Source organism: Halomonas salipaludis (genome assembly GCF_002286975.1).
Classification (GTDB): Bacteria; Pseudomonadota; Gammaproteobacteria; order Pseudomonadales; family Halomonadaceae; genus Franzmannia; species Franzmannia salipaludis.
Genome location: NZ_NSKB01000002.1, coordinates 455480 through 511732, shown reverse-complemented (window position 1 = coordinate 511732; position 56253 = coordinate 455480). Strand labels below are relative to the sequence as shown.

At 64.7% G+C, this 56253-nt stretch carries 52 protein-coding genes and 1 pseudogene (2 of these 53 only partly in view); 35 read left to right on the top strand and 18 right to left on the bottom strand.

Annotated features, from left to right (window positions below; translation table 11 throughout):
- The 5 genes from CK498_RS06270 to CK498_RS06250 form a co-directional block, all read left to right on the top strand.
- A protein-coding gene (locus tag CK498_RS06270; protein ID WP_095619991.1) for a TAXI family TRAP transporter solute-binding subunit crosses the window boundary here: on the top strand, positions 1 to 583 show its 3' portion. It extends 377 nt beyond the left edge of the window; only the last 583 of its 960 coding nucleotides appear in the window; its start codon lies off the left edge, out of view; the stop codon is at positions 581 to 583.
- Positions 584 to 618: 35 nt separating this feature from the next.
- Positions 619 to 1140 carry a DUF1850 domain-containing protein gene (locus tag CK498_RS06265; protein ID WP_095619990.1) on the top strand — a complete coding sequence of 174 codons (522 nt, stop codon included), beginning with the start codon at positions 619 to 621 and terminating at the stop codon, positions 1138 to 1140.
- Positions 1141 to 1170: 30 nt separating this feature from the next.
- Positions 1171 to 3192, top strand: coding sequence for a TRAP transporter permease (locus tag CK498_RS06260; RefSeq protein ID WP_095619989.1), 2022 nt, complete (start codon positions 1171 to 1173; stop codon positions 3190 to 3192).
- Positions 3193 to 3440: 248 nt separating this feature from the next.
- The gene (gene purE, locus CK498_RS06255; protein WP_095619988.1) at positions 3441 to 3950 is read left to right on the top strand and encodes a 5-(carboxyamino)imidazole ribonucleotide mutase; all 510 of its coding nucleotides are present in this window, start codon (positions 3441 to 3443) and stop codon (positions 3948 to 3950) included.
- A gap of 10 nt (positions 3951 to 3960) precedes the next feature.
- Entirely contained in the window at positions 3961 to 5073 is a 1113-nt protein-coding gene (locus CK498_RS06250; protein WP_095619987.1) for a 5-(carboxyamino)imidazole ribonucleotide synthase, read from the top strand.
- 71 nt (positions 5074 to 5144) lie between these two features.
- Here the strand turns inward: CK498_RS06250 and CK498_RS06245 are convergent, their stop codons facing one another.
- Entirely contained in the window at positions 5145 to 7169 is a 2025-nt protein-coding gene (locus CK498_RS06245; protein ID WP_217987697.1) for a PhoX family protein, read from the bottom strand.
- Between the two features lie 176 nt (positions 7170 to 7345).
- Here CK498_RS06245 and CK498_RS06240 point away from each other — a divergent pair, with 176 nt between their 5' ends.
- Positions 7346 to 8638 carry a ferredoxin reductase family protein gene (locus tag CK498_RS06240; RefSeq protein WP_095619985.1) on the top strand — a complete coding sequence of 431 codons (1293 nt, stop codon included), beginning with the start codon at positions 7346 to 7348 and terminating at the stop codon, positions 8636 to 8638.
- The gene (locus tag CK498_RS06235; RefSeq protein WP_095619984.1) at positions 8635 to 9471 is read left to right on the top strand and encodes a cytochrome b5 domain-containing protein; all 837 of its coding nucleotides are present in this window, start codon (positions 8635 to 8637) and stop codon (positions 9469 to 9471) included. The genes CK498_RS06240 and CK498_RS06235 overlap by 4 nt, the downstream gene beginning before the upstream one ends.
- 15 nt (positions 9472 to 9486) lie before the next feature.
- Here CK498_RS06235 and CK498_RS06230 read toward each other — a convergent pair whose 3' ends face one another.
- Entirely contained in the window at positions 9487 to 10299 is an 813-nt protein-coding gene (locus tag CK498_RS06230) for a TraX family protein (protein ID WP_095619983.1), read from the bottom strand.
- Between the two features lie 50 nt (positions 10300 to 10349).
- Positions 10350 to 10760, bottom strand: coding sequence for a gamma-glutamylcyclotransferase family protein (locus CK498_RS06225; RefSeq protein WP_095619982.1), 411 nt, complete (start codon positions 10758 to 10760; stop codon positions 10350 to 10352).
- 95 nt (positions 10761 to 10855) lie between these two features.
- Between CK498_RS06225 and CK498_RS06220 the strand changes: the two genes are divergently transcribed.
- The 8 genes from CK498_RS06220 to CK498_RS06185 all read left to right on the top strand — a co-directional run bounded on the left by CK498_RS06220 (position 10856) and on the right by CK498_RS06185 (position 19988).
- Entirely contained in the window at positions 10856 to 11815 is a 960-nt protein-coding gene (locus CK498_RS06220; protein ID WP_095619981.1) for a LysR family transcriptional regulator, read from the top strand.
- 155 nt (positions 11816 to 11970) lie between these two features.
- The gene (locus tag CK498_RS06215) at positions 11971 to 12498 is read left to right on the top strand and encodes a TRAP transporter small permease subunit (protein ID WP_095619980.1); all 528 of its coding nucleotides are present in this window, start codon (positions 11971 to 11973) and stop codon (positions 12496 to 12498) included.
- The gene (locus tag CK498_RS06210) at positions 12495 to 13814 is read left to right on the top strand and encodes a TRAP transporter large permease (protein WP_095619979.1); all 1320 of its coding nucleotides are present in this window, start codon (positions 12495 to 12497) and stop codon (positions 13812 to 13814) included. Before CK498_RS06215 ends, CK498_RS06210 begins: the two co-directional genes overlap by 4 nt.
- 92 nt (positions 13815 to 13906) lie before the next feature.
- Entirely contained in the window at positions 13907 to 14968 is a 1062-nt protein-coding gene (locus CK498_RS06205) for a TRAP transporter substrate-binding protein (protein WP_095619978.1), read from the top strand.
- Between the two features lie 83 nt (positions 14969 to 15051).
- Entirely contained in the window at positions 15052 to 16431 is a 1380-nt protein-coding gene (locus CK498_RS06200) for a glutamine synthetase family protein (protein ID WP_095619977.1), read from the top strand.
- A gap of 199 nt (positions 16432 to 16630) precedes the next feature.
- Positions 16631 to 18016 (top strand): aldehyde dehydrogenase family protein, encoded by a 1386-nt coding sequence (locus CK498_RS06195; protein ID WP_095619976.1) that lies wholly within the window; start codon positions 16631 to 16633, stop codon positions 18014 to 18016.
- Between the two features lie 9 nt (positions 18017 to 18025).
- A complete protein-coding gene (locus CK498_RS06190; protein WP_217987696.1) occupies positions 18026 to 19207 on the top strand; it encodes an iron-containing alcohol dehydrogenase in 1182 nt (393 codons plus the stop codon).
- A 61-nt stretch (positions 19208 to 19268) separates the two neighbouring features.
- On the top strand, positions 19269 to 19988 hold the full coding sequence (locus tag CK498_RS06185) for a glutamine amidotransferase-related protein (RefSeq protein ID WP_095619975.1): 720 nt from the start codon (positions 19269 to 19271) through the stop codon (positions 19986 to 19988).
- 264 nt (positions 19989 to 20252) lie between these two features.
- On the opposite strand, the pseudogene CK498_RS26845 reads toward CK498_RS06185, so the two are convergent.
- Positions 20253 to 20476: pseudogene (locus tag CK498_RS26845) on the bottom strand (IS30 family transposase); the annotation flags it as partial.
- Between the two features lie 611 nt (positions 20477 to 21087).
- Between CK498_RS26845 and CK498_RS06175 the strand changes: the two are divergent.
- The 4 genes from CK498_RS06175 to CK498_RS06165 all read left to right on the top strand — a co-directional run bounded on the left by CK498_RS06175 (position 21088) and on the right by CK498_RS06165 (position 24966).
- The gene (locus tag CK498_RS06175) at positions 21088 to 22545 is read left to right on the top strand and encodes an FAD/NAD(P)-binding protein (RefSeq protein WP_176475733.1); all 1458 of its coding nucleotides are present in this window, start codon (positions 21088 to 21090) and stop codon (positions 22543 to 22545) included.
- Positions 22542 to 23411: an AEC family transporter gene (locus CK498_RS06170; protein ID WP_095619973.1), complete on the top strand. Its 870-nt coding sequence runs from the start codon at positions 22542 to 22544 to the stop codon at positions 23409 to 23411. The genes CK498_RS06175 and CK498_RS06170 overlap by 4 nt, the downstream gene beginning before the upstream one ends.
- A 187-nt stretch (positions 23412 to 23598) precedes the next feature.
- Positions 23599 to 23757, top strand: coding sequence for a hypothetical protein (locus CK498_RS25680; RefSeq protein ID WP_176475711.1), 159 nt, complete (start codon positions 23599 to 23601; stop codon positions 23755 to 23757).
- Positions 23758 to 23766: 9 nt separating this feature from the next.
- Positions 23767 to 24966 carry a cation:proton antiporter gene (locus CK498_RS06165; protein WP_095619972.1) on the top strand — a complete coding sequence of 400 codons (1200 nt, stop codon included), beginning with the start codon at positions 23767 to 23769 and terminating at the stop codon, positions 24964 to 24966.
- On the opposite strand, the gene CK498_RS06160 is transcribed toward CK498_RS06165, so the two are convergent.
- The gene (locus CK498_RS06160; RefSeq protein WP_095619971.1) at positions 24963 to 27164 is read right to left on the bottom strand and encodes a heavy metal translocating P-type ATPase; all 2202 of its coding nucleotides are present in this window, start codon (positions 27162 to 27164) and stop codon (positions 24963 to 24965) included. The genes CK498_RS06165 and CK498_RS06160 overlap by 4 nt on opposite strands.
- A gap of 81 nt (positions 27165 to 27245) precedes the next feature.
- On the opposite strand from CK498_RS06160, the gene cadR reads away from it, so the two are divergent.
- Positions 27246 to 27701: a Cd(II)/Pb(II)-responsive transcriptional regulator gene (cadR, locus tag CK498_RS06155; protein WP_095619970.1), complete on the top strand. Its 456-nt coding sequence runs from the start codon at positions 27246 to 27248 to the stop codon at positions 27699 to 27701.
- Positions 27702 to 27858: 157 nt separating this feature from the next.
- On the opposite strand, the gene CK498_RS06150 is transcribed toward cadR, so the two are convergent.
- From CK498_RS06150 to CK498_RS06125, 6 genes are all read right to left on the bottom strand, one after another.
- Positions 27859 to 28626 (bottom strand): transporter substrate-binding domain-containing protein, encoded by a 768-nt coding sequence (locus CK498_RS06150; protein WP_095619969.1) that lies wholly within the window; start codon positions 28624 to 28626, stop codon positions 27859 to 27861.
- A gap of 117 nt (positions 28627 to 28743) precedes the next feature.
- Positions 28744 to 29514 (bottom strand): transporter substrate-binding domain-containing protein, encoded by a 771-nt coding sequence (locus tag CK498_RS06145; protein ID WP_095619968.1) that lies wholly within the window; start codon positions 29512 to 29514, stop codon positions 28744 to 28746.
- Positions 29515 to 29647: 133 nt separating this feature from the next.
- Complete coding sequence (locus tag CK498_RS06140) at positions 29648 to 30370, bottom strand: ABC transporter permease (RefSeq protein WP_095619967.1); 723 nt, start codon at positions 30368 to 30370, stop codon at positions 29648 to 29650.
- 2 nt (positions 30371 to 30372) lie between these two features.
- Positions 30373 to 31074 (bottom strand): ABC transporter permease, encoded by a 702-nt coding sequence (locus tag CK498_RS06135; RefSeq protein WP_095619966.1) that lies wholly within the window; start codon positions 31072 to 31074, stop codon positions 30373 to 30375.
- 15 nt (positions 31075 to 31089) lie between these two features.
- Positions 31090 to 31860: an ABC transporter ATP-binding protein gene (locus CK498_RS06130; RefSeq protein ID WP_095619965.1), complete on the bottom strand. Its 771-nt coding sequence runs from the start codon at positions 31858 to 31860 to the stop codon at positions 31090 to 31092.
- Between the two features lie 235 nt (positions 31861 to 32095).
- Positions 32096 to 33097 carry a succinylglutamate desuccinylase gene (locus CK498_RS06125; RefSeq protein ID WP_095619964.1) on the bottom strand — a complete coding sequence of 334 codons (1002 nt, stop codon included), beginning with the start codon at positions 33095 to 33097 and terminating at the stop codon, positions 32096 to 32098.
- A gap of 331 nt (positions 33098 to 33428) precedes the next feature.
- Between CK498_RS06125 and wrbA the strand changes: the two genes are divergently transcribed.
- Positions 33429 to 34028, top strand: coding sequence for an NAD(P)H:quinone oxidoreductase (gene wrbA / locus CK498_RS06120; protein ID WP_095619963.1), 600 nt, complete (start codon positions 33429 to 33431; stop codon positions 34026 to 34028).
- Between the two features lie 103 nt (positions 34029 to 34131).
- Here the strand turns inward: wrbA and CK498_RS06115 are convergent, their stop codons facing one another.
- Together CK498_RS06115 and CK498_RS06110 are read right to left on the bottom strand one after the other, a co-directional pair.
- Positions 34132 to 35205 (bottom strand): tartrate dehydrogenase, encoded by a 1074-nt coding sequence (locus CK498_RS06115; RefSeq protein ID WP_095619962.1) that lies wholly within the window; start codon positions 35203 to 35205, stop codon positions 34132 to 34134.
- 15 nt (positions 35206 to 35220) lie between these two features.
- The gene (locus tag CK498_RS06110; protein WP_095619961.1) at positions 35221 to 36105 is read right to left on the bottom strand and encodes an alpha/beta fold hydrolase; all 885 of its coding nucleotides are present in this window, start codon (positions 36103 to 36105) and stop codon (positions 35221 to 35223) included.
- 103 nt (positions 36106 to 36208) lie between these two features.
- Here CK498_RS06110 and CK498_RS06105 point away from each other — a divergent pair, with 103 nt between their 5' ends.
- The 7 genes from CK498_RS06105 (at position 36209) to CK498_RS06075 (ending at position 42610) form a co-directional block, all read left to right on the top strand.
- Positions 36209 to 37144 (top strand): LysR family transcriptional regulator, encoded by a 936-nt coding sequence (locus tag CK498_RS06105; RefSeq protein WP_095619960.1) that lies wholly within the window; start codon positions 36209 to 36211, stop codon positions 37142 to 37144.
- A 74-nt stretch (positions 37145 to 37218) separates the two neighbouring features.
- Positions 37219 to 38067: a MurR/RpiR family transcriptional regulator gene (locus CK498_RS06100; RefSeq protein ID WP_095619959.1), complete on the top strand. Its 849-nt coding sequence runs from the start codon at positions 37219 to 37221 to the stop codon at positions 38065 to 38067.
- Positions 38068 to 38281: 214 nt separating this feature from the next.
- Positions 38282 to 39292 carry a TRAP transporter substrate-binding protein gene (locus CK498_RS06095; RefSeq protein WP_095619958.1) on the top strand — a complete coding sequence of 337 codons (1011 nt, stop codon included), beginning with the start codon at positions 38282 to 38284 and terminating at the stop codon, positions 39290 to 39292.
- Between the two features lie 10 nt (positions 39293 to 39302).
- On the top strand, positions 39303 to 39815 hold the full coding sequence (locus tag CK498_RS06090) for a TRAP transporter small permease (protein WP_095619957.1): 513 nt from the start codon (positions 39303 to 39305) through the stop codon (positions 39813 to 39815).
- Entirely contained in the window at positions 39815 to 41101 is a 1287-nt protein-coding gene (locus CK498_RS06085) for a TRAP transporter large permease (RefSeq protein WP_095619956.1), read from the top strand. Before CK498_RS06090 ends, CK498_RS06085 begins: the two co-directional genes overlap by 1 nt.
- 18 nt (positions 41102 to 41119) lie before the next feature.
- Entirely contained in the window at positions 41120 to 41839 is a 720-nt protein-coding gene (locus CK498_RS06080; protein WP_095619955.1) for an aspartate/glutamate racemase family protein, read from the top strand.
- Between the two features lie 3 nt (positions 41840 to 41842).
- The gene (locus CK498_RS06075; RefSeq protein WP_095619954.1) at positions 41843 to 42610 is read left to right on the top strand and encodes a 2-keto-4-pentenoate hydratase; all 768 of its coding nucleotides are present in this window, start codon (positions 41843 to 41845) and stop codon (positions 42608 to 42610) included.
- Here CK498_RS06075 and CK498_RS06070 read toward each other — a convergent pair whose 3' ends face one another.
- Together CK498_RS06070 and CK498_RS06065 are read right to left on the bottom strand one after the other, a co-directional pair.
- Positions 42611 to 43552, bottom strand: a complete 942-nt coding sequence (locus tag CK498_RS06070; RefSeq protein WP_095619953.1) for an ABC transporter substrate-binding protein — start codon at positions 43550 to 43552, stop codon at positions 42611 to 42613. It lies immediately after the preceding gene.
- Positions 43553 to 43633: 81 nt separating this feature from the next.
- Positions 43634 to 44842, bottom strand: coding sequence for a TauD/TfdA family dioxygenase (locus tag CK498_RS06065; RefSeq protein ID WP_229358977.1), 1209 nt, complete (start codon positions 44840 to 44842; stop codon positions 43634 to 43636).
- A gap of 122 nt (positions 44843 to 44964) precedes the next feature.
- Between CK498_RS06065 and CK498_RS06060 the strand changes: the two genes are divergently transcribed.
- On the top strand, positions 44965 to 45840 hold the full coding sequence (locus CK498_RS06060) for a LysR substrate-binding domain-containing protein (RefSeq protein WP_095619952.1): 876 nt from the start codon (positions 44965 to 44967) through the stop codon (positions 45838 to 45840).
- On the opposite strand, the gene ltaE is transcribed toward CK498_RS06060, so the two are convergent.
- The 3 genes from ltaE to CK498_RS06045 are packed head-to-tail and all read right to left on the bottom strand — an operon-like array spanning position 45830 to position 49260.
- Positions 45830 to 46837 carry a low-specificity L-threonine aldolase gene (gene ltaE / locus CK498_RS06055; protein WP_095619951.1) on the bottom strand — a complete coding sequence of 336 codons (1008 nt, stop codon included), beginning with the start codon at positions 46835 to 46837 and terminating at the stop codon, positions 45830 to 45832. The two genes, CK498_RS06060 and ltaE, sit on opposite strands and share 11 nt — an antisense overlap.
- Complete coding sequence (locus CK498_RS06050; RefSeq protein WP_095619950.1) at positions 46818 to 47684, bottom strand: M90 family metallopeptidase; 867 nt, start codon at positions 47682 to 47684, stop codon at positions 46818 to 46820. Before CK498_RS06050 ends, ltaE begins: the two co-directional genes overlap by 20 nt.
- A 4-nt stretch (positions 47685 to 47688) precedes the next feature.
- Entirely contained in the window at positions 47689 to 49260 is a 1572-nt protein-coding gene (locus tag CK498_RS06045; RefSeq protein ID WP_095619949.1) for a bifunctional GNAT family N-acetyltransferase/carbon-nitrogen hydrolase family protein, read from the bottom strand.
- A 205-nt stretch (positions 49261 to 49465) separates the two neighbouring features.
- On the opposite strand from CK498_RS06045, the gene CK498_RS06040 reads away from it, so the two are divergent.
- The 6 genes from CK498_RS06040 to CK498_RS06015 all read left to right on the top strand — a co-directional run.
- Positions 49466 to 50608 (top strand): ABC transporter ATP-binding protein, encoded by a 1143-nt coding sequence (locus tag CK498_RS06040; RefSeq protein WP_095619948.1) that lies wholly within the window; start codon positions 49466 to 49468, stop codon positions 50606 to 50608.
- Between the two features lie 17 nt (positions 50609 to 50625).
- Complete coding sequence (locus CK498_RS06035) at positions 50626 to 51909, top strand: ABC transporter substrate-binding protein (RefSeq protein ID WP_095619947.1); 1284 nt, start codon at positions 50626 to 50628, stop codon at positions 51907 to 51909.
- An 81-nt stretch (positions 51910 to 51990) separates the two neighbouring features.
- Positions 51991 to 52878, top strand: coding sequence for a carbohydrate ABC transporter permease (locus CK498_RS06030; protein WP_176475732.1), 888 nt, complete (start codon positions 51991 to 51993; stop codon positions 52876 to 52878).
- Between the two features lie 28 nt (positions 52879 to 52906).
- Positions 52907 to 53749: a carbohydrate ABC transporter permease gene (locus CK498_RS06025; protein ID WP_095619946.1), complete on the top strand. Its 843-nt coding sequence runs from the start codon at positions 52907 to 52909 to the stop codon at positions 53747 to 53749.
- A gap of 97 nt (positions 53750 to 53846) precedes the next feature.
- Positions 53847 to 55601 (top strand): transporter substrate-binding domain-containing protein, encoded by a 1755-nt coding sequence (locus CK498_RS06020; RefSeq protein ID WP_229358976.1) that lies wholly within the window; start codon positions 53847 to 53849, stop codon positions 55599 to 55601.
- Positions 55591 to 56253: the 5' end (the start) of a sigma-54-dependent transcriptional regulator gene (locus CK498_RS06015; protein ID WP_095619945.1), read on the top strand. 750 nt of this gene lie beyond the right edge of the window; the window shows 663 of its 1413 coding nt (coding positions 1-663); it begins with the start codon at positions 55591 to 55593; its stop codon lies beyond the right edge, outside the window. The genes CK498_RS06020 and CK498_RS06015 overlap by 11 nt, the downstream gene beginning before the upstream one ends.

Here is a 56253-nt window from a genome sequence, read left to right as displayed (position 1 = left end):
GCTGGCCGATCTCGAAGGCAAGCGGGTTTCCGTGGGTGCCCCGGGCAGCGGTACCGAGCTCAATGCCCGCGCCCTGCTCGAAGCCAACGGCATGAGCTACGACGACTTCAACCCCCAACGTCTCAATTTCAACGAGACCGCCGATGCCATCCGCGACGGCGACATCGACGCCGGTTTCTGGAGCGTGGGCCCGCCCACCAGCTCGATCCTCAACCTGGCGGCAACCCGCGACATCCGCCTGATCGGCTTCTCCGACGAGGAGATCGCCAACGCCCAGGAGGACGAGCCGGTGTTCGCCCCCTATGAGCTGGCAGCCGGCATGTACGACGGCATGGACGAGGCGGTGCAGACCATCGGTATCCCCAACGTCCTGGTGGTCAATTCCGATATGGACGAAGAGCTGGCCTATGAGTTGACCAAGCTGCTGTTCGAACATACCGACGAGCTGATCGCCGTGCACCCGGCGGCCAACGACACCACCATCGAGTTCACCATGGAATCCACCCCGGTGCCGCTGCACCCAGGCGCAATTCGCTACTTCGAGGAAGTCGAGGCCGATATCCCGGATCGTCTGCGCCCGTAATCGCGGCGCCACGACATCCACTGATGTGATTTGGGATGGGCATCGTGCGATTCGGTAACCTGGCAGGGCGGACACTGGTGTTCGCCCTGCTGTCGTGTGGTGCCATCCCCATATTAGCGGTGGCAGATGATGCATCGCACCCCGATACCCTGCAGGCGCTGGGCGCGGATGGCGAGATTTTCGCCGAGCTGACGCGGGCGCCCGGCGAGGGCTGGTGCCTGGCGTGGAATCACTCGGTACGCCATTTCAGGGTGCTCGACTGCTACCGCAACGTGGCCGGCGAGATGCAGCTGGAACGCAGTCACCAGCCCGATTTTGCCGCTGGCCTGGGGCACTCCCTCGGGCGTGGCGAGCAGGTCTCCGATGGCCAGGGTGGCTATTGGATCAATGATATTCATGAGCCCGTTGCCGACAACCGCTATGCGTTGAGAGTGGGGTCTCGCGAGGTCGACCATCGCCTGATCTGGGAGGCAGGCGGTGAAGCGCACTCGTTGAGTCTTAGCGAGCAGGCCAGCGGTGAACGGGTCATCCTTCAACTTATCACGCTCGAGCATTGAGCGATCCAGACGACGTCTGACGAGGAATCCATGAGCGACTCGACGAGCCCACCGGTGCAGATGCCGGGCGGCAACGCCATTCAGCCGCGCGCGATACTGTGGTTGATCACTATCGTGGCGGTAGGGCTGTCCCTGTTCCAGCTCTACTCGGCGGGTATCCAGCCGCTGGGGCTGTTCTACCAGCGCGGGATTCACCTGGCGCTGATCATGACGCTGGCCTTCCTGATCTTTCCGGTCTTCGGCCCTCACCGCAAGCGCGGGGCCATTGGTTGGCTGATCGACGCGGTATTCCTGGCCGGGGCTGCGGTGACCGGGGGCTACCTGGTGTTTTTCCTCGACGAGATCATCTCGCGAGCCGGGTTCTGGAGCGAGACGGATATCCTGATCGCCTGCATCGCCACCGTCACCGTCCTCGAGGCCAGCCGCCGTGCCGTCGGCTTCGGCATGACGCTGATCGGCGTGCTGGCCATCGTCTACGCCTTCGCCGGGCCGCGCGGCGAGCTGCCGTGGCTCGGTGAGTGGATGCCGGGCATACTCGAGCACCGTGGCTATAACCTGGATCGCGTCGCCGGCCAGCTGTATCTCGGCCAGGAGGGCATCTTCGGCCTGCCGCTGGGCGTGGCGGCGACCTACATCTTCATCTTCGTGCTGTTCGGCGCCTTTCTCGAAAGCACCGGGGCCGGCAAGTTCTTTATCGACATGGCCTATGCGGCCACCGGGCGCCAGCGTGGCGGTCCGGCCAAGGCGGCGGTCATCGCCTCGGCGGGCATGGGCTCAATCTCCGGCAGCGCCATCGCCAACGTGGTGACCACCGGGGCCTTCACCATTCCGCTGATGAAGCGCCTCGGCTACAAGCCCCACCAGGCCGGCGGCATCGAGGCCGCGGCGTCTACTGGCGGCCAGATCATGCCGCCGCTGATGGGCGCCGGCGCCTTCCTGATCGCCGAATATACCAATACGCCATACCTGGATGTGGTCAAGGTCAGCATCCTGCCGGCGATCATGTACTTCGCCACCGTCTACCTGTTCGTGCATATCATCGCCCTCAAGCAGGGCATGCAGGGCATGGCGCGGAGCGAGCTGCCCAAGATGCGCGACGTGATGCGCGACGGCTGGCACTTTCTGCTGCCGCTGGGCGTACTGGTGTGGCTGCTGGTGATGAACCTCTCGCCGATGCGGGTGGGCTTCTATGCGGTGGTCACCATGGTTGCCGTGGCGGTGCTGCGCTATGCGATCTGGTTCCTGTTCGTGGCACCGAGCCAGGGCCAGAAGGTGACCTTCGAAGGCATCAAGCGGGTGGTGATCGCCGGCTTTGTCAAGCTGGTCGAAGGCCTTGAACTGGGCGCGCGCAACGCGGTAGCGGTGTCCATGGCCTGTGCCGTAGCCGGTATCATCGTCGGCGTGGTCGGCCTCACCGGGCTGGGCCTGAAGTTCTCGTCGATGATGATGGCCTTCTCCGGCGGCAACCTGGTGTTGGCGCTGGTAATGGTGCTGCTGGCCAGCCTGATCCTGGGCATGGGCCTGCCGGTGACCGCCAGCTATATCGTGCTGATCGTGCTGGTCGGCCCGGCGCTGACCGCCGAGTTCGGCGTGCCGCTGCTGATCGCCCACCTGGTGGTGTTCTGGTACTCCCAGGACTCCAATGTCACGCCACCGATAGCCTTGGCTGGCTTCGCCGGCGCGGCGATTGCCGGCTCCAAGCCGATGGAGACCGGCTTCCAGGCCTGGAAGTTTGCCAAGGGCCTCTACCTGATCCCGATGTTCATGGTCTTCAACCCGGAGATCATCATCGGCGGGCCGGTACCGGTGGTGATATGGAACGGGGTGATCGCGATCTTCGCGCTATGTGCCTTCGCCGCGGCGCTGGAGGGCTACCTGTTCACGCGCATGTCGTGGTTGCCGCGGTTGGCGATCGTGCCGTCGATCGTGGCGGTGTTCTACCCCAATCTGATGGCCGAGATTGCCGGGGTGGTGGTGATGGCGCTGGCGATCGGCGGCAATTGGCTGGCCAGCCGCCGTGAGGCGGCGGCAACGCCTTCGCCGAATAGCTAATAAGCGAAGGACGCCGGGGGCAGGCCGAAGAGGAGGTTTCGATGCCATGGATGGCATCGGTAGCGCCCATGGATGGTTTACAGCGCCTCCTCGTAGGCCTGCCCCCGGATCAGTCCTGAGCGGTGCCGGTATTCGCAATAGGCCTGTCAACGAATCATCCCTGCCCACTTGGTCAAGATGACGGCGCCCACGGGCGCCGTTAGAATACTTGCCCTTCGAATTCTCAGCGCCATTTCCGGGAGCCATAGATGCCATCCAACCAGCAGCCACGCGTCGGCGTGATCATGGGGTCCAAGTCCGACTGGCCGGTAATGGAACATGCGGTAGCGATGCTGGAGCGCCTCGGCGTGGCCTGCGAGACCAAGGTGGTCTCGGCCCACCGCACCCCGGACCTGCTGTTCGACTATGCCAAGAGCGCCGCTCAGCGCGGCCTGCAGGTGATCGTTGCCGGCGCCGGTGGCGCCGCGCATCTGCCGGGGATGGTGGCGTCCCAGACGCCGCTGCCGGTGCTCGGCGTGCCGGTGGAGTCGAAGTCGCTGAAAGGTCTCGACTCGCTGCTGTCGATCGCCCAGATGCCCGGCGGCATCGCCGTGGGGACGCTGGCCATCGGCAAGGCCGGTGCCACCAATGCCGGCCTGCTGGCGGCACAGATCGTCGCCCTGCAGGATGCCAAGGTGCGCGAGGCGGTGGAGGCCTTCCGCGCCGAGCAGACCCAGGCGGTGCTCGACAACCCCGATCCGCGACCCGACGCGCAGTGAGGTAAAGCAGATGAATATCGGCGTACTCGGTGCCGGCCAGCTGGGCCGCATGCTGGCCCTGGCCGGCTATCCTCTGGCCAACCGCTTCACTTTCCTGGATACCACCGGCCACCCCAGCGCCGGTATCGGCGATGTGATGATAGATACCGATCGCAGGCACCTCGACACCTTCCTGGACAAGGTCGATCTGGTTACCTACGAATTCGAGCACCTGCCGGTGTCGCTGGTGCAGGCCATCGAGGAAGTCAAGCCGGTCTATCCTTCGAGCGAGGCGATCCGCGTGTGCCAGAACCGTGCCGAGGAGAAGGCGCTGTTCGACCGCCTGGGCATCCCCACCCCGGCCTATCGGTTGGTGGAGAGCGCCGCCGAGCTCGAAGCCGCGGCCCGTGAACTGGGCACCCCGGTGGTCGCCAAGTCGGTTACCGAGGGCTACGACGGCAAGGGTCAGGCGGTGCTCAAGGATCCCGCCGAGGCCGCAGATGCCTGGCGCACCATCAACCACCCGCGGCTGATTGTCGAGGCCTTCGTCGACTTCGTGCGCGAGGTGTCGATCATCGCCGTGCGCGGCCGCGACGGCCAGGTGGTGTTCTACCCGATGGCCGAGAACCAGCACGTCGACGGTATCCTGCGCTACTCGATTGCGCCGCTGCCGGACCTCGATGCCAGCGTGCAGCAGACCGCCGACGGCTATATCCGTGCGCTGCTCGACGAACTCGACTACGTCGGCGTGCTGACCCTGGAGCTGTTCCAGGCCCGCGACGGCAGCCTGCTGGCCAACGAGATGGCGCCGCGCGTGCACAACTCCGGCCACTGGAGCATGGACGGCGCGGTGACCAGCCAGTTCGAGAACCACCTGCGGGCGATCCAGGGGCTACCGCTGGGCGATACCGCCGTGCGCATGCCGACCTGCATGGTCAACGTGATCGGCCGCGAGGGCGTTCCTGGTGAGATCCTGGCGCTCCCCGACGCTCATCTGCACCGCTACGACAAGCGTGAGCGCGCCGGGCGCAAGCTTGGCCACGTCAACCTGCTGGCGCCGACCCACGCCGAGCTGCTCGACAAGGTACGCGTCTGCGCCGCATTGCTGCCGGATGCACCGGCGCCGGGCTTCAGCTTCGAATAACCGCCCGTCATCCAACGTAAGCGGCCCCGTCAGATGACGGGGCCGCTTACGTTCGAGGAGACTGCTTTCGGTCAGGCGCCGATGATGCCGCCGTCCTCGCGGGTGATCACCAGAGTGGCCGAGCGCGGGATGGCGCTGCCGCCGTCCGGCCAGTGGCTGATCAGATTGCCCGCCGCGAAGGCCTCGGCCTCGGTGGTGGCCCCCGGGTGCTGCACGTTGACGAACATGGTGCGCTGATCCGGAGTGGTGATCACGCCGGTGATCTCCTGGCCCACCGGGCCGGTGAGAAAACGCTTGATCTCGCCGGTCTCGGGGTTGGCGGCGAGCATCTGGTTGTTGCCGAATACCTCATAAATACCGCTGTTCATCACCGACTCGCTGATGTCGGTCTGAATCCAGACGCGGCGGTCTGGGTCGATCCACAGGCCGTCGGGGCTGGCGAAGATGGCGTCCTGGTCCAGTGGCTCGCCGGTCAGGTCGCGGCTGTCGTCCTGGTCGCCGGCCAGCACGAACAGGTCCCAGGCAAAACGGGTTCCGGCATGGCTGCCCTCTTCCTGCCAGCGCACGATCTGGCCGAAGGTGTTATCAGCGCGAGGGTTGACGGCATCGGTTTGGTTTTCCTCACGCTGGGTGTTGTTGGTCAGGGTGAAGTAGACCTGGCCGGTGATCGGGTCCACCGCGCCCCACTCGGGGCGGTCCATCTTGGTGGCGCCGGCGTGGTCGGCGGCGCTGCGGGTATTGACCAGGATATCGGCCAGGTCGGCGAAGCCGTTTTCCGGGGTCAGGCCGTTCTCACCCGGGACCAGCGCCAGCCACTCGCCGCTGCCGTCATCGTTGAATCTCGCCACATACAGCGTGCCTTCGTCGAGCAGGGAACCGTCGGCCGTGGCGGCCTCGAAGGGGCGCGCCGAGACGAACTTGTAGATGTATTCGAAGCGTGCGTCGTCGCCGGAGTAGGCGACTACCGGCTGGCCCTCCACCGCCGGGGCGAAGATCACCCCTTCGTGGGCGAAGCGGCCCAGGTGGGTGCGCTTGATCGGTGTCGAGGCCGGGTCCATGGGGTCGATCTCGACCATCCAGCCGAAGGCATGGGGCTCGTTGCGGTAGTCCTCGCTGGCGGAGGCGCCGCGGGCGCTGGCGTCGAAGCGCACATACTCGTCGGCGCCGCCGGCGGCCCGGTGCCATTGGTAGCGACCGCTGTCGCGGGTCTCGATGCCGTAGCGGGCCTGGCGACGGTCGAGCTCGGCGTCGCTATTGGCGAAGTAGCCGGCCCAGTTTTCCTCGGCGGCCAGGTAGGTGTTCCACGGCGTGACGCCGTGGGCGCAGTTGTTGAGGGTGCCGCGGGTCATGCTGCCGTCCGGGCTGTACTTGGTCACCACGTGCTCGGTGCCGGCGACCGGCCCGGCCAGGCGCATCGGCGTCAGGCCGGTGATGCGGCGGTTGTGGGCGTCCTCGACCACCTGCCACTGGCCCTGGTCGTCCGCACGCACGCGCACCACGGTTACGCCGTGGGCGTTGAGCTCCTTGAGCACCTGGTCGTCGTCGCGGCTGCCGTCCTCGTTCTGCGGGAAGCCGCTGCGGTCGAGGGCTAGGCCGGCCGCTGCGGCGTGCAGGAAGCGCGGCTCGATGTACTCGTGGTTCATCACCAGCAGGCCGTCGCGGGAGCTGCCCTGCAGCGGGAAGAAGTGCATGCCGTCGTGGTGGCTGCCGACCTGGTGGGCCTGGTCCTCACCGCTGGCGGAGAGCGAGTAGGCGGGCATGGCGCCGCTGATCGGGGTGCCCATGGGCAGCATGGCTTGTACCCGGTAACCGTCGGGCACGATCACAGCGTCGGCGGCGCTGGTGGGAATTGCCGAGAAGCCGAGACTGGGAGCCGCCGCAGCGCTTCCCTCGGCGGCGAAGGCGGAGGAGAACGGCAGGTGCGTGGCCATGGCGCCGGCGACGAAAGTGGCCAGGCTGCCACGCAGCACGCTGCGCCGACTGAGACGAGTCTCCAGGATATCGCCGAAATAGGGGTTGCCGGACATATTGCTGAGCGGCTCGTCGCCGTCGGCGAGAATCGGATCGACCGCGCCGGGTTGCTGCGGGTGTTTCATGGCCATGTCTCCTCACGTGGAACGAAACGCCATTGTTGGCAGCCTTGATGACACTGGCATGACCTAATGGCGTCGATTGGGTGACATGCGTTGATATGGATCAAGTAACGCCGTGTCTTGTCTTGCGTCAGCTCGCGCCTCGTCGACACTGTAGATCTGACTGATGAGGAGGGCGTATGGCGTTGCGTCTCTACCGCGGCGACCTGCTGCTGATCGTCGCGCTGCTGGTGCCGCTGATGGTGGCCGCGCCGAGACTGGGCTGGCCGCCGGGTGAGGCGGCGGCGCTGCTCGGCTGGGTGGGGCGCGTCAGCGGGATTGTGGGGCTTGCCATGCTGTTGGTGACCGCGGCCTTGAGTATCCGGCTGCCGGGATTCGACCGCTGGTTCGGTGGACTCGACCGGCTCTGGCAGCTGCACCGGCTGCTCGGTTTCAGCGCCTTTATCCTGATCATGCTGCACGTGCTGGCCCTGGGTCTGGCGCGGGTGCCGGCGGGCCTCGACGTGGCGGTGCTGACGCTGTTCCCGCCGCCGTCGCAGCTGGCACTGTGGAGCGGCTGGCTGGCCTGGCTGGCGATGGTGATCTTCCTGGCGCCGACCTTCCGCTTCTTCGGGCGGCTCGACTACCAGCGCTGGAAGGGGCTGCACATGCTCTCGGCAGCGGCGCTGCTGCTGGCGCTGGGCCACGCGTTGCCGCTGGCGGGGGAGACCTGGCCGTGGTGGCTGCTCGGCGCCCTGGGCGCCGGGGCCATGGTGTGGCGCAAGCTGCTGTCGCCATCGCTTGCTCGCCACCCCTACCGGGTGGCGAGCGTCGCACCGCTGGCCCGCGGGGTGGTGGAAATTGCGCTGCGCCCGGAGGCCCGCGGGCTTGGCTATCGCCCCGGCCAGTTCGTCTATTTCACGCCGCTCGACGAGTCGTTGACGGCGGGGCGGGGTGAGGAACATCCCTACACCATCGCCTCGGCACCGCATGACCCGCTGCTGCGGATCGGCATCAAGGACCTCGGCGACGCCAGTCACGCGCTGCAGACGGTCAGTGTGGGTAGCCGGGTAATGTTGGAGGGCCCCTACGGCGACTTCTTCGCCGCGCACCATCCCGATCGCGATGCGCTATGGCTGGGCGGCGGCATCGGTATCACGCCGTTTGTCAGCGCGGCGCGGGGCATGGCCGACGTGGACGAGGGGCGCGGCGTGCAGCTGTTCTACCTGGCCAATGGCCCTGACCGCGCCTACTACCTCGATGAGCTCACCCGCTGCGCCGGGGAGAACGAGCGCTTCACGGTGACGACCCACTTCTATCGCGAGCTGGGCCCGCTGACCGAATCCTTCCTGCGTCACCACTGCCCGGACTACGCCGACCGAGAGATCTACCTGTGCGGCCCGCCCGGGATGATTGGCCACCTGCGCGACCTGCTTGACGCCCAAGGCGTGCCGGCCGCGCGCATCCACTGCGAGGTCTTCGATTTCCTATGAACAAGTTTGCCTATAGTGCCTTCATCGCCTTCCTGGCCAGTATCGGCACCCTGGTGTCGGTGCATGCGCTGTCTTCGGACGATGAGACCGACGGGGCGTCCGAGACGCGTGACATTACGCTCGACGAGCTGGCCGAGCACGCCAGTGCCGAGAGCTGCTGGAAGGCCATCCATGGCGGCGTCTACGACATCACCGACTATGTGCCTGACCACCCCACCGAGGAGGAGGTCATCCTCGAGTGGTGCGGCCGCGAATCCAGCGAAGCGTGGGACAACAAGAGCCCCGGGAGACCGCATAGCCCGGGTGCCGAGCGCCAGCTCGAGAACTACCGTATCGGTGACCTGGTCGACGACCAGGGCGAGCCGCTTAGCGGCGACGTCGAGGACACCAGCGCAGACGCTGAGCGCCAGGATGCCAGCCCAGCGGCGTCGGTATCGCCCGCCGAGGACCAGCGCCTGCACCGGGCCATGCTGGGCCAGCCCATGGATGGCCACTACCGGGGCGTGTTCACCGATCGTGGCGAGATACAGGTCAATATCACCTTCGACCTGCGCGATGGCCACCTGACCGACGTCAACTTCCGCCACCTCGCCTATCGCGGCGTCGACTACCTGACCCTCGAGGAGGGCGATGACCTCTACCCGGTGATGGTCCAGCACCGTCGGATTACCGAGTGGCTGGAGGGTGAGCCGTTGACTACTATATTCGCGCTCTACGAGCCGGCGCGCGTGGTCGACGAGGTAGACGGCTTCAGCGGCGCCACCCTGCGCGGCGCCAAGGTGATCTCGGCGATGCGCGACGGCCTCAACCGCGGGGTATACAGCTGGCCGTAAGGGCGCGTTAGGCCACTAGCCGAGAGGCCAACTCGCGGCGCCGATAACCCAAAGCCAGGCGGCGATCAGTGCGAAGTGGCCGGGGTACCAGGCCAGCCACAGCCGCCGCGGCATCACCACGCCGACTCGGGGCACGCGCTGGGCGGCGCCGGCGGCGAGCAGCAGCACCGTCAGGCAGGTGGCCACGGTGAACGACTTGGCCATGTCCGAGGCGTTCATCTGGCCCGCCACCCACAGCGCCGGGAATGCCGCGGCGGCGGCCAGCAGGCGTGCCGAAAAGTGGGTTCCGGCCTGGCTCAGATGGTGCATGGCGAACATCAGCAGCGGGATCAGCAGCAGGCCGTTGTGGCCGTATTCGACCCAGTCGCCGAGCAGGTACCAGGCGACCAGCGTTGCCGCGGCGCCGAGTGCCGCCCAGTGCGCGGCCAGCTCGCCGCGCGCCTGACGGGCCGCCAGTTCACGCAGCCAGGCGCCGCCGCAAAGCCCCGCCGCCAGCGTGAAGCAGACATTCAGGATAAAGGCGTCCGAGGCCCGCGGCATCATCATGTAGGGCAGCTGCGCGACGAGGCCGATGACCAGGATGCGCCGCGCATAGCGCTGCGGGTTGCGAGTGTTGAACAGCCCGTGCCAGGCGACCATGGCGGCAAACAGCGGGAAGGCGATGCGCCCGATCGAGGAGCCGGCCCAGTCGAGCTGCCAGCTTTCGGGCAGCACGTAGCGGGTCAGGTGATCGATGCTCATGGTTGCCAGGGCCAGCCACTGGCCCCAGGCGGTCCAGGTCGAGGCGGGGCGAAATGCATCGGGTGGGGCGCTTGCCGTAGCGCTCATCGTTACCTCCGGGTTGTAGCGATGGGGTCGGCCATGAATGAAACGTTGGCTCAGGCGTCGGGCCTGGGACGGTAGCGGCGATCATCATACACCGCCATGGGCTCGCTCCTGACATCTTCCACCCAACTCGGCGGTTTGAGGTAGCTCCAGGCGGCCTGCACCTGGCCGTGCGGGTCGGCGATGGCCAGTCGTCGGCGACGATAACCGTCGCGATCATTGACCCGCTCCAGGCGGTCGAGTTCATCCAGGGTCGGGGCGTCGACGCGGAACAGCTCGCCCTGGACCTTGAGCCCCTGGCCCTGGGCGTCGACCAGCACCGGCGAGTAACGCGGACCGTTGAGCACCAACGGAAAGGGCTCGCAGGTCACCGCCAGGTCGAGGAATTCGGCCTCGCCGAGATAGCCTGCGTGGTTGGCGAAACCGCGCTTGAGGGTGCCGTACACGAACAGCAGATGGGACATGGGAACCTCCCGGTCAGGCTGGGCCTGGTTGTCCTTAAACGATACTCTGTTGCTGGAGATACAGGGTCAAGTGTGGGCCACTCAAGGACACTGGGATGCGCAGCGGTTTCGGGTTCGATCTACGCAGCATGGAAATCTTCGTCGAGACCCTGGAGCAGGGCAGCCAGAGCGCCGCCGCACGGCGCCTGGGGCTCAAGCAGTCATCGGTATCCCAGAGCCTGGCCACCCTCGAGGAGGGGCTTGGCGTCAGCCTGTTCAAGCGCAACGCCCGGCCGCTGGAGCCGACCAGTGCCGGACGCTTCTTCTACGACCGCGCCCGGCGCCTGCTCGACGAGGCGCGCAGTACCCGCCGCGAGCTGGTCTCCGGGGCCTTCGGCCAGCTGCATCAGGTGCGCCTGGCGCTGGTCGACTCGCTGGCCACGGCGGTGGGCCAGCCGCTGATCGAGCTGATCAAGCGCCATACCCGCGACTACACCCTGACCACCGGGCTGTCGCACATGCACAGCCACGCCCTGCTGACCCGCCACGTCGACATCATCGTCTCCGACGACCGCCTCGAGAACTATGACGGCCTCGAGCGCCACGCGGTGCTGCGCGAGCCCTTCGTGCTGGTGGCGCCGGCCAGCTGGTCGGGGCCCCTCGACAACCTGCGCTGGCTGGCCCGCCAGCTCGATTTCGTGCGCTACACACCGCAGTCGTTGATCGGCCAGGCCATCGAGCGCCACCTGCGCCTCAACCGGCTCGAGTTGCCGGCGCGTCTGCACCTCGACAACACCTTCGCCGTGCTGCGTCTGGTCAGTGCCGGCGCCGGTTGGACCATCACCACCCCGCTGTGCCTCTATCAGGCCGGCCTGGAGACCCTCCAGGTGCGCGTCGCGCCGCTGCCGGTGGCACCGCTGCAGCGCGAATTGACGCTGGTGTCGCGGCGCGACGAACTCGGCGACCTGCCCGCCCAGCTGGCCCGCGATGCCCGCCGCCTGCTGGAGATACGCTTTCGCCAGGAGCTCGACCGTGGCCTGCCGTGGCTCTCCTCCAAGGTCTCCACCCAGCCCTGAGTGTGGGCATTGCAGCGTTGCGAATGCGCCTTCGGCGTGCACTATCGATTTTTCCTATAGCAGTGGCGTCGGTGTGACCGATGCTCTTTGCCAGATGCCGAATTCGCGTCCAAGACTGAAAGTCATTCGATGTGCGACGCGGGAACTGCAACTCAATGCCAACAACAATAAGCGCCTATGTACGCTGGGTAGAACGCCTCAACCGCGGGGTGGGGCGGCTGGTGATGTACATGATCTTCCTGATGATGGGGCTGCTGCTGTACGCCTCCTTCTCGCGCTCGGTGCTCAATGCGCCGTTGCTGTGGGGCGTGGAGATGTCGCAGTTCATGCTCGCCAGCTACTACCTGCTGGGCGGCGCCTACGCCATGCAGATGGGCGCCCATGTGCGCATGGACCTGTTCTACAGTCGCTGGTCGCCGCGCACCCAGGCGGCGGTGGATGCCGTCACCATCCTATTCTTGATCACCTTCCTGGTCACCCTGCTGCTGGGCGGCATCTCCAGCACCCAGTATGCGCTGGAGTACGGCCAGCGCAACCACTCCTCCTGGGCGCCGCCGTTGGCGCCGATCAAGCTGATCATGTGCCTTGGCATCGTGCTGATGCTGCTGCAGGCCTTCGCCACCTTCTTCCGTGATCTGGGCGCGGCGCTGGGTCGCCCCATCGACGAGGAGGGCGAGGCATGAGCTACGAGATGATCGCGCTGTTGATGTTCTCGACCATGATGCTGCTGCTGTTGACCGGCCAGCGGGTGTTCGGGGTGATCGGCTTCGTCGGTGCCGCCGCGGCGCTGCTGCTGTGGGGCGACGGCGGCGTGGAGATGCCGTTCAACGCCAGCTTCGTGCTGATGAACTGGTACCCGCTGTTGACCCTGCCGCTGTTCGTGTTCATGGGCTACATGCTCTCCGAGTCGGGTATTGCCGGCGACCTCTACGAGATGTTCCACGTTTGGATGGGCTCGCTACAGGGCGGCCTGGCGGTGGGCACCATTGGCCTGATGGTGGTGGTCTCGGCGATGAATGGCCTGAGCGTGGCAGGCATGGCGATCGGCGCCAGCATCGCCCTGCCGGAGCTGCTGCGCCGCGGCTACGACAAGATCATGGTCACTGGGGTGATCCAGGCCGGCAGTTCGTTGGGCATCCTGGTGCCGCCCAGCGTGGTGCTGGTGCTCTACGGCATGATCGCTCGTCAGCCGGTGGGCAAGCTGTGGCTGGCCGGGGTGTTCCCGGGACTGATCCTGGCGGCGATGTTCGTGATCTACATCGTGGTGCGCTGCCGGCTGCAGCCGAGCCTGGGGCCGGCACTGCCCGCCGAGGAGCGCACCATGCGCCTGGGCGCCAAGCTCAAGCTGCTCAGTGCCGGCATCCTGCCGCTGCTGATCTTCTTCTCGATGACCGGGCTGTTCCTGATGGGCGTCACCAGCCTGGTCGAGAGCGCCGCCTACGGCGCCTTCGCGGCGACCCTGGCGGCGCTGGTCAAGGGCCGCCTGACCCGCGCGGTGATCGAGGTCACGGTGAGGCGCACCCTGGGCATCAGCTGCATGTTCATGTGGATCATCCTCGCCGCGCTGTGCTTCGGCGCGGTATTCGACGGCCTCGGCGCGGTGCGCGCCATCGAGAACGTGTTCCTCGACCGCATGGGCCTCGGCCCCTGGGAGATCCTGCTGATGATGCAGCTCTCCTACATCCTGATGGGCATGTTCCTCGACGACACCGCGATGCTGGTGATCGTCGCCCCGCTCTACGTGCCGCTGGTGGTCAGTCTGGGCTTCGATCCGGTGTGGTACGGCGTGCTCTACACCATCACCGTGCAGATCGCCTACATGACCCCGCCGTTCGGCTACAACCTGTTCCTGATGCGCGCCATGGCGCCCCCCGAGGTGACGCTGGGCGACATCTATCGCAGCGTCTGGCCGTTCGTGATGATCATGCTGCTGGGGCTGGGTTTGATCACTGCCTTTCCGCAGTTGGCGCTTTGGTTGCCGGAGCTCTACTACAACTAAGGCGCGAGTATGTCCGGCGACGGGCAGGCATAAGAGCCGCGTGTAAGCGGTGAGATGAAGTGGTAACAACAACAATCCATGGGAGAAGCATCATGACCGATAGCAATAGGCGCAATTTCCTCAAGAAGGCCGGGGTGGCCACCGCCGCCACGGTGGGCGCGGCGACCGTCGGCGCGCCCTATGTGCATGCCCAGTCGAGCCCGATCCGCTGGCGCATGCAGACCTACGCCGGCCCGGCGCTGGCGGCCCACGTCATCAAGCCCTCCATCGACGCCTTCAACAAGGCCGCCAACGGCGAGATGGAGATCGAGCTCTACTACGCCGACCAGCTGGTGCCCACCGGCGAGCTGTTCCGTGCCATGCAGCGTGGCACCATCGATGCGGTGCAGAGCGACGACGACTCGATCAACGCCCCGGTGGATGTCTCGGTGTTCGGCGGCTATTTCCCGTTCGCCTCGCGCTACAGCCTCGACGTGCCGGCGCTGTTCCATCACTACGGCCTCAAGGAGATCTGGGAGGAGGCCTACGGCGAGGTCGACGGCGTGACCTGGCTGGGGGCCGGCGCTTGGGATCCCTGCAACTTCGTGACCCGTGAGCCGATTCGCAGCCTCGAGGACCTGCGCGGCAAGCGCGTCTTCACCTTCCCGACCGCCGGGCGCTTCCTGAGTCGCTTCGGCGTGGTCCCGGTGACCCTGCCGTGGGAAGACATCGAAGTCGCCATGCAGACCCGCGAGCTCGACGGGATCGCCTGGGCCGGCATCACCGAGGCCTATACTGTGGGCTGGGCCGATGTCAGCAGCTACTACCTGACCAACAACATCTCCGGCGCCTGGGCAGGCTCCTACTTCGCCAACTCCGACCGCTGGAACGAGGTGCCCGAGCACCTGCAGACGCTGTTCAAGCTGTGCATGGACAACTCGCACTACTACCGCCAGCACTGGTATTGGTGGGGCGAGGCCCACTACCGCACCACCGGCGGCAAGCTCGAGCTCACTTCGATCCCCGAGGAGGAGTGGCAGACCCTGGAAGACGAGGCGCTGGCGTTCTGGGACGAGATCGCCGAGCAGAGCGAGCGTAGTGCCAAGGTCGTGCAGATCCTCAAGGATTATCGCCAGACCATGCAGCAGGCTGGGCCTCCCTATCGCTACAGCTGAGGAGTGGCCGGGGGCGGGCGGTTGCCCGCCTCTGGCATGCCCGCCGCCGCGGGTAACACCGTTGGTCTATTTAGGATGTTGCCATGAGTCAATTATCACCCCGACATATCACCAGCGTTGACGATGCGCGGCGCCTGGTCGAGGAGCGCGGCCTGACCCACGTCAAGGTCGGCATGTTCGACATGGATGGCGTGATGCTCGGCAAGTACATGCATCGCGACAAGTTCTTCCATGCGCTGGAGGAGGGCTTCGCGTTCTGCGACGTGGTGCTGGGCTGGGACAGCAAGGACGAGCTCTACGACAACGTCAAATACACCGGCTGGCACACCGGCTACCCGGATGCCCAGCTGCGCATCGTCCCCGAGAGCTGCCGCGAGGTGCCGGCGGAGGGTGACATGCTGCTGTTTCTCGCCGAGTTCAGTGGCCAGGCCGAGGCGATCTGCCCGCGCGGGCTGCTGCGGCGGGTGCTCGACCAGGCCGCTGAGATGGGCTTCAGCGCCCACGGCTCGCTGGAGTACGAATTCTTCATGTTCCGCGAGACGCCGGAGTCGATCCGCGAGAAAGGCTACCGCAACCTCACGCCGTTGACCCCGGACATGATGGGCTACTCGATGCTGAGAAGCTCGGTGCACGCCGAGCTCTACCATGAGCTGCTGGCGCTCTCCGAGGCCATGGATTTTCCCATCGAGGGGCTGCATACCGAGACCGGCCCCGGCGTGCTCGAGGCGGCGATCGGCGTCGACGGCGCATTGGCCGCCGGCGACAAGGGCGCGCTGTTCAAGACCTTCACCAAGGTGTGGGCGCAGCGTCGCGGCCTGATGGCCACCTTCATGGCCAAGTGGTCGCCGGACTACCCGGGCCAGAGCGGCCATATCCACCTCTCGCTGTGCCATGCCGATAGCGGCGAGTCGGCCTTCTTCGATGCCGAGAAGCCCTACTGCATGAGCGATATCCAGCGTCACTTCGTGGCCGGCCAGCAGCAGCTGATGCCCGAGTTCCTGGCCATGTTCGCGCCCACCATCAACAGCTATACGCGGCTGATTCCTGGCTTCTGGGCGCCCACCGACGCCACCTGGGGCGTCGAGAATCGCACCACCGCGCTGCGCGTGATTCCCGGCAGCGCCAAGTCGCAGCGCGTCGAGTACCGCCTGGGCAGCGCCGATGCCAACCCCTATCTCGCCCTCGCGGCCGCCATCGGCGCGGGCCTGTACGGCATCCAGCAGCGCCTCGAACCCGACGAGCAGGTGCGCGGCAACGCCTACGAACTCGACCACCCCGAGCACCAGGCGCTGCCGCGCACGCTATGGGAGGCCGCTCAGCGGCTCAAGGCATCGCAGCCGGCGCGGGCGCTGTTCGGCGACGACTTCGTCGAGCACTTCGCAGCGACCCGCGAGTGGGAGGAGCGCGAGTTCCGCCGCCATATTACTGATTGGGAGTTGGATCGTTACTTTGAAATTATTTAAGCGCCAAGCGCCAAGCGGCGCCGGGGACAGGGCAAAGCGGGGGTCTTCTTCCAGGGAAGGAAGAAGTAGCGTCCAGGGAGGGATTCACAGCGCCCCCGCGGTGGCCTGTCGCCGGATTAGCCGCGAGCCGGGTGGCTGGCGGCGTCGGGAAACAGCGAACTGAGCCGTGTCACTTGTTACTGGAAGGAAAGAGAAGCGTATGGCCATACAGAAAACGATATCCCCCGTCGACGGCACGGTCTACGTCGAGCGGGAGCAGGCCGATCCGGCGCAGATCGACGCCACGCTGTCGCGGGCGGCCAGCGCCCAGCGCAGCTGGCGCGAGGTGCCTGTCGCCGAGCGCGGGCGACTGTGCTCGGCGATGGTCGATGCCTTCGTCGCCCGGCGCGATGAGCTCGCCACTGAGTTGACCTGGCAGATGGGCCGCCCGATTAGCGCCGCGGGTGGCGAGATCGGTGGCTTCGAGGAACGCGCCAGGGGCATGATCGGCCTCGCCGAGACGGCACTGGCGCCGATCCAGCTCGCCGACAAGCCGGGCTTTACCCGCTATATCACCCGCGAGCCGCTGGGCGTGTCGTTTATCGTCGCGCCGTGGAATTTCCCCTTCATGACCGCGGTGAATGCCATCGTGCCGGCGATCATGGCCGGCAATACGGTGATCCTCAAGCACTCCGCTCAGACCCCGCTGTGCGCCGAGCGCATCCAGCAGGCCTTCGAGGCCGCGGGCCTGCCCGAGGGCGTGTTCCAGCACTTACACCTGTCGCATGACGCCACCGAGCAGCTGATCCGCGACCGGCGCATCGACCACGTCTCCTTCACCGGCTCGGTGGCCGGCGGCGAAATGGTCGAGCGCAACGCGGCGGGGCGCTTCATCGCCAGCGGCCTGGAACTGGGCGGCAAGGACCCGGCCTATATTCGTGGCGACGTGGATCTCGATGCCGCGGTGGAAGGGGTAATGGACGGCGCCTTCTTCAACTCTGGGCAGAGTTGCTGCGGCATCGAGCGCATCTACGTCGACCAGGCGATCTTCGACGCCTTCGTCGAGCGCGCGGTGGCCTGGGTCAAGCAGCTCAGGCTGGGCAACCCCAGCGACCCGGCCACCACCCTCGGCCCGCTGGTGCGCCCAGCAGCAGCGGACTTCGTACGCGGCCAGATCGAGGAGGCGGTGAGCGCCGGGGCCAAGGCGTGGATCGATCCCGGCGACTATCCACTGTCGGTGCCGGGCAGCGCCTACCTGGCGCCGCAGCTTCTCACCGGGGTCGATCACTCGATGCGAGTGATGCACGAGGAGAGCTTTGGGCCGGTGGTGGGTATCATGCCGGTGGCCAGCGACGACGAAGCGGTGGCGCTGATGAACGACAGCGCCTTTGGCCTCACCGCCGCGGTGTTCACCCGCGACATGGCGGCCGGCGAGCGGCTGGCCCAGCGCCTCGAGGCGGGGACGGTATTTACCAACCGCTGCGACTACCTCGACCCCGAACTGGCCTGGACCGGCGTCAAGCAGTCGGGGCGCGGCTGCTCGCTGTCGCGGCTAGGCTACGAGACCCTGACCCGGCCCAAATCTTTCCACCTCAAGCACGCCTAGGAGTCGCCAATGAGCCAGGACATGAGCCAGTTCAGCATGGGCTGGAACTACCCCGCCAATATTCTTACCGGCGTCGGGCGCATTCGCGAGCTGCCTGCGGAATGCCAGGCGCTGGGGATGCAGGCACCACTGCTGATCACCGACCCCGGGCTCGCCAACCTGCCGATGGTGCGTGACATCGTGCTGGCCTGCCACGACAGCGGCCTGGGCATCGCCGTGTTCAGCGAGATCAAGGGCAACCCCACCGGCAAGAACGTCCTCGACGGCATGGCCGCCTTTCGCGACGGCGGCCACGACGGGGTGATCGCCTTCGGCGGTGGCTCGGGGCTCGACGCCGCCAAGGCGGTGGCGCTGATGGCCAACCAGCGCGACGGGCTGTCGCTGTGGTCGCTGGAGGACGTCGGCGACAACTGGAAGAACGCCGACGCTGACGCCATCGCCCCTATCGTGGCGGTGCCAACCACCGCGGGTACCGGCTCGGAGGTGGGCCGCGCCTCGGTGATCACCGATGAGGTCGAGCACGTCAAGCGCATCATCTTCCATCCCGGCATGGTGCCGGCCACGGTGATCCTCGACCCCGAACTGACGGTGGGCCTGCCGCCCACGATCACCGCCGCTACCGGCATGGATGCGTTATCGCACTGCCTCGAGGCGTGGTGCTCGCCGCTCTACCATCCGATGGCCGAGGGCATCGCCGTGGAGGGCATGCGCCGGGTGTGCGAGTACCTGCCGCGGGCCTACGCCGATGGTAGCGATCTCGAGGCACGCATGAACATGCTGGTGGCCTCGAGCATGGGCGCCACCGCCTTCCAGCGCGGCCTGGGTGCGATGCATGCCCTGGCGCATCCGCTGGGGGCGCTGTATGACGCCCACCACGGCACCCTCAATGCAATCCTGATGCCCTATGTGCTGCGCGCCAATCAGCAAGCGATCGGCGAGCCGATGGTGCGCTTGGGGCGCTATCTCGACCTGCGCCAGCCGGGTACCGCGGCGGTGATCGACTGGGTGCTGGAGCTGCGCGAGCGGCTGGCGATCCCGCATACCCTGGCAGCGCTCAAGATCGATACCCAGCAGGCCGACAAGGTCGGGCAGATGGCGGTGGCCGACCCCTCGTCGGGCACCAACCCGATCGCCTTCGACGCCAATCAGTATCGCGACATCTTCGTCGCGGCGGTGGAGGGGCGTCTTTGAGCGATAGCTGCCAAGCGTGGCACACAATGTCGAGCCAGACTGGCAAAGAGGAGGCCGGGCGATGCGCATAGGGCTGCTGCAGTGCGACGATGTGGCGCCGGAGTTGATCGCGACTCACGGCAACTACCCGGCGATGTTCGAGGCGCTGTTCAAGCGCGTCGACCCGAGCCTCGAGTTTCGCGTGTGGCGCTGCCTCGACGGCGAGATCCCCGACGACGTCGAGGCCGCCGATGCCTGGCTGACCACCGGCTCCAAGTTCGGCGTCAACGATGGGCTGGCGTGGGTCGATGCGCTGTGCGAGTTCGTGCGCGAGCTGTGGGACGCCGGCAAGCCGCTGGTTGGGGTGTGCTTCGGCCACCAGCTGATTGCCAAGGCGCTGGGCGGCGAGGTGGTCAAGAGCCCGCGGGGCTGGGGGGTGGGCATGTCGTTCAACTGCGTCAACACGCGCACCGAGTGGATGCAGCCGTGGCAGCCCAATCTCGATCTGCTTGTCAGCCACCAGGACCAGGTCGAACGCCTGCCGCCGGAGGCGCGGGTGCTGGCCGGCAGCGACTTCTGCCCCTACTACCTGATGCAGGTCGGCGAGCACTTTCTCGGCGTGCAGGGGCACCCGGAATTTGCCAAGCCCTATTCGCATGACCTGATGCAGCTGCGCCGTGAGCTGATCGGCGAGACGCGGGTCGCCGAGGGACTCGATTCGCTGGACGCCCCGCTGAATGCCGAGCTGACGGTGCGCTGGATATTGAATTTCATGCGGCGTGTGTCACGGTCGAGTGACTAAGCTGCTCGAGTAACCAATAGTTATACAACAGCTGGTTAAAGATCAATGCGTTCATAAAGCGAGCAGAAGGGGATAACGCCAGCCTCCGGACGGCCGTTGATGTATTCAAGTGCTATCCCAGAGGTCAGCAAAAAGACCTCATGCCACGGCGGTCTCAAGTTTCAAGCGCAACGCTATTGAATGGTGCTCGAATCGGATACGGATTTCTTGAGTAGCCCGGCGTAGACCTCCAACAGCGTTCGCCAGTCCAGTTCCTTGGGCGGTCAGGGATTCGGCGATCTCGTCGAGTTCTTGCTTGCTGTAGACCGACAGGTCTGAGCCCTTTGGCAGGTACTGACGCAACAGCCCACTGGTGTTGAGGGGGCGGCCATCCGTTTGGACTCGCGCTGCCCTGGGCTGTGCGGGCCAGAGAAGTAGATGGCGGTGCCGGTCTGCTGAGTGATCTCGGTATGCTTCACCATTTTCCTGCCTTGGTCGTACGTCATGGACAGGTGCTCGGCTCCTTCTTGAGCGAGCCGCGAGGCATACCGTAGAGCGAATTATAGATCGCTTCGTGTGAGCCCCGGCGGTCAGCGTCATCGAGAAACACTGGCTATATGCTGTGGTGACTAGTACTTGCGCAACAGATGGACCACCAATTCGAACAGCTCACTATTGAGATGCAGCTTGGATCGACGGCTAGGTCGACAGCGGGGCAGTCTGGCTCGATGGCCGGCGAGACTGACGTCATAGGGCTTGTCACGCCTGACTGTATGGCGCACTCGTTCCCGTGAGATGGTGCTGGGTGACCATCCCCATTGCTGTATAATGGCTCGGATAGCGTGGTGCGCCCACATCAACATGATGGCAGCTCGTTCTTCAGTAGTAAGGTGGCGGTAGCAGTGAGCCATGGCAAGACCATACCGAATGGGTCGGGTGTTGCATTTGGCCATTGAGACCGCCGATGTTTTTGACGTGGTGAATAGCTTACAGTTGTAAGCTATTTATTACATTAGATTTCTAAAATATACTATAAGTCAGGGGGCTATGAAGACATGACAGCGTCACGTTTTTAGCAGTATCATCCTGTTTTTCATCATGCATGCTTTGGAGTGGCAGAATGTACGATCTAGCTGTCATAGGATTTGGTGCTACGGGTGTTAGTCTTTTGAGGCAGCTCCACTCTCATATATATGAGCAGGATATGGGGCCGGTTTCAGTCGCCCTTATCTCTCCTGCCGATAGCTTTTCTTCCGGCCTTGCTTTTGGTCAAGCTGAGTCGTTTCATAAAGTTAATACCCCTCCTGAACTTATGGGGATTGAACCCGAGGATCCAAAAGGATTTGCTTCATGGCTACGGCAGCGGACTGGAAAGGAAGAACGTTATCCCGCAAGGCTGACCTATTCACAGTACCTTAAAGAAGTTTATGACTCTATGTCTCTTGGGAAAAGCGATAGGTTGTGTATTAAAGAGTGTCGTGCTACTGCTGTGGATATTGATACTTCAAGTGGCAGTCCTGTTGTCATCCTTGATGGTGGAGATGAGGTGCATGCTCGACGTGTGGTTTTGGCACTGGGAACAGTAACTTCGCCAACTTTTTCTGCCAATACAGGACTGCAGCCCATACTTCCCTCCTCTATTTGCAGTATTTCTGCTCCTGAGGTTGCGTTAGTTGCCGGTACTGGACTAACGGCTGTAGACTGTGTGAGATCGTTAGTGAAAAAGGGTTGCCAATCTATCCATTGGTTCTCTAGAAGCGGTTATGTTCCTACAGTCATATCACGACAGGTAAAATATGAGCCCGTGGCTTTTACTTGGGGTAAAATTAAGAGTGAGTTGAACAAGAGGGAGCGTGGAGAGCGGCTTTCACGAATTGTTAGCCTGCTTCGCCGAGAAGTGGCGTATATGCGAAATCCAGAAATATTAAAAGCTGATGAATTGAGGACGAAAGGCGATCTGAGTGGCTACTGGGATTATCTTATAGAGCGTGCAGATAAGTCAGATTTGCCGTTTCAAGACACATTGTCATCTACAAGATATTTCGCCCACAAAATTTGGCTGAAGCTAAGCGAGGAAGAGTGCATAGAGTTTCAGAAGAGCTTTGGTGCTTTCTGGGCATGCTGGCGTCATCCTATCCCTATGGAAGTGGTGGAAGAGTTGAATGTCTATGTTAAGGAAGGGCGTCTGCAGTTGCATCGACCAGTCGCGCCGATAAAAATCAAAGGCGGAAAATATATTCTTGAAAATTCTCGCCAGAAGATATGTGCTGATGTGCTTATAGATGGGACGGGTGGGGTGAGTGATGTGAGGGATGTGAAGTCACCCTTAATAAGAAATCTCTTGGTGCGAGGTTTGGCTATGGCGCATCCATGCGGTGGGCTGAAAGTTGATGGATTGACTTATGGCTTGAAAAGCAAGTTGAGTAACTCAGGAATTTATTGTTTGGGGCCGCTGGCTAAAGGGTCTCTTTTTTCTACTAATGCATTCTGGTTTAATTCACTGTGCGCCTCTAGCTTGGCCCACTATTTGGCAATAGAAATTAGACTTTCCTCTTGCGAGGAGGCTTGTCGGCAATGAGCATAATACAGCCATTTTTTTACGTGCTAGGCGGCATGCTGTTAGGGCGTTTTTTCCCACAAGCTAAAGCGCTTATTTCAAAGCTGCTGATCAGAGTTTTTATACCGTATGTGATTGTGTACAATCTTTTGACGTACCAGCCTGGTACAGCAGAGGTTGCGATATTTGGGTTCGTTTTCTGCATATTGTTATATTTTTTGGCAGGTCTCATCTGGCGTGATCGTATCACTGCTCTGTCCTTTAGTTACCTTAATATTGGGTGGCTTGGCCTGCCGCTGGCCATAGCAGTTTTCGGGGATGAGGCGAGTCGAATCATCATCGCAGCTTATATTGGTAGTTCCGTATTTGGGAACATTGCCTCTTCTACAGCGCTTCAGCCAGAAGCTCGCTGGGGTATATCGATGGTGCGTGCTTTGATGGCCCCGCCCGTGCTGGCTGTTCTGGCCGGACTGTCTTTGCATCTAGTGCCATTTGATTTCAGCCTGGAAATAATGGCCGTGGGATATGAGGCGGCTAAACAGTTAATGTCAATTGCTGGGATGGCTGTGCTTGGGATGTGGTTGTACAACTCCAAAGTTACTTTTGGCGACCTTCGCGCATCGATTCCTGTTGCATGTCTTCGTGCGCTGGCAGGTGGTGCGATAGTTGCAGGGTTTCTGTGGATAAGCTGGCGCTTGGGGATAGATGTTGTCACTGAAAATGCCTTGGTGCTGTTCATTCTCCCGTTGCTCCCTCCCGCAGCTAATATTGTCGTACTGGAAACTTACTTCCGGGGAACAGGCGAGTCTGCACGGCTCGTAGCAAGCGGCACTTTGATTTCGCTGGGGGTTATAACGCTGATTCTTCTGGTAGTTCCATTTCTCTAGTTTTCTTGAGAGTTGAATTAGCAGGTGGGGTGCCTAGTGACGAAAACGCCCGGCACCAGCGGTCGCGACCAGGTGCCAGCCGCGATGATCTCCTTCTCGGCTTGCCAGGGGCCCTGATCGGTAGCGAGGCCCTTTGGTGCGCCCGGCGGCGGGTTTCGTCAGGGGACAGGTCGAGGAGGCGGTGGTGATGATGAACGATAGCGCCTTCGGCCTTACCGCGGCAGTGTTCACTAATTGCTGCGACTATCTCGACTCCGAGCTGGCCTGGACCGGCGTCAAGCAGTTGGGGCGCATCCGCGAGCTGACGGTGCGCTGGATATTGAACTTCATGCAGCAGGCTCGCTAGAGTCGAGGCATGACCGCGAGCGAATCCTGGCAGTGGCCGATGGCCGAGCTCGGCCCGGCGACGGCCAACCTGATCCTGCTGGGTGTGATCCTGAGCGTCAGCATCTGCGTCGACGCGCTGGCCAGGCGCCTGCGTCTGCCGCGCATCTCGCTGCTGGTGCTGGTCGGCGTGGGCCTGGCGCTGGTCCAGCAGCTGCTGCTGGGCCGCGACGGCAGTGCGCCGCTGGGCGCGATGAGTGAGCCGCTGATCCACCTGGCGCTGGTGCTGGTCTCCTTCCTGCTCGGCGGCGAGCTGACCCTGGCACGGCTGCGCCGTAACGGCTGGCTGCTGGTGGTGATCTCGCTGTTCATCGTGTTGAGCGGCGCCCTGCTGGTCGGCGTGGGGCTGTGGCTGCTGGGCTTTCCGCTGGTGGTGGTGGTCGCCCTGGCGGCGATCTCGGTGGCCACCGAGCCTGCCGAGATCAGCGACGAAGTCTACGCCCGCGGCGATGATCGGCTGCGCGCGCGACTGCTGATGGGCATGGTTGCCATCGACGATGCCTGGGGCATTCTGCTGTTTGGGGTGGCCATGGCACTGCTCGGCTGGCATCTGACCGGCGATGGCAGCCTGGCGTTGGCCTATGCCGGCTGGGAGCTGGGCGGCGCGCTGTTGCTGGGGCTGGCCATCGGCCTGCCGGCGGCCTGGCTCACCGGCCGCCTGCGGCCCGGGGAGCCGACTCAGGTCGAGGCGTTTGCGCTGATCCTGCTGCTGACCGGCTTCTCGACCTGGTTCGAGGTGTCGGGGCTACTGGCGTCGATGTTTGCCGGGGCGCTGGTGGCCAATCTCTCCCACCACCACACCCGCTCGTTCCGCCAGATCGAGCATATCGAGTGGCCGTTCCTGGTGTTCTTCTTCGTGCTCTCCGGGGCCCATGTCGACCTCAGCTATATGGGGGCGGCGCTGTGGCTGACCCTGGCCTATATCGCGCTGCGCCTGGCCGGGCGTTTCCTGGGCGGGGCGCTGGGCGTGCAGCTGGCCGGACGGGGAGGCGATCTGCCGCGGGATATCGGCCTGGCGCTGACGCCCCAGGCCGGTATCGCCATGGGCATGGCGCTGCTGGTGGTGGAGCGCTTTCCCGAGTACCGCTCACTGCTGCTCTCGGCGGTGGTGGCCTCCACTGTGGTCTTCGAAGTGATCGGCCCGTTCCTGATCCGCCGCGTGCTGCGCTAGCGAGGGTTTCGGTTGATCCGCAGCAGACGCAGGCCATTGGCCACCACGATCAGGCTGGCGCCCATGTCGGCGAACACCGCCATCCACAGGGTGGCATGCCCGGTAAAGGCGAGTGTCATGAATAGCGCCTTGAGGCCCAGGGCGATGGCGATGTTCTGTAACAGTACCGAGCGTGTACGCCGCGATAGACTCAGGAAGTCGGCGAGCCGCCGCGGATCGTCATCCATCAATGCCACATCGGCGGTCTCGATGGCGGCATCGCTGCCCAGCGCGCCCATGGCGAAGCCGATGTCGGCACGGGCCAGTGCCGGGGCGTCGTTGATGCCGTCGCCGACCATGCCGACCGGGCCTTGCTGGGCCCGTGTCTCGATCACTACCAGCTTATCCTCGGGCAGCAGCCCTCCATGCGCTTCGTCGATACCCACCTGGGCGGCGACGGCTGCCACGCTGGCGGGGTTGTCGCCGCTCAGCATCAGCGTGGTCACGCCCAGGCGATGGAGTGCCTCGATGGCGTCGCGGCTCTCCTCACGCAGCGGGTCGCCGACGGCAAACAGCGCCAGTGGGCGGTTCTCCTCACCGAGGATCACCAGGGTCTCGCCACGCGCCTCATGCTCGGCCAGGTGGGACTCGAAGGCGTCGTCCACCGCCGCGAACTGCTGCATCAGCCGACGGTTGCCGAGCCAGATACGGCGCCCGTCCTGTGCGGCGGTCACGCCGTGGCCGGGCAGTTCCTGCACGTCACTCACATCCAGCGGCGTGATGCCATCGGCCTCGGCAGCACGCGTCAATGCCGCCGACACCGGGTGCGAGGAGCGAGCGGCGAGCCCCGCGGCCAGGGCACGTAGCCCGGCTCGCGCCGGCTCACCCAGTGTCGGGTCGAGGGGGTGCCAACTGCGCTGCGAGGGGCGGCCTTGGGTCAGGGTGCCGGTCTTGTCGAAGGCTAGCGTGACCAGCCGATGACCCTGCTCGAGCACGTTGCCGCCCTTGATCAGGATCCCCGAGCGTGCGGCGGCGGCCAGGCCGCTGACGATGGTTACCGGGGTGGAAATCACCAGCGCGCAGGGGCAGGCGATCACCAGCAATACCAGAGCCCGGTAGATGCCCTCCATCCAGGCTACCCCAAACAGCAGTGGCAAGAGGAGTGCCGTCAGTAGTGCGATGGCGAAGATCGCGGGGGTATAGACGGCGGCAAAACGATCGATGAAGCGCTGAGTGGGGGCGCGGCTGGCCTGGGCCTGCTCGACGGTGTGAATGATGCGTGCCAGTGTCGTGTCGCTCGCCACCCGGCTGGTGCGATAGAGGAACTCGCTGCCCTGGTTGATGCTGCCGGCGAATACGTCATCCCCCGGTGTCTTGTCGACCGGCAGGCTCTCGCCGGTGATGGGCGACTCGTCCAGCGCCGGCTGGCCCTCCGCCACCTTGCCATCGAGTGCCAGGCGTTCACCGGGGCGCACGCGTACCAGGCTCTCGATGGCGACGTCGCTGGCCGGCGTGCTGAGGAAGGTACCGTCGGGCTGGCACACGCTGGCGCTCTCCGGTGCCAGTGAAAGTAGCTCGCGGATGGCGTTGCGTGCTCGACCCAACGAGCGTGCCTCTATACGCTCGGCCAGGGTGAACAGCACCAGTACCATGGCCGCCTCGGCCCACTGGCCGATCAGCAGGGCGCCCGTCACTGCCACGCTCATCAGCGCATTGATGTTGAGGGTGCGATGGCGCAGGGCGATGAAGCCCTTCTTCCAGGTCGGCAGGCCGACCAGGGCGATGGCCGTGAGTGCCAGCGCGGCGGCCAGCCAGGGCTCGGCCAGTCCCAGCCAGTGGCTGGCCTCGGCGGCCAGGGCGAGAGTGGCAGCTATGCCCAACTTCCACCAGTGCTCATCGTCGTTGGCCGTGGGCGCGCGCCGGGTCGGGTCGTGGCGCTGTGCCGTCATGCCGGTGGCGGCGATGCGGTGATGAATGGTGTCCTCCGACGCTTCGCGGTGATGCACGGTCAGTACCCGCCCGATCAGGTCGAAGTCGAGTCGTTCGATACCCGGCATGTCCTCCAGCGCGCGGCGCAGCAAGCCCTCTTCGGTGGGGCAGTCCATTGCCTCGATATACAGTTGCAGCGGCTGCGTACCGGGGGGAGGGGCGCTCGGTCTTGGCTTGGCGCTGGGGCGAGTGGTGTCGCCGTGGCTGGAACAGCAGGTATGTTCGGTCATGGTCAGGCTCCGTGTGATGGGCTATGCTGATCACACACCCTGTAGTCACTACAGAGTCAAGCGGCATCGAGGAGAACTGCCATGAAGATCGGCGAATTGGCCGCCCGTACCGGCTGCCTGGTGGAAACCATTCGCTACTACGAGCGCGAGGGGCTGTTGCCCGAGCCCGCTCGCAGCAGTGGAAACTATCGGCTCTACGCCAAGCCTCACGCCGAGCGCTTGAGCTTCATCCGCCACTGCCGGGCGCTGGACATGACGCTCGACGAGATCCGCACCCTGCTTGACTACCATGACCGTCCGCGCCAGCCCTGCAGTGCGGTGAACGGGCTCATTGACGACCACCTGGCCCATGTCGATGCCCGCATCGAGCAGCTCATGGCGCTGCGCGAGGCGTTGGCCAACCTGCGCTTGCGCTGCAGTGGCGAGGCCGAAGCCAGCCACTGCGGCATTCTTCAAGAGCTGGCCCAGCCCGTCTCTGAGAACGCCGCGAAACCGCGGGAGTCGAGCCATGTCGCGGGGCCGCATGGCGGCCACTAGCGTTGCCATCAGCGGTTGCGCTATACCCGGCGTCCCAGCGCCCACGCCTCGTCGATGACCCAACCGCTATCGGCGAGCACCAACCAGTCGGCGTCACCGCCCACCGCCAGGCGGCCCTTGTGCGGCAATAGCAGGGCGTTAGCGGCGCTTACGCGGCTTATTCGCTGAAGTAGCGGTCGTGGATCTCGTCGTAGACGCCACTCTCCTGGAGCTCGGCGAGTGCCGCGTTGAAACGCTCGGCGAGCGCCTCGTCGCGGGGGCGGAAGGCGATGGCGATGCCGTCACCGAAATACTCGTAGGGCTCGCGAATCATCTCGCCGACCACGCGGTAGTCGCCGCGCTCGCTGTCGAGCAGGGTGGTCTTGCCCACCGGGTAGTTGACGAACACCAGATCGAGACGCCCCGACTGCATGTCGAGCAGCATGTCGTCGGCGGTGGCATAGCGGCGCACATTGGCCACGTCGCCGTAGAAGTCGGTGGCGTAGCTGTCTTGGAGGGTGCCGCGCTGTACGCCCAGGGTCAGGCCGTCGAGGGTCTGCTCGTCGGGGGTGTCGATCTCGCTCTGCGCTGGGGCGAACCACGCCGAGGGCACCGTCAGGTAGGCATCCGAGAACAGTACCTGGGCGCGGCGCTCGTCGTTGATGGTCATCGACGACATGATGGCGTCGTAGTTGCGCGCCATCAGGCCGGGAATGATGCCGTCCCACTGCTGCTCGACCCACTCGCAGGTGATGCCCATCTGCTCGCACAGGGCGTTACCCAGGTCGATATCGAAGCCGGTCAGCTCGCCATCGGGGGTGCGGTACTCCATCGGCTCGTAGGGCACGTCGACGCCGAAGCGCACGTGGTCGTAGCTGTCGCGAGCTTGGGCGCTGCCGGCCACCAGGGCGGTGCCGAGCAGGGCAATGCCGAGATAACGTTGCATAAGTACGTCCTTGTTATTGTGAGGCGTAGGTATAAGGGCGTGTCTCGCACAAGGCGAGGCACCGGAGAATCAGGAGAGAAGGGACGCCCCCGGCGTGGCCGGGAGCGCAGATCGGGCTTACTCGTCGTCGGCGAAGTAGCGCTGGTAGATCTCGTCGTAGGTGCCGTCGTCCTGAAGGGTGGCCAGGGCCTCGTTGAAGCGCTCGGCGAGTGCCTCGTCACGCTGGCGGAAGGCGATGCCGAAGCCGTCGCCGAAGTACTCCTTGGGCTCGGTGATCATCTCGCCGACTACCTTGTAGTCGCGGCTCTCGCTGTCGAGCAGGGTCGACTTGCCCACCGGGTAGTCGAGGAACACGATATCCAGGCGGCCGGCCTGCATGTCCAGCACCATGTCGTCGGCGGTGGAGTAGCGGCTGACGCTGGCGACATCGCCGAACATGTCGGTGGCGAAGTTGTCCTGCAGAGTGCCGCGCTGCACGCCGATGGTCTTGCCGTCGAGGCTCTCCTCGGTGGCGTCGTCGAGCTCGCTGTCGGCGGGGGCGAACCAGGCCGAGGGCGGAGTGAAGTAGGGGTCGGAGAACAGCACTGTCTGGCGGCGCTCGTCGTTGATGGTCATCGACGACATGATGGCGTCGTAGTTGCGCGACATCAGGCCGGGGATGATGCCGTCCCACTCCTGCACGATCCATTCGCAGGTAATGCCGATCTCTTCGCACAGGGCGTTGCCGAGGTCGATGTCGAAGCCGGTCAGTTCACCGTCGGGGGTGCGATATTCCATCGGCTCGTAGGGCACGTCGACGCCGAAACGCACGTGGTCGTAGTCGCGCGCCTGGGCGCTGCCGGCGACCAGCGCGGCGCCGAGAATCGAGACGGTCAGCAGTTTTTTCATGATGTATTTCCCTGTTGTTGTCGGGGTCACTCGAAGATGAGAACTCGGCCACATTAGCGCAGCTCGCGGTTGGCCGGAAGAGGGAAGTTGGCCTTGTCGGGCCAAATTCCCAACGCTCGTTTGACGGCCGTCGTCATGCCGGCTTGAGATGCGCCAGCAGCCGCTTCTCGAGAAAGCGGAAGAAGTAGAGGATGGCGAAGGTCAGGCACAGATAGATCGCCGCCACGAACAGGAAGGCCTCGAAAGGGGCGTAGAAGCGCGCATACACGAAGCGTGCCGCGCCGGTCAGGTCCATCAACGTGACCACGCTGGCAATCGCGCTGGCATGCAGCATGAAGATCACCTCGTTGCCGTAGGCCGGCAGCGCGCGGCGAAAGGCGCTGGGCAGGATGATGCGACGCATCATCAGCGACTGGGACATGCCATAGGCGCGGGCCGCCTCGATCTCGCCGCGGGAGGTGGCCTTGATGGCACCGCGAAAGATCTCGGTGGTATAGGCCGCGGTGTTGAGGGTGAAGGCGATCAGTGCCGGGTAGAAGGCCTCGCGCAGCAGCGGCCAGAAAATCGACTCCTGAATGCCGTCCACGAACACCACTCCGTAGTAGATGATGTAGAGCTGGATCAGCAGCGGCGTGCCGCGGAAGACGTAGGTGTAGACGTAGATCGGCAGGCTGATCCAGCGGTGCCGCGAGCTGCGGCCGATAGCCAGCGGTACCGCCAGCACCAGCCCGGCGAGTAGCGACAGGAACACCAGCTGGCTGGTGGTCACCAGGCCGTCCCAATAGTAGCCCAGGGTCTGGGGAGTGAAGATCAGGTTGCCGTCGAGCAGATCGGTGAACCAGGTCGTGAGTTCCATGTTTAGTGTCCTCCGAAGCCGACGTTATAGCGCTTCTGCAGGCGCGCGAAGATCAACTCCGAGACGCTGGCGATAGCCAGGTAGATCAGCGCCACGGGGATCAGGAACACGAACGGCTCGTGGGTGGCGCGGGAGGCCTCGGCCGCTACCCGCACCATGTCCGACAGGCCGATTACCGAGACCAGCGCGGTGGTCTTGAGTAGTACCATCCAGTTGTTGGAGAGGCCGGGTAGGGCGTGGCGCATCATCAGCGGGAAGCGGATGCGGCGGAACACCAGCCAGTCGCTCATGCCGTAGGCGCGGCCGGCCTCGATCTGGCCCTCGTCGACGGCCAGGAAGGCGCCGCGGAAGGTCTCGCCCATATAGGCACCGAAGATGAAACCGATGGTGATCACTCCGGCGGCGAAGGCGTTGAGGTTGACGTACCAGTCGACGCCGAAGCGGTCGTAGAGCGCGTCGGTCGCTACATTGAGTGCCATCTGGCCACCGAAGAACAGCAGCATCATCAGCACCAGGTCGGGTACGCCCCGGATCACGGTGGTGTAGAGGGTGGCGAACTTGTGCAGCAGCCAGCTGCGCGACATCTTGGCACTGGCGGTCAGCAGTCCCAGCACGATGGCCAGGAGTAGCGACAGCAGCGCCAGCGAAAGAGTGACCCCGGCGCCTTCGATCAGCCGCGGGCCGTAGCCTTGCAGGTCAAGCATGGGAGTCTCCCGCGGTCAGTACTTGGGCGCCAGGAACTGCTGGAGGCGCGGTGAACTTGGGTTGGTCAGGATCTCCTGAGGCGGGCCGGCTTCCTCGATCACGCCTTGGTGCAGGTAGATCACCTGGCTGGAGACATCCCGGGCGAAGCCCATTTCGTGGGTCACCACGATCATGGTGCGGCCTTCATCGGCTAGACCGTGCATCACCTTTAGCACGTCGCCGACCAGTTCGGGGTCGAGTGCCGAGGTGGGCTCGTCGAACAGCATCACTTCCGGATCCATGGCCAGCGCCCGGGCAATCGCGCCGCGCTGCTGCTGGCCCCCCGACATCTGTGCCGGATAGGCGTTGGCGCGCGCCGTCAGGCCGACGCGCTCGAGCAGGGCATGGGCGTGTTCGAGGGCTTCCTTCTTGGGCTTGCCGAGCACGTGAATCGGCGCTTCGATGATGTTCTCGAGCAGCGTCATGTGCGCCCACAGGTTGAAGCTCTGGAAGACCATCGACAGCTTGGCACGCATGCGTACCACCTGCTTCCAGTCGGCCGGTTCGCGGCCGCGCCGGGTCTGCTTGAAGCGGATCTCTTCGCCGTGCATCAGCAGGTCGCCCTCGTCGGGCTGCTCGAGCAGGTTCATGCAGCGCAGGAAGGTACTCTTGCCGGAGCCGGAGGCGCCGATCAGCGTGATGACATCACCCTTGTGGGCTTGCAGCGAGAGGCCTTTGAGTACTTCGGTGTCGCCGAAGCGCTTCTTAATATTGCGCGCTTCGAGGGGCATTGGCGTTGCGGCCATTAGAGTAAGCTCCAGTACATGGGATGCCGCTGGGGAGGCGGCCCCTGAGTCAGCGTGGCTGGCGCGAAAAGGGGGCGATTCTAACAGGCCAGCTAAGCCTGGGCAGGGCCGATCACGAGGAAGGTCGTTCGACTTTGGTCTAGGTTGAGAGAGGGTAGAATCATCATGAATCTCCAAGCTGTTGTTGTAATGTGGAAAATCGTCTTGCCAAAGAGTGAATTATCGCGTGAATCCGCTAGCAGCGGGTCTCTCCTGACGGTGTTTCGCTGGCTCTGACCAGCAGCGCCGCGCGGGCACCGAGTTCGACCTCGGCGTTGGGGAAAACCACCGCCAGCGGTTGCTCTCCGACCACGCAGTCGCCGGCCACGGCGTCACGGGCCAGGCAGCTGCCGGGCGGGAATTCTGTGAAGTTGGCCACGTCGTCGGCGAAGCATAAACGGAAATCTTCAGCGTGGCGCATCAGCTCCTGCTCGACGCGGAAGAAGGCCATGCGTGCCGGGTCGCCTCGCTGGGGTTCGCGACCCTCCAGCAGGGTTTCGAGGAGGTGGCGCAGCGGGCGCAGGGCGGTCATGTCATTGTGCCCGAAGGGAGCGACCCGGCCCAGCTCCAGGGTGAAGGCTTGGGCGCCGTGGTAGTGCTTCGAGTAGTGCGAGAAGGTCCAGCTATGCTGGTGCTGGTGCAGCACCGCCTGCATGTCGGCAGCGGCCAGCCACTGCCACTGCAAGGGGGCGCTAGGCGAATCGGCAAAGGGTTCGACGACGAAGCGCGGATAGCGGCTGTCGCGGATCGCGGTGTGCATATCGTAATGCAGCCGTGGCAGATCGGCGTGGCGCTGGTAAAAGTCATCGACGCTGGCCATCAGCTCGCGTGCGCGTTCCGGCTCGTCGCCTTCGAGGCTGAGGTCATGGCGAAACAGCCGGTTGAGGTTGGTGGTGATAAAGCGCTGCGAGTGGCGGATTGCGGGGATATTGCCAAGCAGCACCAGCAGTGGCGCACCGAGCCGCAGTTGACCGGCTTCGAGGCGTGCCAGTAGTTCACCGACCAGCTCGATGGGGGCTGTCTCGTTACCGTGAATGCCGGCGGAGATCACGCAGGCGTGGGCGCCGCTGACCGGCGCCTCGGGCGTCAGCTCGAGGATGCCGGGGCCTTGGCAATCGAAGCTGCCGGTCGTGAGACGCCCGGTGCGGATGGCGCCTGCGTTGCCGCCCAGGGTCAGGTCGAGCCAGTCGCTCAGCATGCGGTGATCTCGTGTGGATGGTCAGAGTGTGCCCCACCATCCGAGTCGCCGCCTGCGGCGGCAAGCGTTCACGTCGAGCTGATGAAAAAGCCGGGTGCCAGAATGAAAACCTGGCATGGGTGGGGCGAGTCTTGCAGCGCCGTGGGCGTCGCTGGGCTCCTTCCTGAGTGCTCCTCGTGCCGCCTGCCAAGGACAGCGGCGGTCAGGCGGAGGCCCGGGGTGGGACGTGTCGATAAAATCGCACCGAGCTGTCGAAATCATTCGCTTTTTCTCATTCACGGCTGCGCTATCGTATGGCCATACATCAACCGACGATGCGAGGTTTACCGCGATGACCAAGGTACTGGTACTTTACTACTCCATGTATGGCCACATCGACGCCATGGCCAAGGCCGTTGCCGAAGGCGCTGCCAAGGTGGCGGGCGTCGAGGTAACCGTCAAGCGCGTGCCGGAAACCATGAGCGCCGAGGCGCTGGCCAACGCCGGTGGTAAGCAGGACTACGACACCCCGGAAGCGTCTCCCGCCGAGCTTGCCGACTATGATGCGGTGATCTTCGGCACGCCGACGCGCTTCGGCAACATGGCTGGCCAGCTGCGTACCTTCCTCGACCAGACCGGCGGCCTGTGGGCCAAGGGCGCGCTGCGTGGCAAGGTGGCCAGCGTGTTCACCTCTACCGGTACCGGCGGCGGCGACGAAATGACCATTACCTCGACCTGGACCACCCTGGCCCACCACGGCATGGTCATCGTGCCGATCGGCTACGGTATCGAAGAGCAGTTCGATATTTCCAAGGTCAGTGGCGGTACGCCCTACGGTGCCGCCACGCTGGCCGGCGGCGACGGCTCGCGCCAGCCCGATGAGCGCGAGCTGAAGATCGCCCGCTTCCAGGGTGAGCACGTGGCCGGCATCGCCGCCAAGCTCAAGGGCTGATCCAGGCCCGCCGCAGCGAACCTGAAAGGCGCAGACGTACAGCCCCCACCGGCGTGAGCCGGTGGGGGCTGTCAGGTTCTGAGCCCAGCGTTGGCGTGCTGCCTTAGCCGGCGATCTTCTCGGCGATGGCGCGCCCCAGGCTCTCGGTGGTGCCCTGGCCACCGACGTCCGGTGTCAGCACGCCCTGGTCACCGCTGGCGAGCACGTCTTCGATGGCCTTGAGCATGGCGTCGCCGGCGTCCTGGTAGCCGAGGTGCTCGAGCATCATGGCGCCTGACCAGATCTGGCCGATGGGGTTGGCGATGCCGCGCCCGGCGATATCCGGGGCGCTGCCGTGGACCGGCTCGAACAGGCTGGGGAACTTGCCCTCTGGGTTGATGTTGGCCGAGGGGGCGATGCCGATGGTACCGGTGCAGGCCGGGCCGAGGTCGGAGAGGATGTCGCCGAACAGGTTGCTGCCCACCACCACGTCGAACCAGTCCGGGTGGAGCACGAAGTTGGCGGTGAGGATATCGATGTGGAACTTGTCCACGGCGATCTCCGGGTAGCCCTTGGCCATGGCCTCCACGCGCTCGTCCCAGTAGGGCATGGTGATCGAGATGCCGTTGGACTTGGTGGCCGAGGTGAGCTTCTTACGTGGCCGGGTCTGGGCCAGGTCGAAGGCGTACTTGAGCACCCGGTCGATGCCGGTGCGGGTCATGACGGTGTCCTGGATCACCACCTCGCGGTCGGTACCCTCGAACATCTTGCCGCCGACGCTGGAGTACTCGCCCTCGGTGTTTTCGCGCACCACGTAGAAGTCGATGTCGCCGGGTTGGCGGCCGGCCAGCGGGCTCTTGATGCCGGGCATCAGCTTGCACGGGCGCAGGTTGATGTACTGGTCGAAGCGGCGGCGGAACTGCAGCAGCGAGCCCCACAGCGAAATATGGTCGGGCACCTTCTCCGGCCAGCCCACCGCGCCGTAGAACAGCGCATCGAAGTCCTTGAGCTGCTCGAACCAGTCGTCGGGCAGCATCTTGCCGTGCTCGAGGTAGTAGTCGCAGCTGCCGAATTCGAAGGTCTGGCAGTCGAGGTCGATATTGAAGCGCTTGGCGGCGGCCTCCAGGGCGCGCAGGCCCTCGGGAATCACTTCGGTGCCGATGCCGTCGCCGGCGATCACGGCGATACGATGGGTCATGGTCGGGTCCTCGGGTCAGTGGTGGTGAGTCATGAAACGCAGCAGGCGCTCGAGCAGGGCTTGCGGCGCCTCCTCGGGGATGTAGTGGCCGCAGGGCAGGGCCTCGCCCTCGACCCTCTCTGCCACGGCGCGCCACTCCGCCAGCGGCTCGAAGCAGCGCTCGATGATGCCGTGCTTGCCCCACAGTACGCTGACGGGGCAGCTGATGCGCCGCCCCGCTTCTCGGTCGGCGCGATCGTGCTCCAGGTCGATGCCGTTGCTGGCGCGGTAGTCCTCACACAGGGCGTGGGCCGCGCCGGGCTGGGCCAGGCAGCGCTGGTACTCGGAGATGGCTGCGGGGTCGAAGGCCTCCAGGCTGGCATGCCGCCCGCCCATGGTGCGGGTGATGTAGTCGGCAGGTGAGGCCTCGATCAGGGTCTCCGGCAGCGGGGCGGGCTGGATCAGGAAGAACCAGTGGAAGTAGGCCGTGGCGAAGGTGCGGTCGGTCTGTTCGTACATGGCCAGGGTGGGGGCGATATCGAGCAGCATCAGCTTTTCCACTGCCTCCGGGTGATCCATCACCAGGCGGTGGGCGACGCGGCCGCCACGGTCGTGGCCGCACAGGAAGAAGCGTTCGAAGCCAAGCTCGCGCATCACCGCGAGCTGATCGTCGGCCATGGCGCGCTTGCTGTAGTTGGCGTGGTCCGGCTCGCCGGCCGGCTTCGACGAGTCGCCGTAGCCGCGCAGGTCGGTGACCACCACGGTGAAGTGGTTGGCCAGCGTCGCGGCCAGACGATGCCAGATCACATGCGTCTGGGGATGGCCGTGGAGCAGCAGCAGGGGTGGGCCTGAGCCGCCGACGCGGCCATGGATGTCGACGTCGCCATGGGCGATGTCGAATGAGCGGAATCCCTCGAACATGGATACTGCCTCCCGATCTTGAATGCCCCCAGTCTAGTCCTTGGCTTCATGGAGATAATCGGGCTAAATGGAAAACCATTATTGAATTAAAGTAGAGGGTGTCGTGGCCCAGCTCGATGATCTCGCCTTCTTCCAGCAGCTGGCCCGGGCTGGCAGCCTCAGCGCCACCGCGCGCGACCTGGGGCTGTCGCTGTCGGCGGTGAGCAAACGGCTCAAGCTGCTCGAGGCGCGCCTCGGTGTACCGCTTGCCCACCGCACCACCCGACGCCTGACGTTGACCGCCGAGGGTGAACTCTACCTGTCCCGCGGCGCGCTGATCCTCGACGAGCTGGAGGCCCTCGAGGGTGCGCTGCTCGAGACGCGTGGCGGAAACAGCCAGGGCCAGCTCTCGGGCCGGCTGCGGGTCAATGCCACCTTCGGCTTCGGGCGCCGCCATGTGGCGCCGCTGCTATCGAGTTTCTGCGCCAGCCACCCGCGGCTCGATGGCTGGCTGGAGCTGACCAACTTCCCGCTCAACCTCGGCGACCACGGCTTCGATGTCGGCATTCGCGTCGGCGAGCCTCCCGATTCGCGGCTGGTGGCGCGGCGTATCCTCGCCAACCGCCGGGTGCTGTGTGCCGCCCCAGGCTATGCGGCCAGTATGCCGGCACTCGACTCCCCCGCCGACCTGGTGCGCCACCCCTGCCTGGTGATTCGCGAGAACGACAGCGACTTTCCGCTATGGCGCTTCGAGCGCGACGACGACCCCCAGGCCGTACAGTCGGTAAAGGTCAGCGGGCGGCTGGCGAGCAATGATGGCGAGGTGATCACCCGGCTGGCGCTGGACGGTCACGGGGTGATGCTGCGCTCATGGTGGGACGTCCACGACCACCTGACCAGCGGCGCGCTGGTGGCGCTGCTGCCGGGGTGGCGCGGCGTGCGCGCGGACTTCTACGCGGTGTACGAGCAGCGCCGGCAGGTGCCGGCGCGCATTCGCGCCTTCATCAAGCATCTCGAAGGCGAGATGGCCGGCAGGGTGCCGGCGCCGCCCGATGAGTAGCATTTCTGCTATGGTAAGTGACGCTTTCGCTCGCCGACTTTTCGTAAAAAGCCTAATGCGAGGATGCCTCCTGCATGACCACCAAGAAACCTTCCTTCGTCACTCTGATCCGGTCGGCCCTGCCCACCCTGCACCCGACGGAGCGCCGCCTGGCCGAGTTCATCCTCGACTTCCCCGGCGAGCTGGCCAGCTACAATGCCTCGGAGCTGGCGGGACTCGCCAAGGTCTCTAATGCCACCGTGACCCGCTTCATCAAGAAGCTGGGCTACCGGTCGTATGAAGAGGCGCGTCAGCACGTGCGGGCTAATCGTGAAGAGGGCGCAGCGCTGCTGCTGGTGGAAGGCAAGCAGGTCGACTCCGAGAACAGCCGGTTTCTGCAGCACGTCGGCCAGGCCATTGCCAACCTGCAGCAGGTCGGGGCGAGTGTCTGCCAGCGAGAGGTGGATGAGGTGGCACAGGCCATGCTGGCGGCAAGGCGGGTGTGGATCATCGGCTTTCGCAGCAGCCACGCCTTCGCCGAATACCTCAACTGGCAGATCCTTCAGGTGCTCGAGCACACCGCACTACTGCCCAAGGCCGCAGAGACCCTGGCCGAGAGCCTGGTCAGCATTACCGCAGAGGACTGCGTGGTGCTGTATGGCATGAAGCGGCGTGCGGCCCAGTTGAGCGGCGTCGCCGAGCAGCTGGTGCGCAGCGGGGCTCGCGTGCTCTATATCACCGACGAGAGCGCCTCTCGAGAGCCTCATTTCACCTGGCACTTCCGTTGCCGCACGGCCGCGCCAGGGCCGCTGTTCAACCACGTATCAGTGCTGGCCCTCAGTCACTACCTGGCCACTCGGGTTCTCGAGCTCTCTGGCGCCGCAGGACGCCAGCGAATGAGCGAGATCGAGGCAATTCACGAGGCGCTCGACGAGTTGCAGTGAGCCAGGCCGGTGCACACTGTGGCGAAAATGCACGCCTGTTGTGCATTTTTACCACCCGTGGCGGCATTTTCATCGACCCTGTTCAGGCGCTTTTCCGGCATAACTAATTGCCGATCAACATGAAAATAAATTTTCTGCAAATCTTGGTATGAAAATTGGATTTCCTTTGGTGTCCGTTGCTGCTATCCCTAACGACAACACCAGAGGTTCTACCATGATCACTCGTCTGCATTTCCCGCGTTTCAGTCCGACACTCCTGGCGGCTGCTACCTCTCTGGCAGCGCTTGCCGCCGTGCCGGCGGCCTTTGCCAGTCCCATCGAGATCCAGATCAACAGCACACACTCGTCGGGTTCCTTTGCCCACACCTTCCTGGAGGAGTTCAGCGAGCGGCTGGAGGAAGAGGCACCGGGACGCTTCAACGTGCGTCTGTTCATGGGCGGTACGCTGGGTGGCGAGGATGATGTACTGCAAGGGCTGGGGATGGGCACTCACCATGCCTCCCTGGCGGCCTCGGCGACGTCGCAGTTCAATGCCAGAACCGGCATCTTCGATCTGCCCTACCTGTTCGAGGATCGCGACGACGTGGCCTATTTCGTCGACAGCGAAGCGGGTGACATGCTGCGCGAGGGCTTCGAAGGTACCGGCATGCGTCTGCTGGCGATGTGGGACAACGGCTTTCGCAATATCACCAACAACGTCAGGCCAGTCGTGGTGCCTGAGGACCTCGACGGCCTGCGTATCCGCACCCCTAACAATCGCCAGCGGGTGACCATGTTCAACCATCTGGGTGCCAACGCCACGCCGCTGGCCTTCGGCGAGGTCTACTCGGCCCTGGATCAGGGCGTGATCGATGGCCAGGAAAATCCTGCCCACGTGGTGCAGACGGCGCGCCTCGACGAGGTACAGGACTATCTCTCGGTTTCCAACCACGTCTACCTGCCCACTTTCCTGCTGTTCGGCGAGCCCTTCCTCAACCGCCTGGATGATGAGGACGTCGAGATTCTCGAGCAGGTAGCCCAGGAGATGGCGTCCTGGACCTTTACGTGGGGCGAAGAGACCGATGCGTCGGTGTTGGCCGAGCTGGAAGACAGCATCGAGATCAGCCAGATCGATTTCGCCGCGTTTCAAGAAGCCGCTGCCGGCCTCTACGAGGACCCCATCTTCGTCGAAGCCATCGGCCAGGACATGATCGATGTCACGCTCGATGTCATGAGCCAGCGCTAGGAGAAGTCTTATGACACCGAACGTGTTTCAGGGAATTGAGCGCGCTACCGTGCGCCTTCTCGACAGCATGGTGGTCGCGTTGGCCGGCCTGCTGCTGGTACTGCTCAACTACGCGGTGTTCTCGCGTTTCGTACTGAACGCCTCGGTGTCATGGGGGGAGGAACTGCCGGCCAACCTGCTGGCAGTTCTCACCTTCATCGGTGCTGCCTACCTGACCAAGATCAACGAACATCTCGGCTTCGACAGTGTGCTGCGGATCATGCCACTGGCCGTGCAGCGGGTACTGTTGTGCATCAATCAGGCCTTGATGCTGGTCTTTGCCCTGGTGGTCGCTTACTACGGCATGCACGCCAGTCTGGGCTTCCACGGACGCTCGCTGATCTCCATCGACCTACCCATGGCATTGTTCCGCTGGGCGATGCCGCTCGGCTGCGGCCTGATCGCCATCATCTGCGCGACCCGGCTGTTCGGACTGGCCACCGGCAAGATTGCCCCCAATGAACTCTACCCGGAGACCGACTGATGCCTCTGGACCCTGGCTACCTGATTCTGATGATGCTGGTGATCTTCCTGCTCACCGGCATGCCCATCGCCTTCGTGCTGGGCGTGACCGCGATGGTCATGATCCTGCTCGACCCCAACGTGATGCCCCAGATCATGGGTATGGTGCCCTTCGGTGGGGCCAACAACTATCTGCTGGTGGCGGCGCTGCTGTTCATGGTCGCCGGCGAGGTGATGAATCAGGGGCGCATCGCCGAGCGCCTGATCAACTTCGCGAGCTCCCTGGTTGGGCATATTCGCGGCGGGCTGGCCCACGTCAATATTCTTACTTCGCTGTTCTTCTCCGAGATTTCCGGCACCGCGACATCGGACGCTGCGGCGATTGGCTCGGTGATGATCCCGCAGATGAAAAAGCGCGGCTACTCCGTGGCCTTCGCAGCGGCAGTCACCGCGACCTCGGCGACCATGGCGATCATCGTGCCGCCGAGCCTCAATCTGATCCTCTACGCTTATGTCTCCGACACCTCCATTGCCCAGCTCTTCGCGGCGGGTATCGTGCCTGGCTTCGTGGTCTGCTTTGCACTGATGTTCACTGCCTACGTGATCTCGGTGCGTCAGGGTTACCCCATCGAGGGCAAGTTCGTGTTCAAGAACATGATCGATACCGGGCGCGAGGCGATCATCCCCATCACCCTGCCGATCCTGATCCTGGGCGGTATTCTGGGCGGCATCTTCACGCCCACCGAGGCGGGGGCGGTGGCGGCCCTGTGGGCGATCATCCTGGCGACCCTCTACTACCGCTCGCTGACCTTCCGCGCGCTACTCGATACCCTGCGTATTGCCGGCAAACGTAGCGCCATGCTGATGTTCATCGTTGCCACCTCGACGCTGCTGGGCTGGTACCTGACCAACAAGGGCATTCCCCAGGACATTGCCCAGGGGATTCTGGGTATCTCCGACAACTACTGGGTCGTGCTGCTGGCGATCAATATCTTCTTCCTGCTGGCGGGCACCATTGTCCACGGTACGCCGGCGATTCTGATGCTGGTGCCGATTTTCCTGCCGCTCGCCGACCAGCTGGGTATCGACCGGGTGCACTTTGGGTTGATCGTGACCATCAATCTGGGCATTGGCCAGCAGACGCCGCCGGTGGCCTCGGTGGTGCTCGTCACCTGCTCGATTGCGCGCATCAGCATCGGCGCGATCATCCCGTCGCTGGCCTGGTTTCTGCTCGCCATGCTGGTGGTACTGGCGCTGATCAACGTGTTCCCGGCGCTGTCGCTGTGGCTGCCGTCGATCATTCTTTAACCAGACAGGGATACGTCTATGCGACTACTGGTCATCAACCCCAACTCCTCGTCCGGCGTGACCCGGCATATCGGTGGGGCCGCCAGGCTTGCTGCGCTGCCGGGGGATGAGATCGTCGTCACTCAAGCCGATGGCGCGCCGCCGCTGATTGTCGATGACGGCGATGCACGGCTGGCCGAGCAGGCCGTGGTGGACACGGTGCTGGCCATGGGGAACGGGTTCGACGGCATCATCGTGGCCTCCTTTGGTGACACCGGGGCAGCGGCACTGCGACGGGTCGTCGACTGTCCGGTAGTGGGCATTGGCCACGCCTCCTTGCTCACCGCCAGCGCTCTGGGTGGCCCCTTCGCGGTGGTCTCCTTCGCCACCGCGGTGGTGCCCGCCATGCAGCAGTTGGTGGAGAGCTATGGCATGCAGGGGGGGCTCAGCGGTATCCATGTGGTCGATTTGCCGCTGCCCGAGGACCCCGGTGAGATCCAGTCGGCGCTGGCGGGGCCGCTACGGGAACGCTGCAGGGAGGTGGCGGCACGGAACGAATGCCGCAGCATTATCCTTGGCGGCGGACCGCTGGCGGGGCTGGCGTTGCGCCTGGCACCTTCGCTGCCGCTGCCGGTGATCGATGCCACCGTGGCCGCGGTGCAGTTGCAGCGAAGCCTGCAGTTCAGCCGCGGCGGTGGCCCCGCACAGCAGGCCTCTGATTGGCAGAACAGGCCGCTATCGACTAACGGGACGCACTGACGCATGGCACTGCATAACGATGCGATTGAGCAGGCGGCGAACCTGCTCGAGAGGGCTTGGCTGAGTGGCGAGCGGCTGGCTGCGCTGCCGAACACCTGTCGGCCCAAGGATCGGGCCCAGGCGTATCGCATTCAGCAGGCGCTGGCTGAGCGGCTAGGGCCCACCGGCGGGTGGAAGGTGGGCGCGCCGGCGCCCCACGCAGCGCCGCACTATGCGCCCTTGCCAGCGCGTGCTCTGCACCGCCAGGCGAGTAGATGCCGGCTGTCGGACTTCTCCAGAGTAGTGCTGGAGGCGGAGTTGGCGTTCATGCTGGCCGACGACCTGCCGCCCAAGGATGCCCCTTACACGAGCCGCGAGGTAGTGGCGGCGGTGGCATCACTGCATGCTGTCATCGAGATCGTCGATTCACGCTACCGCGACTGGCCCGACGGGGTCGACGCATTCAGTCAGCTGGCGGACCTTCAGAACTTTGGCTGCCTGGTGGTCGGCGAGGGCACCACGCGCTGGCGAGAGGTGGCCCTCGATGAGGTGGCAGTGAGCCTGGCACTGGACGGTGAGTCAGGGATCACCGCCGTGGGCGGCAACCCCGCCGGCGACCCACTGGCCCTGCTGGTGTGGTTGGCCAACTATTTGCCCATACAAGGCCAGTGGCTGAGAGCCGGCGAGGTCATCACCTGCGGTTCCTGCACCGGTAAGCTGCCGGTCAGTCACCCTCTGGAGGCCACGGCACAATTCGATGGCATCGGTGGCGTGAGTGTGACCGTACTCTGATCAGAGCTCGAGGGCGGCCGCTACCTGCGGCCAGGCCGGCTCGCCGTCGCGGTCGTTGACGTCGGCAAGCATCGCCTCGACGCGCTCGGCGTTGTCGCGAATCCACTCGGCGGCCACCTCGCTGAGGTCGCGCTCCTGCTGACCATACTCCTGGATCATCCAGCTCTGCTCTTCGGCACTGAAGGTGAAGGCTTCGAAGAAACTGACCAGCTCGGGGTTGGCCTCGGCGTAGTCGCTGCGCATCACGGTCAGCACGTCGCTCTCGCCGTTGTTCTCGCCGAACAGGTCCTGGGGGTCATCGAGGTAGCGCATCGGCAGCTCGAGATTCATCCAGTGCGGCGTCCAGCCGACCCAGACGATGGGCTCCTCGCGGGAGATGGCATCGCGCGCGGCGCTGAGCATGGCGACCTCGCTGGTATCGATCAGGCGCCAGCCGCCGAGCCCCCAGACGTCGTCGGCGATCGCCGCCTCGAGGATCTCGCTGGCCGCCGAGCCGGCACCGAAGCCGTAGATCTCGCTGTCGAACATCTCGCGGTTGGCGTCGAGGTCGGCGAAGCTCTGGATGCCTTGTTCGTAGAGGTACTCGGGCACTGCCAGCGTCATCTGGGCACCGTCGACGTTATTGGCCAGGGAGACGATGCTGCCGCTCTCCTCGCGCGGTCTGAACATCGCGTTCTGGGCGGGCATCCAGCCGCCCAGGAAGACGTCGATGTCGGTGCTGTCCATACCCTGGTAGACCACCTGCAGACCCAGCTCATGGGTGCGGGTCTCATAGCCCAGCGGCGCCAGCAGCTGCTCGGCGATCTCGGTCTTGACGGTGATGCCGGGCCAGGCCGGCACACCGAAGTCGAGGGTGGCATCATCGGCGTGAGCGGGCAGCGCCAGGCCGGCCAGCAGGCCACCGGCAAGCAGCATGCGCGACGAGGTCAGGGGTGCAGTCATGGAGTATCTCCTGTTGTGATGGTGGGGCGACGCCGCCGGTTATGGCGTTGTAGTGGCCGGTGGCATCACGGGTGAGCGGCGTTAACTATCGCGCGCCAGTACGCGCAGCCGCGATTCGAGCATGTCGCGGTCGAGGTAGGTGCCCTGCAGGTGGCGGGCGCCGGTGTTGGGGTCGAAGGCGCGACGACCGTGCAGCACGCGGCGGTTGTCGAAGGCCACCATCTGCCCCGGCGCCAGCGCGAAGTCGAGCTGGTAGCGCGGCGAGTGGAGCAGGGTCCAGAAGTGGTGATAGGCGCGGTACCAGGCCGTCATCTGCGCGGCGGGCAGGCGCAGGGTGTCACGAATCCAGTTGTTGAAGCGGATCTCCACCACTCGGCCGCTGGCGTCGCACTCGATCACCGGCGCGCGGGTGGCGATGTCCTGGGTCGCGTCCTGGAAACGAAAATCGATGGCCAGTTCGCTGAGCAGGCGGAAGTGCTCGGGGGCCTGTTCGCGTAGTGCTTCGGCGACCTGGAAGCCGTCGGCGAACAGCGATTCACCGCCCTGGGCCGCGTTCTGCAGGCAGTAGAGCAGCTGAATGTCCGGTGGTTGGCGCCAGTTGGGCAGGTCGGTGTGCAGCGCCAGGCCGATGGCGGTATAGGCAGCGTTGTTGGGATTGGGTTTGGAGCGCACGTCGAAGCGGGCGCCGAAATTGGTGGGGCGCTGGGGGCCGATGCGTTCGGCGATGCGGCTGACCTCCTCGTCGGCCAGCGGGCCGCCGTCGAGCAGTACCAGGCCGTCGCGCAGCAGTGCCTCGAGCCAAGTGGCTTCGCCACCCGGGGTGAAAATATCGGCGTGGGCGACGCGAGTCGGCGTGAACGCCTCGCTCCAGGCCTGACGCGCAGGGAGTGCGCTCGCGTCGGTAGCCGCTGGGCGGCGTTGATAGAGCCAGCCAGAAGCGAACTGACTGAGATGGCCATCGGCCCAGCGCAGCCGCAGGTGACCGGCCTCGAGGCCCACCTCGGCGGTCTCGGCTACCCCATCGAGAGGCACGATCAGTCGCTCGCGGGTCTGGTGGTGGCGGCACGCCTCGCAGGGGCAGTGATCGCGCAACCAGATAAGCGGGATGCTAGCTCGTTCGCCATCGTCCCAGACCAGCTCGATCTCCTCGTCGCGAGCGCTCGCGCCACGCAGTAGTGGCGTGGCGGGGTAGGGCCTCAGTTCAGCCATGGCCGGGGCGGCCTGAGGGTCTGGGCGGTCGGCGGCGGTAGGCGTGATCAGCGTATCGGCTTGAGAGATGGTGCTATGCATCGTGATGATGGCTCTCCTGTTCCTGGCGTGGATGGCGAAGGTCAGGATGGAGGCTGGCCGATGGACTGACAAACGATTAATCTGACCCCTTTGGCCAAGCTGAGCTTATAACTGACTTTCTCATGAGCGATTTACCCCCCCTGCTGTGGCTGCAGGCCTTCGAGGCGGCAGCCCGCACGCTGAGCTTTACCGCCGCAGGCCGCGAGCTGGGCGTTACCCAGGCGGCGATCAGCCAGCGCATTCGGCTGCTCGAGGATCGCCTGGGCCAGAAGCTGTTCGTGCGCTACCCGCGCAGCCTGTCGCTGACACCCGCAGGGCAGGCGTGGTTGCCGAGCATCCACGACGCCTTTACGCGGATCAGCGAAGGCACCTCGGAGGTGTTTGGCACCTCGCCCGACAACCCGGTAACGGTGCGCACCACGCCGGTGATCCAGCAGAACTGGCTGGCGCCGAGGCTGACGCGGTTTCATCGCCGCCACCCCAGTATTGCGATACGCCTGGTGAGTGCCATCTGGCAAGACGACTTCGGCCCCGAGGGCGCGGATATCGAAATTCGCTATGGTCGCGGTGAGTGGCAGGGGGTCGAGGCGCTGTCACTGGGTGCCGAGACGCTGCTGCCGGTGTGTGCCCCCGGCGTGGCCGCCAACCTGGCGTCACCCGCGGACCTGAGCGGCAACACCCTGCTGCATGCGCTGGGATTCGCGGTGGGCTGGGCGACCTGGCTGGAGCAGGCTGGGGTTGCCGCGCTGGAGCGCGACTGCCCGGCGCTGACCTGCGACAACCAGGTGATGACCCTGGCACTGGCCAGTCAGGGGGCGGGAGTAGCGCTGGCCCATCGGCGTCTCATCCAGCAGCGCGACGACCTGGTCGCCCCCTTTACCCTCGACATCGCCTCCGAGGAGAGCTTCTGGCTGGTCAGGTCCAGCCGCCGTGACGTCGGCGAGGATGCCGCACGGCTATGGCACTGGCTGGCTGCTGAACGCGATGTCAGTGACTAGCGAAATAGTCGCGGAAGGCCTCGATCACCGCGTCGATATCGGTGTCGCTGATGTCGCGATGGACCACGAAGCGGGTGGCGTAGAGCAGCTCGGCGAGGATGCCGTGCGCCTTGAGGTGGGCGACCAGCGGCTCGCGATGGGCCTCGGGGAAGTGCGCAAAGAGCATATTGGTGGCAACTGAGCTTACCTCCACACCGGGCAGGGCGGCGATGGCGTCGGCCAGGCGGGCTACTTTGGCGTGGTCGAGGGCGAGGTCATCGACATGATGGTCGAGGGCGTGGTGGCATGCGGCGGCCAGCAGGCCCGACTGGCGCATACCGCCCCCCAGCACCTTGCGCCAGTGGCGCGCCTCGTCGATCAACTGCTGCGAGCCCACCAGCGCCGAGCCCACCGGCGCGCCTAGCCCCTTGGAGAAGCACAGCGAGACGCTGTCGAAGGGCGCACATAGCGTGGCCAGCGGCGTGTCGCTGGCCACCGCGGCGTTGAACAGCCGCGCGCCGTCGAGGTGGGTGGCCAGGCCGTGCTCGCGGGCCAGGTCGGTGGCCGCCTGCACGTAGTCGGGGGCGAGCACCTTGCCGCCAATGGTGTTCTCCAGCGCCAGCAGTCGGGTGCGGGCGAAGTGAAAGTCGCGGGGCTTGATGGCGGCGCGGATTTTGTCCAGCGGCAGCGAGCCGTCGGCGGCGTTCTCCAGCGGCTGGGGTTGGATGCTGCCGAGCACGGCGGCACCGCCGCCTTCGTACTTGTAGGTGTGGGCCTGCTGGCCGGCAATGTATTCGTCGCCGCGCTGGCAGTGGGCCAGCAGCGCGGCCAGGTTGCTCTGGGTGCCGGAGGGAAAGAACAGCGCCGCGGCCTTGCCGGCGCGCTCGGCGACGGCGTCCTGGAAGCGCTGCACGCTGGGGTCGTCGCCCCACACGTCGTCGCCCACCGGGGCCTCGGCCATGGCGTCGAGCATGGCTGGGGTGGGGCGGGTCACGGTATCACTGCGCAGATCGATCATCGGTGTCCTCGTGGCGGTGTCGGTTGGTGTCATAGGCAGCGCCGCGGATCTCGGATGGCTGGCGGGCCAGCGGATCCTGACGGAAGTAGCGGGCCAGCAGCGCATACAGCGAGGGGTAGGCCTGGTCGAGCACGTCAGGGGCGCTGAAGAAGTATTCGCAGCATACCGCATAGCACTCGCCGGGGTGACTCGCCGCATAGTCGTCGATGGGCGTCTCTTCGCCGCGTTCGAGGCGCGCCTGCAGGTCGTCCCACACCGCGCTGAACAGGCGGTGCCACTCGCGCGGATCCATGTCGCGGGGCAGCGGCGGGAAGCCGTCGATATCGCTGGCGTTGCCCATGTCGAGTTTGTGGGCGAACTCGTGGATCAGCACGTTGAAACCGCTCCACTCGCCACTCTCCATCAGGTCGGGGAAGGCGACCACCACCGGACCCTGGTAGGAGGTCTCGCCGGCGCGCTCGTCGACGTACTCGTGCATCACGCCGAACTCGTCCATCTCCTCGACCTGGCGCTGGAAGGCCTCGGGCAGCACCAGCACCTCGTGGACGTTGGCGAAGGCCTCGGCGTGCTCGTCGTCGTGCCAGCCCAGGGTCAGCAGGCAGGCCTGGGCGGCCAGCGCCAGCCGCGCCGGCAGGTCGAAGTCGGTGGTGGCGGCGAGCTCGGGGTGCAGGGTCAGGCGCTTGGCATGGGCAAAACGCCAGGCGCGCTGGCCGAGACGCTCCGCCTCGTCGTCAGTCAGTGCATCGAGCAGCGGGATACGTGCCCGGGCCTCGGCCCAGGCGTCATCGGGGAACGGATGGCGCTGCTCGAACTGCCTGCTGCGCCAGCGCTTGAGCCGCCCCAGCATGGCCTCAGTTGTCCTCGAGGTTGGCGCCGGACTTCCACGACCAGTCGCGCCAGCGCAGGTCGAAGAGATCCTTGCGGCGGTCCTTGAGGTTGGTCACCGAGCCTTCGCTGCGTACTACCGTGAGGCGGGTCAGGTCGAGGTCCGAGAACATGATCATCTCGGTGTTGGGGGTGGTCTCGGCGAGCACCGCATCGTGGGGGAAGGCGAAGTCCGAGGGCGAGAACACCGACGACTGGGCGTATTGAATGTCGAGGTTCTCGATCGACGGCACGTTGCCGACGCTGCCGCACAGCACCACGTAGCACTCGTTTTCGATGGCGCGCGCTTGAGCGCAGTGGCGCACCCGCAGGTAGCCGTTCTTGGTGTCGGTCCAGAACGGCACGAACAGGATGTCCATGTCCTGCTCGGCGAGCAGGCGCGAAAGCTCGGGAAACTCGACGTCGTAGCAGATCTGGATGCCGACGCGGCCGGCATCGGTGTCGAACACGCGCAGGTCATCGCCGCCCTCGATCACCCAGTCGCGGCGTTCCTGGGGGGTGATATGCAGCTTGGCCTGGCGCTCCAGGGTACCGTCGCGGTGGCACAGATAGGCGATGTTGTAGAGCTTGCCGTCATCGGCCTCCTCGATCATCGAGCCGGCCACGATATTGATGTTGTAGGACACCGCCATGCGCGACAGCTCGGTCTTGAAACGCTCGGTGAAACCCGACAGGAAGCGGATCGCGGCCAGTTGGTCCTGCTGGGCGGCACGATCCTGGAGGCCCATCAGCGGCGCGTTGAACAGCTCCGGAAAGACCGCGAAGTCGCTCTGGTAACCCGATAGCGCATCGACGAAGTATTCGATCTGCTGGAGCACCGTCTCCACCGAGTCGAACTCACGCATCTGCCACTGCACCGCACCGACGCGCACCTGGGTCTTGCGGCTCTCCAGCACCCGCTCGGCGGGCTCATAAAGGATATTGTTCCACTCCAGCAGGGTGGCGAAGCCCTGGGACTTCTCATCCTCCGGCAGGTACTTGCGCAGCAGGCGCTTGACCAGGAAGTCGTTGGCCAGCTGGAAGGAGAGGATCGGGTCGTGGATCTCCTTGCGCGACACCTTCTCGATATACTCGGCCGGCGAGAGCTCGTCGGCGTGCTGGTGGTACTCGGGAATACGACCGCCGGCGAGGATGGCGCGCAGGTTCATCGAGCGGCATAGCTCCTTGCGCGCTTCATACAGGCGCCGGCCGAGGCGGTAGCCGCGGTAGTCCGGATCGATCAGCACGTCGAGACCGTACATGGCGTCGCCGTTGGGCTGGTTGAGGATGACCTCGCGGTGGCCGATCAGGTCGTCGTACTGGTGCGGGTTGGAGAACTCGTCGTAGTCCACCAGTGCGGTAAGCGCCACGCCGACGATGGTCTGGTCGTCCTCGATGACGATCTGGCCGTCGGGAAACTCGCTGACCAGCTTGTCGATGGTCAGCTTGGGCCAGGCACCGCCGATGTCGTCGTAGACCTTGTCCATCAGCGCCTTGAGCTGGGGGTAGTCGTCCGCGGTCAGGTTGCGCAGGTTGAGGTGCAGATCGTCGAGGGACATGGGCAGCGAATTCCTGAACGAAAAAAAGAGCCTGAATTCTAGCATGCGCTGGCGCCAGCGTCGGTCACGTCGCGGTCATCGCAGTGTCAGACAACGGTAACCCGGCATGCGGACAATGCGTGGATGACAAGTCGATGTCAGCGACTACGCTAATTTTCATGGGAGCCGTTATGTCCCTTCGCCGCCATCTGACCGCGGGCACGCCATGACCCATAACAATCACCAGCGCATCCGCCTGGAGGCGGTGACCAAACGCTGGGACGATATCACTGCGGTGGACGCCATCTCATTCGACGTCACACCGGGCCAGTTCGTCATCCTGCTCGGCCCTTCGGGCTGCGGTAAGTCCACTACGCTGCGCATGATCGCCGGCCTCGAGCAGGCCACGGAAGGGCGCATCGCCATCGGCGAGCGCGACGTCACTTTCCTGCCCCCGGGGGACCGCGGGCTGAGCATGGTGTTCCAGTCCTACGCGCTGTTCCCCCACCTCAGCGTGGCCGACAACATCGTGTTCGGCTTGCGTAGTCGCAAGGTGCCCAAGGCCGAGCGCCGCGAGCGCCTGGCGAGAGTCGCCGAGCTTGTCGATCTCGAGGCCTATCTCGAGCGCAAGCCGGCCCAGCTCTCTGGCGGCCAGCGCCAGCGTGTGGCGCTGGCGCGCTCGATCATCTCTGAACATCCGATCTGCCTGATGGATGAGCCGCTCTCCAACCTCGATGCCCGCCTGCGTGGCGAGATGCGCCGCGAGATCACGTCGCTCCAGGCGCGCCTCGGCATGACGGTGATCTACGTCACCCACGACCAGGTCGAGGCGATGAGCATGGGTGACCGGGTGATTCTGATGCAGAACGGCCGCATCGTGCAGGACGGCTCACCCGCCGAGCTCTATAACCGCCCGGCCAGCGCCTTCGCGGCGAGCTTTATCGGCAGCCCGGCAATGAATCTGGTGCAGTTGGCCGCCCACGATGGCGCCGCAGTCATCGATGCTGAACGCGAGGTGGCGGTGGCGCCTGCCGCCGCCGCGGGCGGCCAGCTCGGCATTCGCCCCGAGGATATCGAGGTGCTTTCCAGCGACGCCAGCGGCGTGCCCGCCGAGGTGATCGACGAGGAGTATCTCGGCGCCGACACCATCCTCCAGCTCAGCGTAGGCAGCCAGCGGCTGCGTGCGCGGCTGCCCGGCAAGCGGCCAATGCCCCCCGGCACCCGCTGCCGGCTGGCCTGGGTGCCGAGTGCCGCGCATCTGTTCGATGCCGATGGGCTGCGTCGCGACGATCTCACCCCCGTGGCATTTGCCGCGAATCCCGGCACGACTGACCCGATAACCACTCATTCGCGAGCGTCTCATCTGTGAACTACAGGAGCCATCCCATGCGTGCACGTCTCTCTTTCCCCTTGACGGCGCTGGCCGCCGCCGTGCTGGGCGCCAGCCCGGTGCTGGCCGACGATCCCGTCGAGCTGACCATGTACTACCCCATCGCGGTAGGCGGATCGCTGACCGACGTCATCGACGAGCTGGTCGACGACTTCCAGGCCGAGCATCCCGAGATCAGCGTCGAGGCGATCTACGCCGGCAACTATGATGACACCCGGGTGCGCGCCATGTCGGCCATCGAGGCCGGCGATGCGCCGCAGCTCTCGGTGCTGTTCTCCATCGACCTCTACGAGCTGATTGAGCAGGACGCCATCGTTGCCTTCGACGACCTGCTCGAGACCGATGAGGAGCGCGAGTGGCTCGACAGCTTCTACCCGGGCCTGATGGAGAACGGCCAGCTCGACGGCCAGACCTACGGCATCCCCTTCCAGCGCTCGACCATCGTGCTCTACTGGAACAAGGACGCCTTCGAGGCCGCCGGGCTCGACCCCGAGACGCCGCCGGAGACCTGGGATGAGATGGCCGAGATGGCCGCTGCGGTGCGCGAGGCCTCTGGCGGCGACCAGTGGGGCGTAATGGTGCCCTCCACCGGCTACCCTTACTGGATGTTCCAGGCCTTCGCCTTCCAGAACGGTCACCGGCTGATGAGCGACGACGGCACCGAGGTCTATTTCGACGATCCCGCCGCCGTCGAGGCGCTGGAGTACTGGGTGTCGCTGTCCCAGGAGCACCAGGCGATGCCCGACGGCGCCATCGAGTGGGGCACCCTGCGCCAGAACTTCATCGAGCAGTCCACGGCGATGATGTGGCACACCACCGGCAACCTCACTGCGGTGCGCAATGAGGCCGACTTCAACTTCGGCGTGGCCATGCTGCCGATGAAGACCCAGCGCGGCAGCCCCACCGGCGGTGGCAACTTCTACATCTTCAACGACACCACGCAGGAGGAGCAGCGCGCCGCGATGACCTTCATCCGCTGGATGACCGACCCCGAGCGTGCCGCGGCCTGGTCGATCGAGACCGGCTATATGGGCGTCAGCCCGGCCGCCTACGAGACCGAGCTGCTGCGCGACTACGTCGAGACCTTTGCCCCGGCGGCGGTGGCTCGCGACCAGCTCGAGCACGGTACTGCGGAACTCTCCACCTACCAGGGCGGACGCGTGCGCCGTGCGCTGGACAACGCCGTCCAGGCGGCGCTGACCGGGCAGATGACACCCGCTGAAGCGCTGGCCCAGGCCCAGCGCGAAGCCGATGGCGCGCTGAGGCGCTACGCCCGCTAGCCCCTCTCGCGACGCCTGGGCCAGTCGATCCTGTCTGGCCCAGGCGACTTGGTGTAGATCCATCATCGACAAGGAAGGCCCATGGCGGCGATGACTTCGTATCGACGCATGCAGCTCTACGGCGCCCTGCTGCTGTTGCCCGCCGCGGTGCTGCTGGCGACCTTCGCCTACCTGCCGACGATTGCCACGCTAATCAACAGCCTGTTCCTGCCCGGCTTTCGCGGCGAGCCGACGCAGTTCGTCGGCCTCGAGAACTACCAGCTGCTGATCGAGGACAGCACCTTCTGGCGGGTGGCGCGCAACAACCTGATCTATGCGCTGGGCACCATACCCACCTCGATTGCCATTGCCCTGGGCATGGCGCTGTTCGTCAACGCCCGGCTGCCGGGGCGCGGCTTCGTGCGTATGGCCTATTTCACGCCGACCATCCTGCCGATGATCGCTGCGGCCAATATCTGGATGTTCTTCTACGCGCCGCAGATCGGCCTGTTCAACAAGCTGCTCGGGGCGCTGGGCATCTCTGGCGTCAACTGGCTGGGCGACCCCAGCGTGGCACTGACCTCGGTGATCGTGATGACCGTCTGGAAGGAGGCCGGGTTCTTCATGATCTTCTACCTGGCGGCGCTGCAGAGCATTCCGCCGGAGCTCAAGGAGGCCTCGGACCTGGAGGGCACCAGCCGCTGGAGCTTCTTCTGGCGGGTGACCTTCCCGCTGCTGATGCCGACCACGCTGTTCGTGCTGATCAATGCGCTGATCAACGCCGTACGCGTGGTCGATCACCTGTTCATCCTCACCAAGGGCGGCCCCAATAACGCCACCAATCTGCTGCTCTACTACGTCTACGAGAACGCCTTCTCGTTCTTCGACCGCACCTACGCCGCCACCATCACGGTGGTGATCCTGCTGGTGCTGGCGGTGGTGGCCACCGTCAAGTTCGCCATTCTCGACCGCCGGACGCACTACCAATGAGCGCATCACCACTGCAAGGGGCGAGATCATGAGCCAAGCCACTCTCTCTGTTGCCAGGGGACTGGCGCTGCGCGTGCCGAGCCTCGAGACCACCGCCGCCTGGCTGCTGGCGATCATCTGGATCTTTCCGCTGCTCTACGCGGTGTGGGCGGCCTTTCATCCGCCGGCGTTCATGGTGCGCTTCGACCTGTTCGCGCCGCTGACCCTGGACAACTTCGCCAACGCCTGGTCTCAGGCGCCGTTCGCCCGCTACTACCTCAACACCTTCCTGCTGGTCAGCGGGGTGGTGCTGGCACAGTTCGTGGTCTGTACCCTGGCTGGCTTCGCCTTCGCGCGCTTCCCGATTCCCGGCAAGGACCTGCTGTTCATGCTGGTGCTGATCCAGCTGTTCGTGTTCCCCGAGGTGCTGATCGTCGAGAACTACCGCATCGCCAGTTCATTGGGGCTGGTCGATACCATCACCGGCATCGGGCTGCCCTACGTGGCCAGCGCCTTTGGTATCTTCCTGCTGCGCCAGACCTTCAAGACCATTCCCCGCGAGCTGGAGGACGCCGCCCGTATCGAGGGCTGCGGCTGGATGGCGATCCTGCTCAAGGTCTATGTGCCGCTGGCCAAGCCCACCTACCTGGCCTACGGCCTGGTCTCGATCAGCCACCACTGGAACAACTTCCTGTGGCCGCTGGTGGTCACCAACTCAGTGGAGAGCCGCCCGCTGACCGTGGGCCTGGGCGTGTTCTCGGCGCCGGAAACCGGCGTCAACTGGGCCACCGTCAGCGCCGCCACCCTGCTCAGCATCGCCCCGCTGTTGATCGCCTTCCTGCTCTTCCAGCGCCAGTTCGTGCAGTCGTTCCTCAGGGCGGGGATACGCTGAGGGAAACACTAACGATTGCCTCAGCGCTTCCTGGGCTGGAACGCATGTGTCGCCCATGGCAAGGTAAGCGACCTTCAGGATTCGAGGACTCGGTGACTTGGCTCAAGGTGGCATATCGGCTCTCGGGGCGGTGGCGATCCCCTCAACTCTCGTGCTGCGCTCTGTGCAGAGCTGCCTGCTTGGGCTCGCCCTGTTCGTGGGGACGGCCGATGCGGTTGCCCAGCAACAGGGGGCTGACCGCGACAGCGTGGTCGTGGTTGGCGGTGACTACAACTATCCGCCCTACGAATTCCTCGACGAGGAGGGGCAGCCGGCTGGCTACAACACCGACCTGACCCGGGCAATTGCTGAAGTAATGGGGTTCGAGGTCGAGATCAGGCTGGGTAACTGGGCCGAGATGCGCCAGCTCCTGGCCGAGGGGGAGGTCGATGTGCTGCAGGGGATGGCCCATTCGCCCGAACGGGCCGAGTTGTACGACTTCGCTCCTCCGCATGCCATCGTTCACCAGTCGGTCTTCGCCCGCAAGGGACAGGCGGCGATCAACGACCTGGAGGAGCTTAGGGGCAAGGAAGTGATCGTGCAGGAGCGTGGTGTCATGCACGACCTGATGCTCCAGCACGACATCGGTGCCCGCCTGTTTCCGGCCGAGGCCCATGCCGATGCACTGCGCATGCTGGCCTCGGGTAAGCATGACTATGCGCTGGTCGCGAACCTGCCGGGGCTCTATCTCGGCCGTGAACTGGAACTCTCGAATATCGAGCCGGTAGGCAAGACCTTTGCCGCGCAGCGCTACGGTTACAGTGTCCTCAAAGGCAACGAGGAGCTGCTGGCGCAGTTCAGTGAAGGCTTGGCGATCCTCATGAACACCGGGCGGCAGCAGGAGATCTACGAACGATGGTTGGGCCCGCTGGAACACCAGGCCATGCCCTGGAAGAAAATCGGCCAGGGAGCCGCGGTGGTATCAGCGCTATTGCTGGTGGTCCTGGGCGGCATCGTGATCTGGAACCGGATGCTCACTCGCGAGGTGGCTCGGCGCACGCAGGAGCTGCAGATTCAGCAACAGAAGCTGATCCAGACCGACAAGATGACATCGCTGGGGGTGCTGGTCTCGGGCGTGGCGCATGAGATCAACAATCCCTGCAGTCTGGTGACGATGAACCTGGCGATGCTCAAAGAAGTGCTGCGCGATAGCGAGGAAGCGTATGAAGCGTACTACGAGCAGCATGGTGACTTTCTGCTGGGCCACTTGCCCTACACCCGCATGAGCAAGGAGATACCGCGCATGCTGGAGGACATCTCCAGCGGTGCCCAGCGAATTCGCCGGATTGTCGACGATTTGCGTGATTTTGCTCGGCAGGGGCCAGTCGAGCTGAGCGAGTCGGTAGACCTCAACGAGGTGGTGGCCACGGCCATTCGTCTGGTCGACAACACCATCCGCAAGTCCACCGATCGCTTCGAGGTCCGCTACAGCCCATCGGCGGCCCGCTTCCGGGGCAACGCCCAGAAGATCGAGCAGGTGGTGATCAATTTGATCGTCAATGCCTGTCAGGCGCTGGATTCACGCAACCAATCCGTCTGCGTGGCAATTCAACACGATGCCGACAATCACCTGATATGTCTCGAAGTCCGCGATGAGGGACGGGGCATCGAACCGGAAAACCTCTCGCGGCTCAGCGATCCTTTCTTCACCACCAAGCGGGACCAGGGCGGGATGGGGCTTGGCCTGTCGGTATCCCTGAGCATCGTTCAGGAGCACGGGGGCACCTTGAGCCATCACTCTGCACCCGGCAAAGGGACCTGCGCGGTGCTGGCGTTACCGATCAAGCGGGGAGCATCAACCAATGAGCAGTAACCTCTACCCCTCCTTCGGCATACTGCTGGTCGACGACGAAGCCTCCTTCCTGCGTAGCTTCAGCCTGATGCTGGAGAGTCAGGCAGGCATCAACCATTTATATCAGTGCCAGGACAGCCGCGATGTCATGCAGACTATCGCCCGTGAGCCGATCGGACTGGTGCTGCTCGACCTGACCATGCCCCATCTCTCCGGTGAGGCACTGCTGCGCCAGATCGTCGAACAGCACCCGGAGATCGGGGTGATCGTCGTCAGCGGCCTGAACCAGTTGGAAACAGCCGTGCATTGCATGCGCCTTGGCGCGCATGACTACTTCATCAAAACCACCGAGGAGAGCCGCCTGCTCGATGGCATTCAGCGGGCGATCCGGATGCAGGAAATGCGCCTGGAAAACCTGGAGATGCGTCGCAGGTTTCTCAGCGACACGCTCGATCGGCCGGAGATATTTGCCGATATCGTGACACAGGACAAGGGCATGCGCTCGGTGTTCCAGTACCTCGAGGTGATCTCGGCAAGCAGCCAGCCGGTACTGATCAGCGGCGAGAGCGGCACCGGCAAGGAGGCGATCGCCCGTGCCATCCATGCGTTGAGTGGGCGCAGTGGGCCGATGGTTAGCGTCAATGTTGCCGGCCTCGACGATGGCATCTTCGCT

Bases quoted from the DNA above. Each gene is read 5' to 3' on its own strand.
- CK498_RS06265 (WP_095619990.1), top strand. From the start codon at position 619: ATGGGCATCGTGCGATTCGGTAACCTGGCAGGGCGGACACTGGTGTTC.
- CK498_RS06260 (WP_095619989.1), top strand. From the start codon at position 1,171: ATGAGCGACTCGACGAGCCCACCGGTGCAGATGCCGGGCGGCAACGCC.
- purE (WP_095619988.1), top strand. From the start codon at position 3,441: ATGCCATCCAACCAGCAGCCACGCGTCGGCGTGATCATGGGGTCCAAG.
- CK498_RS06250 (WP_095619987.1), top strand. From the start codon at position 3,961: ATGAATATCGGCGTACTCGGTGCCGGCCAGCTGGGCCGCATGCTGGCC.
- CK498_RS06245 (WP_217987697.1), bottom strand. From the start codon at position 7,169: ATGAAACACCCGCAGCAACCCGGCGCGGTCGATCCGATTCTCGCCGAC.
- CK498_RS06240 (WP_095619985.1), top strand. From the start codon at position 7,346: ATGGCGTTGCGTCTCTACCGCGGCGACCTGCTGCTGATCGTCGCGCTG.
- CK498_RS06235 (WP_095619984.1), top strand. From the start codon at position 8,635: ATGAACAAGTTTGCCTATAGTGCCTTCATCGCCTTCCTGGCCAGTATC.
- CK498_RS06230 (WP_095619983.1), bottom strand. From the start codon at position 10,299: ATGAGCGCTACGGCAAGCGCCCCACCCGATGCATTTCGCCCCGCCTCG.
- CK498_RS06225 (WP_095619982.1), bottom strand. From the start codon at position 10,760: ATGTCCCATCTGCTGTTCGTGTACGGCACCCTCAAGCGCGGTTTCGCC.
- CK498_RS06220 (WP_095619981.1), top strand. From the start codon at position 10,856: ATGCGCAGCGGTTTCGGGTTCGATCTACGCAGCATGGAAATCTTCGTC.
- CK498_RS06215 (WP_095619980.1), top strand. From the start codon at position 11,971: ATGCCAACAACAATAAGCGCCTATGTACGCTGGGTAGAACGCCTCAAC.
- CK498_RS06210 (WP_095619979.1), top strand. From the start codon at position 12,495: ATGAGCTACGAGATGATCGCGCTGTTGATGTTCTCGACCATGATGCTG.
- CK498_RS06205 (WP_095619978.1), top strand. From the start codon at position 13,907: ATGACCGATAGCAATAGGCGCAATTTCCTCAAGAAGGCCGGGGTGGCC.
- CK498_RS06200 (WP_095619977.1), top strand. From the start codon at position 15,052: ATGAGTCAATTATCACCCCGACATATCACCAGCGTTGACGATGCGCGG.
- CK498_RS06195 (WP_095619976.1), top strand. From the start codon at position 16,631: ATGGCCATACAGAAAACGATATCCCCCGTCGACGGCACGGTCTACGTC.
- CK498_RS06190 (WP_217987696.1), top strand. From the start codon at position 18,026: ATGAGCCAGGACATGAGCCAGTTCAGCATGGGCTGGAACTACCCCGCC.
- CK498_RS06185 (WP_095619975.1), top strand. From the start codon at position 19,269: ATGCGCATAGGGCTGCTGCAGTGCGACGATGTGGCGCCGGAGTTGATC.
- CK498_RS06175 (WP_176475733.1), top strand. From the start codon at position 21,088: ATGTACGATCTAGCTGTCATAGGATTTGGTGCTACGGGTGTTAGTCTT.
- CK498_RS06170 (WP_095619973.1), top strand. From the start codon at position 22,542: ATGAGCATAATACAGCCATTTTTTTACGTGCTAGGCGGCATGCTGTTA.
- CK498_RS25680 (WP_176475711.1), top strand. From the start codon at position 23,599: ATGATGAACGATAGCGCCTTCGGCCTTACCGCGGCAGTGTTCACTAAT.
- CK498_RS06165 (WP_095619972.1), top strand. From the start codon at position 23,767: ATGACCGCGAGCGAATCCTGGCAGTGGCCGATGGCCGAGCTCGGCCCG.
- CK498_RS06160 (WP_095619971.1), bottom strand. From the start codon at position 27,164: ATGACCGAACATACCTGCTGTTCCAGCCACGGCGACACCACTCGCCCC.
- cadR (WP_095619970.1), top strand. From the start codon at position 27,246: ATGAAGATCGGCGAATTGGCCGCCCGTACCGGCTGCCTGGTGGAAACC.
- CK498_RS06150 (WP_095619969.1), bottom strand. From the start codon at position 28,626: ATGCAACGTTATCTCGGCATTGCCCTGCTCGGCACCGCCCTGGTGGCC.
- CK498_RS06145 (WP_095619968.1), bottom strand. From the start codon at position 29,514: ATGAAAAAACTGCTGACCGTCTCGATTCTCGGCGCCGCGCTGGTCGCC.
- CK498_RS06140 (WP_095619967.1), bottom strand. From the start codon at position 30,370: ATGGAACTCACGACCTGGTTCACCGATCTGCTCGACGGCAACCTGATC.
- CK498_RS06135 (WP_095619966.1), bottom strand. From the start codon at position 31,074: ATGCTTGACCTGCAAGGCTACGGCCCGCGGCTGATCGAAGGCGCCGGG.
- CK498_RS06130 (WP_095619965.1), bottom strand. From the start codon at position 31,860: ATGGCCGCAACGCCAATGCCCCTCGAAGCGCGCAATATTAAGAAGCGC.
- CK498_RS06125 (WP_095619964.1), bottom strand. From the start codon at position 33,097: ATGCTGAGCGACTGGCTCGACCTGACCCTGGGCGGCAACGCAGGCGCC.
- wrbA (WP_095619963.1), top strand. From the start codon at position 33,429: ATGACCAAGGTACTGGTACTTTACTACTCCATGTATGGCCACATCGAC.
- CK498_RS06115 (WP_095619962.1), bottom strand. From the start codon at position 35,205: ATGACCCATCGTATCGCCGTGATCGCCGGCGACGGCATCGGCACCGAA.
- CK498_RS06110 (WP_095619961.1), bottom strand. From the start codon at position 36,105: ATGTTCGAGGGATTCCGCTCATTCGACATCGCCCATGGCGACGTCGAC.
- CK498_RS06100 (WP_095619959.1), top strand. From the start codon at position 37,219: ATGACCACCAAGAAACCTTCCTTCGTCACTCTGATCCGGTCGGCCCTG.
- CK498_RS06095 (WP_095619958.1), top strand. From the start codon at position 38,282: ATGATCACTCGTCTGCATTTCCCGCGTTTCAGTCCGACACTCCTGGCG.
- CK498_RS06090 (WP_095619957.1), top strand. From the start codon at position 39,303: ATGACACCGAACGTGTTTCAGGGAATTGAGCGCGCTACCGTGCGCCTT.
- CK498_RS06085 (WP_095619956.1), top strand. From the start codon at position 39,815: ATGCCTCTGGACCCTGGCTACCTGATTCTGATGATGCTGGTGATCTTC.
- CK498_RS06080 (WP_095619955.1), top strand. From the start codon at position 41,120: ATGCGACTACTGGTCATCAACCCCAACTCCTCGTCCGGCGTGACCCGG.
- CK498_RS06075 (WP_095619954.1), top strand. From the start codon at position 41,843: ATGGCACTGCATAACGATGCGATTGAGCAGGCGGCGAACCTGCTCGAG.
- CK498_RS06070 (WP_095619953.1), bottom strand. From the start codon at position 43,552: ATGACTGCACCCCTGACCTCGTCGCGCATGCTGCTTGCCGGTGGCCTG.
- CK498_RS06065 (WP_229358977.1), bottom strand. From the start codon at position 44,842: ATGCATAGCACCATCTCTCAAGCCGATACGCTGATCACGCCTACCGCC.
- CK498_RS06060 (WP_095619952.1), top strand. From the start codon at position 44,965: ATGAGCGATTTACCCCCCCTGCTGTGGCTGCAGGCCTTCGAGGCGGCA.
- ltaE (WP_095619951.1), bottom strand. From the start codon at position 46,837: ATGATCGATCTGCGCAGTGATACCGTGACCCGCCCCACCCCAGCCATG.
- CK498_RS06050 (WP_095619950.1), bottom strand. From the start codon at position 47,684: ATGCTGGGGCGGCTCAAGCGCTGGCGCAGCAGGCAGTTCGAGCAGCGC.
- CK498_RS06045 (WP_095619949.1), bottom strand. From the start codon at position 49,260: ATGTCCCTCGACGATCTGCACCTCAACCTGCGCAACCTGACCGCGGAC.
- CK498_RS06040 (WP_095619948.1), top strand. From the start codon at position 49,466: ATGACCCATAACAATCACCAGCGCATCCGCCTGGAGGCGGTGACCAAA.
- CK498_RS06035 (WP_095619947.1), top strand. From the start codon at position 50,626: ATGCGTGCACGTCTCTCTTTCCCCTTGACGGCGCTGGCCGCCGCCGTG.
- CK498_RS06030 (WP_176475732.1), top strand. From the start codon at position 51,991: ATGGCGGCGATGACTTCGTATCGACGCATGCAGCTCTACGGCGCCCTG.
- CK498_RS06025 (WP_095619946.1), top strand. From the start codon at position 52,907: ATGAGCCAAGCCACTCTCTCTGTTGCCAGGGGACTGGCGCTGCGCGTG.